At 38.6% G+C, this 57671-nt stretch carries 40 protein-coding genes (2 of these 40 running past the window's edge); 39 read left to right on the forward strand and 1 reads right to left on the reverse strand.

The window, feature by feature from the left end; translation table 11 throughout:
• The 34 genes from J2S11_RS03165 to J2S11_RS03330 form a co-directional block, all read left to right on the forward strand.
• On the forward strand, positions 1-14780 hold the 3' portion of the coding sequence (locus tag J2S11_RS03165) for a non-ribosomal peptide synthetase/type I polyketide synthase (protein ID WP_307390809.1). 1879 nt of this gene lie to the left of the window's left edge; 14780 of the gene's 16659 nt are visible here — the last part of the coding sequence; its start codon lies off the left edge, out of view; the stop codon is at positions 14778-14780.
• A 136-nt stretch (positions 14781-14916) separates the two neighbouring features.
• The gene (locus tag J2S11_RS03170) at positions 14917-19221 is read left to right on the forward strand and encodes a beta-ketoacyl synthase N-terminal-like domain-containing protein (RefSeq protein ID WP_307390812.1); all 4305 of its coding nucleotides are present in this window, start codon (positions 14917-14919) and stop codon (positions 19219-19221) included.
• A 16-nt stretch (positions 19222-19237) separates the two neighbouring features.
• Positions 19238-19492, forward strand: a complete 255-nt coding sequence (locus J2S11_RS03175) for an acyl carrier protein (protein ID WP_307390815.1) — start codon at positions 19238-19240, stop codon at positions 19490-19492.
• A 35-nt stretch (positions 19493-19527) separates the two neighbouring features.
• Entirely contained in the window at positions 19528-20676 is a 1149-nt protein-coding gene (locus J2S11_RS03180; RefSeq protein WP_307391089.1) for an acyl-CoA dehydrogenase family protein, read from the forward strand.
• On the forward strand, positions 20673-21626 hold the full coding sequence (locus tag J2S11_RS03185; RefSeq protein WP_307390818.1) for an ACP S-malonyltransferase: 954 nt from the start codon (positions 20673-20675) through the stop codon (positions 21624-21626). Before J2S11_RS03180 ends, J2S11_RS03185 begins: the two co-directional genes overlap by 4 nt.
• Positions 21627-21628: 2 nt before the next feature.
• Positions 21629-22966, forward strand: coding sequence for an aspartate aminotransferase family protein (locus J2S11_RS03190; RefSeq protein WP_307390819.1), 1338 nt, complete (start codon positions 21629-21631; stop codon positions 22964-22966).
• 67 nt (positions 22967-23033) lie between these two features.
• Positions 23034-23885: a 3-hydroxyacyl-CoA dehydrogenase family protein gene (locus J2S11_RS03195; protein WP_307390821.1), complete on the forward strand. Its 852-nt coding sequence runs from the start codon at positions 23034-23036 to the stop codon at positions 23883-23885.
• A gap of 18 nt (positions 23886-23903) precedes the next feature.
• Entirely contained in the window at positions 23904-24980 is a 1077-nt protein-coding gene (locus tag J2S11_RS03200; protein ID WP_307390824.1) for an HAD-IIIC family phosphatase, read from the forward strand.
• The gene (locus J2S11_RS03205) at positions 24964-25221 is read left to right on the forward strand and encodes an acyl carrier protein (RefSeq protein ID WP_307390825.1); all 258 of its coding nucleotides are present in this window, start codon (positions 24964-24966) and stop codon (positions 25219-25221) included. The genes J2S11_RS03200 and J2S11_RS03205 overlap by 17 nt, the downstream gene beginning before the upstream one ends.
• Before the next feature lie 9 nt (positions 25222-25230).
• On the forward strand, positions 25231-26103 hold the full coding sequence (locus tag J2S11_RS03210) for a hypothetical protein (RefSeq protein ID WP_307390828.1): 873 nt from the start codon (positions 25231-25233) through the stop codon (positions 26101-26103).
• 111 nt (positions 26104-26214) lie between these two features.
• Positions 26215-27597 carry an MFS transporter gene (locus tag J2S11_RS03215; RefSeq protein WP_307390830.1) on the forward strand — a complete coding sequence of 461 codons (1383 nt, stop codon included), beginning with the start codon at positions 26215-26217 and terminating at the stop codon, positions 27595-27597.
• A 177-nt stretch (positions 27598-27774) separates the two neighbouring features.
• Positions 27775-28527 carry a thioesterase II family protein gene (locus tag J2S11_RS03220; RefSeq protein ID WP_307390832.1) on the forward strand — a complete coding sequence of 251 codons (753 nt, stop codon included), beginning with the start codon at positions 27775-27777 and terminating at the stop codon, positions 28525-28527.
• 77 nt (positions 28528-28604) lie between these two features.
• Positions 28605-30944 (forward strand): ABC transporter permease, encoded by a 2340-nt coding sequence (locus J2S11_RS03225; RefSeq protein WP_307390835.1) that lies wholly within the window; start codon positions 28605-28607, stop codon positions 30942-30944.
• Between the two features lie 13 nt (positions 30945-30957).
• Entirely contained in the window at positions 30958-31725 is a 768-nt protein-coding gene (locus tag J2S11_RS03230) for an ABC transporter ATP-binding protein (RefSeq protein ID WP_307390838.1), read from the forward strand.
• Positions 31726-31872: 147 nt separating this feature from the next.
• Positions 31873-33381, forward strand: a complete 1509-nt coding sequence (locus J2S11_RS03235; RefSeq protein ID WP_307390841.1) for a serine hydrolase domain-containing protein — start codon at positions 31873-31875, stop codon at positions 33379-33381.
• Positions 33382-33671: 290 nt separating this feature from the next.
• Positions 33672-33902, forward strand: coding sequence for a hypothetical protein (locus J2S11_RS03240; RefSeq protein WP_307390844.1), 231 nt, complete (start codon positions 33672-33674; stop codon positions 33900-33902).
• 9 nt (positions 33903-33911) lie between these two features.
• Positions 33912-34133, forward strand: a complete 222-nt coding sequence (locus J2S11_RS03245) for a hypothetical protein (RefSeq protein ID WP_307390846.1) — start codon at positions 33912-33914, stop codon at positions 34131-34133.
• A gap of 76 nt (positions 34134-34209) precedes the next feature.
• Positions 34210-34479, forward strand: a complete 270-nt coding sequence (rpsO, locus tag J2S11_RS03250; protein ID WP_307390849.1) for a 30S ribosomal protein S15 — start codon at positions 34210-34212, stop codon at positions 34477-34479.
• 161 nt (positions 34480-34640) lie between these two features.
• On the forward strand, positions 34641-36752 hold the full coding sequence (gene pnp, locus J2S11_RS03255) for a polyribonucleotide nucleotidyltransferase (RefSeq protein ID WP_307390852.1): 2112 nt from the start codon (positions 34641-34643) through the stop codon (positions 36750-36752).
• A gap of 170 nt (positions 36753-36922) precedes the next feature.
• Complete coding sequence (locus tag J2S11_RS03260; protein ID WP_307390853.1) at positions 36923-37903, forward strand: polysaccharide deacetylase family protein; 981 nt, start codon at positions 36923-36925, stop codon at positions 37901-37903.
• Between the two features lie 103 nt (positions 37904-38006).
• Positions 38007-39266, forward strand: a complete 1260-nt coding sequence (locus tag J2S11_RS03265) for a M16 family metallopeptidase (RefSeq protein WP_307390855.1) — start codon at positions 38007-38009, stop codon at positions 39264-39266.
• 153 nt (positions 39267-39419) lie between these two features.
• On the forward strand, positions 39420-39680 hold the full coding sequence (locus J2S11_RS03270; RefSeq protein WP_307390858.1) for a YlmC/YmxH family sporulation protein: 261 nt from the start codon (positions 39420-39422) through the stop codon (positions 39678-39680).
• A gap of 109 nt (positions 39681-39789) precedes the next feature.
• A complete protein-coding gene (gene dpaA, locus J2S11_RS03275; RefSeq protein WP_307390861.1) occupies positions 39790-40683 on the forward strand; it encodes a dipicolinic acid synthetase subunit A in 894 nt (297 codons plus the stop codon).
• A gap of 1 nt (position 40684) precedes the next feature.
• On the forward strand, positions 40685-41284 hold the full coding sequence (locus J2S11_RS03280) for a dipicolinate synthase subunit B (protein WP_307390864.1): 600 nt from the start codon (positions 40685-40687) through the stop codon (positions 41282-41284).
• 51 nt (positions 41285-41335) lie between these two features.
• On the forward strand, positions 41336-42373 hold the full coding sequence (locus tag J2S11_RS03285) for an aspartate-semialdehyde dehydrogenase (RefSeq protein WP_307390867.1): 1038 nt from the start codon (positions 41336-41338) through the stop codon (positions 42371-42373).
• Between the two features lie 133 nt (positions 42374-42506).
• Positions 42507-43763: an aspartate kinase gene (gene dapG / locus J2S11_RS03290; protein ID WP_307390869.1), complete on the forward strand. Its 1257-nt coding sequence runs from the start codon at positions 42507-42509 to the stop codon at positions 43761-43763.
• Between the two features lie 70 nt (positions 43764-43833).
• Positions 43834-44700 carry a 4-hydroxy-tetrahydrodipicolinate synthase gene (dapA, locus tag J2S11_RS03295; protein WP_307390871.1) on the forward strand — a complete coding sequence of 289 codons (867 nt, stop codon included), beginning with the start codon at positions 43834-43836 and terminating at the stop codon, positions 44698-44700.
• Positions 44701-44987: 287 nt separating this feature from the next.
• The gene (locus tag J2S11_RS03300; RefSeq protein ID WP_307390874.1) at positions 44988-46655 is read left to right on the forward strand and encodes a ribonuclease J; all 1668 of its coding nucleotides are present in this window, start codon (positions 44988-44990) and stop codon (positions 46653-46655) included.
• A gap of 237 nt (positions 46656-46892) precedes the next feature.
• Positions 46893-47366: a hypothetical protein gene (locus tag J2S11_RS03305; RefSeq protein WP_307390878.1), complete on the forward strand. Its 474-nt coding sequence runs from the start codon at positions 46893-46895 to the stop codon at positions 47364-47366.
• Positions 47367-47421: 55 nt separating this feature from the next.
• Positions 47422-47694, forward strand: a complete 273-nt coding sequence (locus tag J2S11_RS03310; RefSeq protein ID WP_307390883.1) for a hypothetical protein — start codon at positions 47422-47424, stop codon at positions 47692-47694.
• 70 nt (positions 47695-47764) lie between these two features.
• Positions 47765-48715, forward strand: a complete 951-nt coding sequence (locus J2S11_RS03315; RefSeq protein ID WP_307390886.1) for an NHL repeat-containing protein — start codon at positions 47765-47767, stop codon at positions 48713-48715.
• Between the two features lie 6 nt (positions 48716-48721).
• Positions 48722-49855 carry an ABC transporter permease gene (locus J2S11_RS03320; RefSeq protein ID WP_307390889.1) on the forward strand — a complete coding sequence of 378 codons (1134 nt, stop codon included), beginning with the start codon at positions 48722-48724 and terminating at the stop codon, positions 49853-49855.
• Between the two features lie 4 nt (positions 49856-49859).
• Entirely contained in the window at positions 49860-51170 is a 1311-nt protein-coding gene (locus J2S11_RS03325) for an ABC transporter permease (protein ID WP_307390891.1), read from the forward strand.
• Positions 51171-51188: 18 nt separating this feature from the next.
• A complete protein-coding gene (locus tag J2S11_RS03330) occupies positions 51189-51857 on the forward strand; it encodes an ABC transporter ATP-binding protein (RefSeq protein WP_307390894.1) in 669 nt (222 codons plus the stop codon).
• Positions 51858-51955: 98 nt separating this feature from the next.
• On the opposite strand, the gene J2S11_RS03335 is transcribed toward J2S11_RS03330, so the two are convergent.
• A complete protein-coding gene (locus tag J2S11_RS03335) occupies positions 51956-52402 on the reverse strand; it encodes a GNAT family N-acetyltransferase (RefSeq protein ID WP_307390896.1) in 447 nt (148 codons plus the stop codon).
• A 731-nt stretch (positions 52403-53133) separates the two neighbouring features.
• Here J2S11_RS03335 and J2S11_RS03340 point away from each other — a divergent pair.
• The 5 genes from J2S11_RS03340 to J2S11_RS03360 all read left to right on the forward strand — a co-directional run.
• Complete coding sequence (locus tag J2S11_RS03340; RefSeq protein WP_307390898.1) at positions 53134-54174, forward strand: DUF2268 domain-containing putative Zn-dependent protease; 1041 nt, start codon at positions 53134-53136, stop codon at positions 54172-54174.
• Positions 54175-54211: 37 nt separating this feature from the next.
• Positions 54212-55252, forward strand: coding sequence for a DUF2268 domain-containing putative Zn-dependent protease (locus tag J2S11_RS03345; protein WP_307390900.1), 1041 nt, complete (start codon positions 54212-54214; stop codon positions 55250-55252).
• Between the two features lie 101 nt (positions 55253-55353).
• Entirely contained in the window at positions 55354-56115 is a 762-nt protein-coding gene (locus J2S11_RS03350) for a ClpP family protease (protein WP_307390903.1), read from the forward strand.
• Positions 56112-56342, forward strand: coding sequence for a YlzJ-like family protein (locus tag J2S11_RS03355; protein WP_307390906.1), 231 nt, complete (start codon positions 56112-56114; stop codon positions 56340-56342). The genes J2S11_RS03350 and J2S11_RS03355 overlap by 4 nt, the downstream gene beginning before the upstream one ends.
• Positions 56343-56892: 550 nt before the next feature.
• Positions 56893-57671, forward strand: the 5' portion of a protein-coding gene (locus J2S11_RS03360) for an FtsK/SpoIIIE family DNA translocase (protein ID WP_370875433.1). Its footprint extends 1669 nt past the window's final position; 779 of the gene's 2448 nt are visible here — the first part of the coding sequence; the start codon lies at positions 56893-56895; the stop codon falls past the right edge of the window.

A 57671-nucleotide genomic window follows, 5' to 3' on the forward strand; every position in this document is an offset into this window, starting at 1 on the left:
ATTTAGAGGGTCGTTTCCCGCTAGGTAAAGAAGATATTTTTCTATTGAAAACACCCTTCACCTTTGATGTATCTGCTACTGAGCTTTTTGGTTGGTTCGTCGGAGAGGGCTCACTTCTGATTTTAGAGCATGGTGAGGAGAAGAACCCACAATTCATCTTAGAAGAAATTAATACATACAACGTGACACATATCAACTTTGTTCCCACGATGTTTCGTCTTTTTCTAGAGCTATTTGAAGTGGAAGCAAACATCTCAAAAATGAGCTCTTTAAAGTGGGTCTTTTTGGGAGGAGAAGCTGTCACCCCAGATCTATTGCAAAAATTCAATGCCCTTCATACAGATATTCGTTTAGAGAATGTATATGGACCAACAGAAAGCACCATTTGGGTATCCCATTCTTCACTGAAAAATGATAGTGAAAACCAACAAAATATTTCCATCGGACAGCCCCTACATGGCATGCGTTGGTACGTAATAGGCAAGAATAAGGAACTACAGCCAATCGGGATTCCGGGTGAGCTTTGCTTAAGTGGCCCCGGTTTAGCAAGAGGATATTTAAATCAAGAGGAACTAACTAAAGAAAAGTTTATATCTAATCCTTTTTTTGATAAGGAATCAGACTCTGAGTACTACAGATTGATGTATCGTACTGGAGACCTTGCTCGTTGGACATCTAATGGAACGATTGAGTTTTTAGGACGAATTGACTTCCAAGTAAAGATACGCGGAGCTCGTCTTGAAATTGGAGAAATTGAAAGTGTACTTGCTGAGTATAGGGGTATTGTACAAGCTGTTGTGGTTGTGAAGGAGGGACAGGGTAGAGCGAAGGAATTATGTGCCTATTATTTAGCGGATGAAGAAATTGAGATAGCTAAGTTAAAGGAGCATGTATCACAGGTATTGCCAGCTTATATGATACCTTCATTTTTTGTACATAAGGAAGTATTTCCTCTTAACAGCAGTGACAAGGTTGATCGCAATGCACTTACGGCAGATACAGAGTATTTACAGACTGATTCTGCAAGCTATGTCGCCCCTCAAACAGAGCTAGAACATAACATTGTCAAAGTATGGGGAGAAGTTCTGGCTATATCAAAAATAGGAGTGGATGATCACTTCTTTGAAATCGGAGGGAACTCAGTAAATCTGATTCAAGTACATAACAGATTACGAAAGGCGTTGAAGCAGGACTTTTCCATTACTCTGCTTGTGCAATCTCCGACTGTACGTCAGCTTGCCGAGCATTTTTTTAGAGAAAAGGATAACACGATCTTGAATCGTGAGAGTCATTTTGAGCGAGACAAAAGAATAGTCAGGCAGGATATAGCTATAGTGGGACTAGCAATCAATGTTCCAGGTGCTCAGTCTACGAATGAGTTTTGGAATAACCTGAAGCTGGGGAAGGAGAGTATTCATTTTTATAGTGATGATGAATTAGCCCAGTTAGGTGTGGATCAGAATCTGCTGAAATCGCCTAACTATGTCAAAGCAAAAGGTAAAGTTGATGGTATAGAGTATTTTGATCCTCATTTTTTTGATTACACTCCAGGCGAGGTACACATGATGTCGCCTCAGTTGCGCCTTTTATATCAAGGTACATGGCAGGCACTTGAGGATGCAGGATATTATCCTAATTCTAAGACCAAAATTGGTTTATTTTTAGGAGGCTCGGACGATTTTGAATGGTATAGAAAGGTTCTTTTTAGTGAAGGGAATTTTAGTGATAAATATCAAGCATTTACGCTTAGCACGAATCACTTCCTAGCTACTAGAGTAGCCCATAAATTAGATATTAAAGGACCTGTATATTCAGCCCTTACCGGTTGTTCTACAACATTAGTGACTCCTCATCTAGCCACCCAGTCTTTAATTCTAGGTGAATGTGATCTAGCTGTTGCTGGTGGAATAACGGTAGAACTGCCTAATGAAGGAGGCTATTTCTACGAAGAAGGAATGATGTTTTCACCAGATGGACATTGTCGACCATTTGATGCGAACGCTAGAGGTACTGTTTTTTCGAATGGAATGGGACTAGTTGTCTTGAAGAGACTGGATGAAGCAATAGCTGATGGAGATCAGATATATGCGGTAATCAAAGGCTCTGCTATTAATAATGACGGCAAGCAAAAAGCTGGCTTTGTAGCTCCAAGTGTTGAGGGACAAGCGGAAGCTATTCATGAGGCTTACCGTGTAGCAGGAATCGACCCTGAAACGGTTAGCTATGTGGAAGCTCACGGAACAGGAACTTTAATTGGAGATCCGATAGAGGTTGAGTCTTTAACGAAGGCGTTTGGTTCAGATAAAAAGCAATTTTGTATGCTTGGTTCTGTAAAAGGAAATGTTGGTCATACGGACACGGCAGCGGGAGTGGTTGGTCTTGCTAAGGTTGCACTTAGCTTAAAAAATAAATATATTCCTGGAACGGTTAATTATAAGGAACAAAATCCTAAGATCAATTTTAAGAACACACCTTTTATGGTGCAGGAAAACGGGATGGAATGGGAAAAAGAAGGGGCTTTACGTGCAGGAATAAACTCTTTTGGAGTAGGGGGAACAAATGCGCATATGGTTTTAGAGGAGCCGCCAATGGAAAGTGGAAGTAGTCCTTCCGATAAACTAGTCATTCTACCTTTTTCAGCGAAAAGCCCAACAGCGTTAAAAGCAACATCTGTAAAGGTAGTCAACTATCTTTTGAAGGATCAGCAAACACATGTATCTGATGCTGCCTGGACATTACAGGTAGGAAGAAAGCCATTTTCCTATAGAAGGGCAATGGTTATTCAAGATGACTTTCGTAATGATCCAGAAAAAGCTTTAGAGCTGCTAAATGCCGCAACTGTCCATGAGATGATGTCAACAAATAAGAAGATTTATTTTATGTTTCCAGGACAAGGAAGTCAGTATCAGGGGATGGGCAGAGAGCTTTATTTCAATGCACATGATAGCGCAGTTTCAAGGTTATTTAAGAAGTATATAGATAGTGTGTACGACTTATTAAAAGCAGAGGAACGTAACCAATTCTTAGGCATTATCTATGGTGTGGAGAATCCACAGCAAATTAATCAGACGGAATTTAGTCAATTTGCTTTATTTGCGACAAGCTATGCCCTAGCCAAAACAATGCTTGAGATTGGTATTAAGCCTGCTGGAATGCTTGGACATAGCATTGGAGAGGTCGCGGCTGCTACTGTAGCTGGTGTATTTGAACTGAAGGATGCCGTAGAAATTGTAAGGCTTCGAGGACAAGTCATGCAGAAGCAAGAGCCTGGGGTTATGCTGGCTGTTATGACTTCTGCTAAGGAGGTTGAACAAGAACTTCCTTCCGATGTATGGCTGTCCTTAGAAAACACAAGTAGTAGCTGTGTCGTCGGTGGTAACGAACAAGCGATTAGTCAATTTGAAGCTAAGCTACAGAAGCTGGGTTGGAAATTTATACGCGTCAAGACTTCGCATGCTTTCCATACTCCAATGATGGAAAAAGCAGCACAGGAGTTCAAAGATAAGCTACGCACATATAAAATGAACGAACCCCAAATTCCTATTCTTTCGAATGCTACAGGAAAGTGGGTCCAAGAGAAAGAAATGACTAAGCCTGAATACTGGTCACAGCATATTTTACAGACCGTAAAATTTGCCGATAATTTATCAGTAATCCTGAGCAATAATCAGGACTTATTTATAGAGGTAGGTGCAGGTCGAACATTAAGTACGTTTGCTAGACAGCATGATGCTAAAGCGTCACGTCATCATTTTGTTCACCTTATTCGCCATCCGCAAGAAGTGGCTAGTGATGTGGAGTTTCTAAACGAAAAGGTGGCTGAGTTGTGGTCTGTAGGTGTAGATATTGCTTGGGATGTGTTAAAGGGTGAAAAGAAGCGTAAGCGGATATCTTTGCCCACATATGAATTTGATAAAATGTTCTTCCCTGTAGACGTGGGGTATCAAAACCAGCTTGTTGCTCAAAAAGAGGTAGCTGTGAGCTCGCTAGAAGCAATAGAGTACCGTGCCCCTCTATCCATACAAGTAGCAGGAGATGAGGAAGGATTCAAAACTAAGCTTGAAGGTGCAATAATTGAAGCATATAAAGCTCTATTTGGCTTTGAAACAGTCACTGTAGATCAGGACTTCTTTGCATTAGGCGGGGATTCATTAAAAGCGGTAAGCCTTTCCTCCACTCTCAAAAATGTAGTGGGAACAAAAGTTGATATTACAGATTTATTTAAATATCCGACACCAAGTGCATTGGCAGCATTTTTAAGTGAAAGTTCAATTGGGAATGTGCTGGAAGCTGAGCGCGATGAGGAAAAGAGAGGGTCCAAGGGTATCAAGCCAGCGGAAGAGAGAGAGTATTATCCTCTGTCTGCTGCTCAAAAACGTATGTATGCCCTGTATTTATTAGATAGAAACAATTTAGCCTATAATCTTCCTTCAGCAACAATTATCCATGGACAGCTGGACAGAGTGAAAATTGAACATACATTTGAAAAGCTTATTCAACGTCATGAGGGACTTAGGACATCCTTTGGAATTAAAGAAAATGAGCCTGCACAATTCATTCATTCCACAACAAATGTTCCTATCCGATACACTGAGAATAAAGTAAGTCATTCTAAGGAGCTAAATCAGATTATTAATGATTTTGTCAAGCCGTTCGATCTTGAAAAAGCACCGTTATTCAGAATCGAGATGGTTCAGCTTGAATCAGAAAAAAAACTGTTACTTTTAGATTTCCATCATATTATTGCTGATGGTTCTTCGGTGGAAATCATTACCCGTGACTTTAATCAGCTGTATTCTGGCGATATAAGACCTCTTAACCTGCAGTATAAGGACTTTGCTGTTTGGCAAAATGAGCGATTAAGCTCAGATGGAATGAGCAGGCAAAGAGACTTCTGGCTTCAGCAGCTTGAGGGGGAACTCCCTGCCCTTGAGCTACCGACTGATTATGCTCGCCCGCCGGTGAAGGATTTTAAAGGGGCAAGAGCTTACTTTGACTTAGATCAAACTTTAACCAGTGAGCTACAGCACTTAGCTCAGGCTTCGGGAACTACACTGTATATGCTCCTCTTAAGTGCGTGGTATGTCCTTTTAGCTAGGTATGCTTCGCAGGAAGATATCGTCGTTGGAACACCAGTAGCAGGCAGAACTCAGGAGGAAATAGAAGATACCGTTGGTATGTTTGTAAACATGCTAGCTATGAGAAATTTCCCTCAGCCTGATAAAAGCTTCCATGATTTCTTAAACGAAGTAAAAGAAAATACACTTCGTGCGTTTGATCATCAGGATTATCAGTTTGATGAACTGGTAGAGCAGTTGGATTTAAAAAGAGAGCTAAATCGTAATGCCCTATTTGATGTGTGCTTTGATTTTCAAAACATGGAATTTCATGATCTCGAGCTAGAAGATATTCGGTTTACTCCTTACAAAATCCAGACTCAAACAGCAGCCTATGACCTGATTTTAACGTGCCAAGAAAATAAAAAAGATCAACAAATAGAAGGTTTCCTTGAATACTCAACCGGTTTGTTTAAGCAAGAAACAGTAGAGCGAATGGTCGAGCATTTCCGAATGGTCCTGTGGGGAATAACGGTTGATAATCACATGCTGCTAGGAGATCTTAATGTAATAACCCCTTGGGAAAAGGATCTGATTAATAAAGAGTTAAATCAAACTTCATTATCATTTAACGATACTCTTCTCATTCAAGATTTGTTTGAGCAAAATGTAGCGAAGCACCCAGATAAAACAGCATTAATTGTTGCAAGTGGAAAGGCATTAACATATGAGGAACTGAACATAAAAGCTAACGAGATAGCATGGGAATTAATCCATGTTGGTATGGAGAAAGAAGCTGTTGTAGGAGTGATGTGTCGGAGGGATGAATATTTGTTCATCTCCTTGCTCGGTGTACTGAAAGCTGGATTAGCGTATGTTCCGATTGATCCAACTCTTCCTAAAGAACGAATAGCCTACATGCTTTCAGAATGTAATGTGAGTACGTTGATCTGTCATCAAGAAGATTCAAAGAACGTTGAGTTCAGTGGTCATATCATCAACTATAACCTATTAAATAGAATCACGGGGAACAGGCTGACTGAAAATCCACCTAATCATAATTCCACGAACAGTTTAGCGTGTGTGATCTTTACTTCAGGATCAACTGGTAAGCCTAAGGGCGTTATGATTGAGCAACGTTCGCTTGTCAATTTCATTCACGATATTGAGAACAGAGGGATTTTTACCGAGGACTCTGATAGAGTTCTCTGTGTAACTACGCTGTCATTTGATATTTTTGCTTTTGAATCCATTGTTCCTATGTGTACTGGCCATTCTGTTTATTTGGCTAACGAAGAGGAGCAGCTTGACCCAGCTCTTGTTACACAAAAGATTACAGAGCATAAGCTAACTCACATATTAAGTACGGTATCACGAATTAAGGTTTTTGTTGAAAATCCGGAATTTGATAAGGCTTTAAAGCAGCTAAAATGTGTTTTAAGTGGTGGAGAAAATTACCCTCTCCAATTACTAAAGGATATCCAAAGTAAATCACAGGCTAAAGTTTATAACATGTATGGACCTACAGAAACAACGGTTTGGTCAACAACAAAGGATTTAACCGACTCCGATAAGATTAATATTGGTCGTCCTATTGCCAATACTGAAGCCTATATTATCAATACTGCTGGAAAGTTGCAGCCAATTGGTGTATATGGGGAGCTATGTCTTGCTGGGCTTGGGTTAGCCCGAGCTTACTTAAACAACTCACATGAAACCATGCAAAAATTTGTCCAATTGTCTGCTATACCTGATAAGGTTCTATACAGAACTGGTGACAGAGCTCGAATCCTTGATAGCGGAGAAATTGAGCTAGTAGGCCGTCTGGATTCACAGGTTAAAATTCGTGGTTATAGAATCGAACTAAATGAAATTGAACAGCTAGCTCTAAAGCATGAGCATATAAGGCAGGCTGTGGTAAAAACATATGATGTTCCTCAGCGGGATAAGCAGCTAGTTTTATTTTATAGCCTTAAGAGAGTTGGGTTAGAGAAAGATAACGATCCGTGGTTAAAAGATTGGCTTAAACAAACGTTACCTCATTACATGGTTCCATCTCATTTTATTCAGCTAGATGAGCTACCTGTTCTTCCTAATGGAAAAATCAATAAACAGGCTCTGAGTCTTCCTCAAGAAATGCGAAGTGTAGATAAGATGGAGATTATCCCACCATCATCAAAGCTGGAGAAAGCTATCTTAGCGATTTGGAAAGAGGTTTTGAATACTGAATCAATCAGTGTACGGGACAACTTCTTTGATGTCGGAGGTCATTCTCTAGGGCTTATTCACGTTAATAACAAGGTCAACGAGCTATTAGGACAATCTATTCCTTTGATGCAGTTCTTTGAACACCCAACGATCGAGTCCTTGGTTAAGAGCCTAGCTCTTTCCAAGACTAAGATCGATGAGCACTTGTTTAGGGTGGATGGTCCTCCTAATAGGCTAGCTTTAGATGACATTGCTGTGATTGGGATGTCCTGTCATTTTCCGGGAGCCAATGATATCAATTCATTCTGGGATAACATCCTATCTGGAGAGGAATCTATTACAACGTTTAGTGAGGAGGAATTGTTACAAAGCGGCATTGATAGAGAAGCCTTGGATCATCCTAACTATGTGAAGGCAAAAGGCTTTCTTGAAGGAATTGAATATTTTGATGCTGATTTCTTCGATTACCCTAGTCAAGAGTCTAATATGATGGATCCACAGATTCGCATTATGCATCAGTGTGTCTGGGAGGTTCTAGAGAACGCTGGATATGATTCATCGGCATATGCTGGGAGAATTGGTTTATTTGCCGGAAGTGGCTCCAATATCCCGTGGATGACGAAATTTTTAGGGAAACAGAAGGACTTACTACAGGCATTTGAAGCAATGACATTAAATGAGAAGGATTTTCTGACAACAAGAATTTCCTACAAGTTAAATTTAAAGGGGCCAAGCTTTAATGTACAAACAGCTTGCTCAACCTCATTAGTTGCTATACATCAAGCGATACAGTCTCTAATTTCAGGAGAAGCTGATATGGCTATTGCTGGCGGAGTGTCTATTTCTTACCCACGCAAAGAAGGGTATTTGTGGCATGAAGGTATGATTTTTTCTAAGGATGGTCATTGTAAGCCTTTTGCCGAGGACTCATCAGGAACGATCTCAGGAAATGGCTGTGGGTTAGTTTTATTAAAGCCTCTAGCTGCTGCTGAGCGTGATGGGGATCATATTTATGGTGTGATTAAAGGCTCCGCTATTAACAATGACGGGATCGATAAAATTGGTTATACTGCCCCAAGCATAGCAGGACAAGCTGATGTCATAGAAGCAGCCTTAAACAAGGCTGGGTTATCTGCAGAAGACATTTGCTACCTTGAGGCCCATGGAACAGGGACTAAGTTGGGAGATCCAATTGAAATTGAAGCACTGAAACAGGCGTGGAAAACGGATAAAAAAGGCTACTGTGCACTGGGGTCGGTAAAGGCTAATATAGGTCATCTAGATGCTGCAGCGGGTGTTGCTGGTTTTATTAAAACGATCTTAGCCCTATATCATCGGACAATTCCAGGTCAGATCAACTTTCAAAAGCCTAATCCTAGGATCGATTTTGACAACAGTCCTTTCTACATTAATACGAGGCCTGTAAATCTAACACATAGTTCGGAGGTGCTGCGAGCTGGTATTAGTTCCTTTGGAATAGGTGGAACGAACGTACATGTGATCGTCGAACAGCCTCCAGCAATGAAAGCTAAGAGGTATAGGGAGGAAGAACATATCAAAGAGCCACAAGTACTTCTTTTTTCCGCTAGAAGTGAATCTGCGCTAGAACAGACTAGTGAAAAATTACTTAGCTATTTGAAAGCTAAGCCGAGCTTAAACCTAGCTGATGTTGCCTGGACGCTTCAAATGGGAAGAAAATCGTTTGAGTACAGGAAAGCCCTTGTGGTCAAAGGCAAATTAAGTGGATTGAGTAATCAAATCGTTCAGGACTTTATCCAAATTTCTGAGAAAAAAGTGTCCGACATTAGGAAGAGAATCGTTTTCATGTTTCCGGGTGAAGAGTATTTTTCTCTAGACATGGGTCGTCAGCTTTACTTATCTGCAGACAGAAGTTCCTTGGCTGGGATTTATAGGGATTGCATGAACCATGCTCTCTCATTTATGCAGCAGAATGAGCGCGAGAATGTAATGAAAACAATTAGAGACAAACACTCTGATCTCCATTCTGATACAAAGACTAGCCAACTAACACAATTGGTTACAGGATATGCGCTTGCTCAAACTCTTATTGAGCTAGGTGTTCACGCAGATGGTGTAATGGGGCAAAACATTGGTTTGATAACTGCTTTAGCAGTAGCAGGAAGTTTAGATATGAGGGAGGCTGTAGCTTTAATAAGGAGGAGTGGGATAGAAGATTATCAAGATCATCTTGCTAGAGTTCAATTGAGAATTCCAAAGACTCCATTACTATTAGCAACAGCTGGGGGTATTGGAAAAAAGGATCAACAGGCTCAAAGGAATGTGTCTGAAAGGTTGGCACCAAATTCAATTCTTTCTTTGGACGAGGTTCTAGAGAGTCCTTCATTCTTCATAGAAGTTGGAAGTGGAGGATGGCAATTCAGCTTTATTAATCAGCATATTAAGGCTGAGCTTGACGCTGAAAGACATGGATATGTTCATCTATTAAGTGATCAGCAGATTGAAGATTATGAGATCATGTATTTTCTGCAAGTAATGGGGCAGCTTTGGAGTGAAGGAGTGAGTGTTCAATGGGATAGGTTGCATCAAAATAAGGACAGAAAACGTCTTCCATTACCAAGCTATGTGTTTGATAAAACCTATCATGAACACGATATAAACCTCACTTCGATAATAGACCAAGAATACACGTCTAAGACTAGAGAACAGACGTTAGTGATTAGAGAGGATAATAATGAAGTTCCGAGAGAGGATATCACTACGAGACTGTCTAGTATTTGGGAGGAAATACTGGGTCATGCTGAAATTGCGGCCGAGGATGATTTCTTTACTTTAGGTGGTCATTCCTTAAAAGCAGTTACATTGGCTTCTGAGCTGCAAAAGGAGTTTTCTGTGGACATGCCCCTGAGCGAAATATTTAATCATTCTGTTTTTAATCAGATGGAAAATTGGTTGATCAGCAGAGAAGTGAAACATGAATTTCAACAGATTCAGCCTGTGGTGAAACAAAGCTATTATAAGGTGTCTTCTGCTCAAAAGCGTATGTTTGCTGTAAACGAATTGATAGAGGGAGCAGTTCCGTATAATCTTGCTTCTATTTATATTGTGGAAGGAGCTTTTGATATAGCTAGATTCAGTAATGTTATAGCTGAGCTGGTGCATAGGCATGCAGCTTTTAGAACGAGATTTAGCATGGTAGACGGAGAAGTCGTGCAGATCATTGAGGATGAGGTTGATTCAGTTGTCCAAGATGGTCGTACAACAGAGGCAAGGATAGAGGATGAAATTAAAGAATTCATTCGTCCTTTTGAGTTGACGAAGGCTCCTTTACTAAGGGTTAAGGTTCTGCAGGTTACTGAGATGAAGCACTTACTAATGATCGATATGCATCATATTATTTCAGACCAAAGCTCTATAGCTATCCTACTTCAAGAAATTAAAGCTTTATATGCAGGGAACAGGCTTGATCCATTAAAGATACAGTATACGGATTTTGCAGCTTGGCAGAATGAACTCTTGAAAAGTAAAGCTATTGAGAAGCAATTCGACTATTGGAAGCAGGAGCTATCTGGAGAATTCCCAAAGCTTAATCTGTTAACTGATCATAGTAGACCTCTTATCCAATCCTTTAAAGGGGATCATGTAAGCTTTGAGTTTGGTCAAGCCCTAAGCTTACAGGTAGATGAAATATCTAAATCCCTAAAATTGACCCCTTATATGGTTCTTCTTGCAACATTGAATGTAGTGCTGTGGAAATACTCAGGACAGCAGGATTTAATTGTGGGGACAGGGATTGCAGGAAGGCGTCATCCGGATGTAGATGCTGTGGTTGGAATGTTTGTAAACACACTGGCTATTAGAACGCAAATTAATGAGTCAGCATCAGTAGAAGAGTTTCTAATGTATCTAAAAGATAAACTGGCTAATGTCTATGAAAATCAAGACTGCCAGTATGAACAGTTAATTGAAGAGCTTGGTATTGAGAAGGAGTTAGGAAGAAATCCTCTTTTTGATATTATGTTTAATTACATTACTATGGGGACAGAAGAGCTTAGCTTAGAGGGTATTACATTCAAGCCATTAGAGTTTACAGAGCTTGAAACAAAATTTGATATCACCTTGACAATTCAGCAAAAGGGGAACGGTTACTTTGCTGATATAGAATATAGTACAGCTCTATTTAAAAGAGAAACGATTCAAGCCTTTGGTGAAAAGCTACTATGGGTTGCATCACAGATTACAGATAACTATAAGCAAACATTATCGGAAATCTCCATAGTTACTGCAGAGGAGCGCAATTGGCTTTCTAAGTTAAATCAAACGACAACAGATTATCCGAGAGATAAGACGATTGTTCAGCTTTTTGAGGAAAAAGTAGAGTCTCACGGAGAGTATACAGCTATCATCTGGGGACAGGATCATATTAGCTATGCTGAGTTAAATAGCCGAGCTAATAGAGTGGCTGATCTACTAAATAGAAAGTTTGTGAATCCAAAAGATAGGATTGCTCTTATGTTTGATCGGGGACCATTACAGGTCATTAGTATTTTAGGCATTCTGAAGGCAGGCTGTGTTTATGTGCCAATTGATCCTGATTATCCTGAGCAACGCATTCAATTTATCTTAGAAAATAGTAGTGCAACCTTATTATTAACGGATTCAGGCTATGAAGCAAAGCTAGAGCAAGGTACTCCATATCTTTTATTAGACAGCGAGCTGGAGCAAGGAGAAGAAGCTAAAATCTCATTCGGTGAGACCCAAGCAGAGTCTTCTGCAGATGATCTTGCGTATATCATCTATACGTCGGGATCAACAGGTGAACCTAAAGGAACATTAATCAGTAATCGAAATGTTACACGGGTTGTAAAAAATACGAATTATATTGACATTACGCCAAAAGATAGACTTTTACAATTCTCAAATTATGCATTTGACGGCTCAGTGTTTGATATCTTTGGTGCATTGCTTAATGGTGCTGCTTTAGTGATGATCTCTAAGGAAGAACTGTTAGAAATAAGTGAACTGACTAACATCATCAAGAAACAAGAAATAACGGTATTTTTTATCACAACGGCTATGTTTAATATGGTTGTGGATTGGGATGTGAGCTGCTTGCAGCACACAAGGAAAATTTTGTTTGGGGGAGAGGCTGCTTCTATACCACATGTAAAGAAAGCATTTGCCTATCTTGGTCCTGATCGCTTAATTAATGTTTATGGTCCAACAGAAACGACTGTTTTTGCAACCTATTATCCGATAAATGAAGCTCCAGAAGATGCTTCATACTTGCCGATCGGATTTCCTATTGCAAATACAACAGCGTACATTCTTGATGGACATGGGCATCCCGTTCCTCCAAATGTTCCGGGAGAGCTTTATATTGGTGGAGATGGTGTTAGTGAGGGGTATGTAAACAAAGCTGAGCTTACTAAGCAAAAATTTATTCAGAATCCATTTGATCCTTCAGAAAGAGTTTATTGTACAGGGGACATAGTTTGGCGTCTACCAACAGGAGAAATTGGTTTTATTGGCAGAAGGGATTTTCAAGTCAAAATCAGAGGCTTTAGAGTAGAACTGGGTGAAATTGAGAAGCAGTTTAAATCTATTGAGGGAGTAAAGGACGTCATTGTCGTGCCTCAAAAGGATAAGCAGGGTAATATGTATCTGGCTGCGTACTATTCTACAACTATGCAATCAAATGGATTGGTAAATCAGATGAAGCCGGAGCAAATTGGAGAGGCTTTAAGTGATAAGCTGCCAAATTATATGATTCCTGCAAAAATGATGAGAATGGATAATCTTCCTTTAAACTCTAACGGTAAGATTGATCGTAAACACTTACCTGATCTTAATGATAACGCTGAGGCAGTAGCGCCCACTTTATCTCATAATGAGGCAGAACAGGTTGTTCTACAAAAAATGCGCGAGGTACTTGATAACGAAAGTTTCGGGATGGCAGATCACTTCTTTAGGTATGGCGGACATTCTATTAGAGCCATAGCTCTAGTTCAGTCATTATCAAAGCTAGGAGTTAACCTTAAGGTGAACGAGATTTTCCAATACCCTACAGCAGAAGAGATTGCTAAACTCCCTAAGGTACGAGAGTTCTTTAATAAGAGCGAGAAGAATGGATGGAGTATGGCGGATTCAGAGCCAATTAATATAAACTCAATTCATTTAAATGAGCAACAAATGAATAGCCTAGCAGAGCATGTATATCATGGGAATTCCTTCATTTCTAAGACAATGATATACGCTGATAAGGTCGGAGTTTTTCCTTTCTCCCCAGTTCAGAAAGCTCACACTTTGCAAGGGTCACATATAAGTGGCTTCACCACAGAGCTTGAAGGGCCGCTAAATGAGCAGATGATTAAAAGAATACTGATGAACATTGTTCAAAAAAACCAACTGCTTCATTGTGTGGCTCAAATGGAAGGTGAGCCAGTTTGGCAGGAATGTGATGTATCTGGAGTGTCTGCATTAATTGAAAAAAATATTCCCTATATCGACCTGAGGGAATACACAGAGCAAACACAGCTCGGCTTGTTAGACAAACTTTTTATGAGTATTCTAGCCACACCTTACGAGTTTGGAGGATTGCCTTGGCGAATAACATGCTTACGGATGAATCAAGAGCTCCACCTACTTATTTGGGGCTTTGATCATATGGCATTTGATGGGATGAGTGGAGAGGTTTTGCGTCATCAGATTGAAAAAGAAGCTCAACTGTTCCTTATGCCTGACAGTGCTCTCAAGTCTGCTCCCGCTAAAGTCGTGGAGGAGTCTCCGCAAAATTATCAGGACTATGTTACTTTGCTTACTCAAGGACCGAGTAACATGACAGAAGAAGAAATAATTGAACAATTCACGTTAATTAAGTGGAGTGAAAGTAATTCAATTTTCATGGATAGGCTTAGAAGGCTAAGCGATGGTGGTCAAAAAGTAATAGATATTCGTCTACCTTTGCATGACTCAGAGAAAGTGGATCCTTGGATGAAAGCCTTTGAATTTACAATAGAGCTTTTTCATCAATATACCAAGCTGAATGACATTCCGATAGCGATTGTAGATTACGGCAGAAGCTACAATAACACGGATTTTTATAACAGTGTTGGAGAGTTTCTTGATATCATCCCTTTTGTAGCTGAGGTAACTGATTCAAAATCACATATTGTGGAGTCCTTAAAAGAATGTCGACAACAGTCCATTAATTTTCTTTCTTTGTTATATGAGCCAAGCTTGTCCAAGAAATATGCTAATGTCGTCGATTTATTAGCTCCAGCCTATAAAAATAAAGAGAAGGATCTAATCTTATTTAACTTCCAAGGTTATGTTGAGCAATCAGATAAAATGGCATTTAGGTTACCAGCAGAGCAATCCCTTGAGAATAGTTTGGCTCAGGTTCTCGTTACTGTGGATGTAGATGTTGAGTATATAAATATAAAGGTTGAGAGCTTAATGGGATTCGATCAAACATCCATTCGAACGATTATCCCAGCCCAAGAAAAAGTAGAGAAGGTTGGCACCCATGAGTAGCTAGTAGATTTATAGTATAGATGTTCACGATGCTTAAAAGTAAGTCTTTATCCATCCTGACTGACATTCAGTAAAAAATAGGATTTAAACAGTTAGGGTGGATATGTTTAGCCATTAAGAGAGAAGGAGGGAGAGCATGACAGTATCAGTGAAAGCCATTCAACACGGCCGACCGATTACCCTACCAAACGAGTACAGCTCTTTAGCTGAAATGATCATGTATATAGCTGAAAAACACCCTCATAAAGGAATGACATACATTGATGGCTCCGGTAATGAATCGTTTGAATCCTATCCTGAGTTGGTTGAAGAAGCAAGAAAATATCTGAAAGAGCTTAATCAATTAGGAGTGAATGCTGGAGACATAGCCATTCTAATTATTGATCAACCAAAGGAGTTTTATCGCGCTTTCTGGGCCTGTATTTTAGGAGGAATCATTGCCGCCCCTATCAGTCAGCCCACCTCATGGGAGGTGAATTCCCCTGGTCTACTTAAATTCACAAAGGTGTGGGAGCTGCTGGAGCAGCCTGTCATTATCATTGAAGAACAATTTCGTGATCGCTATAAGCAACTACAGGGAGATGCTCTATTTCGAGAGTTAAATTTTATTTCCACAGAAGATTTAAAGCAGGAAGAGATGGCAGATATTTATTTCACAAAACCAGATGACCTTGTCTTTTTGCAGTTTTCGTCTGGTAGTACTGGTATTCCGAAGGGTGTAAAGCTGACCAATAAAAACATTATTCTTAATAATCTTTCTTGTGCTATAGGTATGGAAATAAAGGAAGAGGATTATGCGTTTACTTGGTTACCCCACACTCATGATATGGGACTATTTGGTCAGCATTTAAGCCCTATTATAATGGGGAGTAGTATCGTTGTATTTTCTCCATATACTTTTGTCAGGTCTCCGTACTTATTCCTAAAAAAGATTTCAGAATATAGAGGAACCTGGTTTTGTTCAACAAACTTTGGCTATGATTGGATGGTTCGAAAGGTACCCGATGATAAATTATCTACCTTAGATTTATCCTCTTTAAGGTTTACTTTAAATGGGGCAGAGCCTATCTCTATCCATGTTCTACAAAGCTTTGTCGAGAAGTTTTCTAAGTGTGGATACAAGAAGACGATGATGCTTCCAGCGTACGGGATGGCAGAAGCAACGGTTGGTGTAGCCCTTCCTAAGATCGGGAGCCTACCACGGGTTGAACACATCAGTCATTCAAAACTAGTGAATGAAAGAGTGGCTGTCTCAATTGGAAAAGAGGAGCAAGCGGACATTATTGAATATGCACATGAAGGGTATGCGATGAGCGGCGTCAGTATACGAATTGCTGATGATCAAGGGAACACTCTGGACGAACAGATGATTGGTGAAATTCAAATTCAGGGTCCTTCTGTAACTACAGGTTATTATAATCGTGATGAACTTAATGAAGATTTGTTCATTGATGGATGGCTTCGCACTGGAGATTTAGGTTTTATGGTAGATGGTTCGTTGGTCGTTAGCGGAAGAATTAAGGATGTTATTTTTATTCGAGGACAGAACTATTTTGCCCATGATTTGGAGGAAGTCCTTTATAACGAGGACTCTCTGCAAAGAGGGAATCTAGCGATTGCAGGTCTTTTTAACAGTAAGACACAGCAGGAGGAAATCCTAGTTTTTCTTAAACATAAGGGAGATCTCTCGAAGCTATACCCTTTAAGAAAAATGATTATCGACAAACTTCAGGAGAGCCTTGGAATACAAATCACCCATGTTATACCTATCCGAATGATTCCTAAAACAACGAGTGGTAAGCTTCAGAGATTTCTATTACGAAGTCACTATGAAAATGGTGAATATGATAGCTTGCTAGATGAGATAAACAAAGGTCTGGAGGAAAATAAAAAAGAGGTACTGACTACTCAGCACTCCAAGAATGATTTAGAATCATTTTTACTTCAAAGCTGGTCAGAGCTACTAGATAGACCTTTAGAAAGTATTTCTATAGACGATGAATTCCTTGCTCTAGGTGGTAACTCCATAAAAGCGTATCAGCTCTTAGATAGAATAGATCACTATTTAGATAGGGAAGTTGGGACTGAGGCTTTGGTTTTATGTAAGTCTATTAGACAATTTACGGCCTATCTAGATGCGTTACCTGAGACTAGAGTAGCTTCAAAAGCAGCAACAAATAGAACTGCAAGTACAACAATAAATACAACAATAAATACAACTACAAAAACAGCCTCTGGAACGAAGCAGCTGGCAAAGGATATGAATGCAGTCGCGATTACAGGTCTTTCCGTTAGATTGCCACAAGCGAAAAATAAGCAAGAGTTTTGGGAGAACCTCTGCTCAAAAAGGGATAGTATTTCAAAAATAAGTACCAAAAGAAAACAGCTGGCTGGGAAAAATGATTGGGATGAATGGATCGGAGAGCTTGAGGATGTTGATCAATTTGATAATGATTTTTTTGATATCCCAATGGATGAAGCGGTATTTATGGATCCACAGCAGCGTCTTGTGCTGGAGATATCCTATGAGGCCTTAGAGGAAGCGGGGATGATACCAGGGCTAGAGGAAAAACGCAATATTGGAGTGTATGGTGGTATTAGCTCTAATACATACTATCAGCTGCTTTTAGAACGCCTAAAGAATGGTGATATAAATGACGTCCATCAACGTGCCATGGTTGGTAATATGCACAATATCATTTGTGCCCAAGTTTCTCATTTTTATAATTTCACAGGCCCGTCTTTAGCTATTGATACAGCTTGCTCATCCTATCTAGTTGCGTTACATCATGCGGTAAAGGCGATTAGACAAGGAGGTGTGGAGGGAGCTATTGTTGTCGGTACAAATATTATGGCTACACCTACTGTGCATGCTCTCTCACGTAGATCAGGAATCGTTTCTTCTACCAGACGTACAAAGGTGTTTGATGAAGACGCTGATGGGTCGGTACTTGGTGAAGGAATTATAGTAGCGTATTTGGAGCCCCTTCACAAAGCAGTGCAAGAAAAGAAAAATATACTTGGTATCGTTCGTGGTACTGCTGTTAATAACGATGGATATTCATTGGGAATAATGGCTCCCAATCCGAAGGGGCAGCTCCAGGTACTGTCAGATGCTTATTCCGATGCTGGCTTTTCTCCAGATGAAATAAGCTATATTGAAGCTCACGGATCTGGAACAGCAATTGGAGATCCAATTGAGGTTAACGCTTTATCCAAGATTTTCTCAGAGTCAGCTAAGGCTAATAAACAGAGTATTGGAATTGGTTCTGTTAAAACAAATATTGGACATTTATTACCAGCGGCTGGAGGAGCAAGCCTAGCTAAGGTGCTACTCTGCTTTAAGAATAAACGACTCGTACCAAGTCTGCATGCAGAAAAAATTAATCCTGCCCTAGAGCTTGAGAAGACACCGTTCTATATTGTTCAAGATGTTAAAAACTGGTCTGTAGATAAGGAAAACACTAGGAAAGCAGGAATCAGTTCATTTGGCTTAGGCGGAACAAATGTCCATGTAGTTTTGGAAGAATGGAAGGAGGAAGAACAGTGGGAGCAGGTTGATCACACTATTTCTCCAGATGGGCACCTGTTAACTCTATCAGCAAAGTCAGCAAAAGCTTTGGATAGATTGATTCAACAGACCGAAGAGATGATTATGGGTCTTTCAGCAACGGATATTCATCATTTGTGCTTTACCCGAAACCGTTATAGAAATCATATGGGATACCGGGCAGCATGTATCATTTCCAAAAATGAACATGGCTTAACAGTCAAGCCATTTAAAAAAGGTCAATTTTTAAAGAATCGGAAGGCCAAAATTAGCTTGATTATTGGTGACGTAAAAGGATATTTAAGGGAAAGTGAAGATATTCATTTAAGAGAAACAAGAACTGTCCTCAATCCCTTTTTTCAGCAGATGGTTGACATAGCTAATGAGCAGCAAATTAGTAAATCTAGTGCCTTTTCTATGAATCATCTCTACTATTTCTCTTATTGGTACTCAGTATTAAAAACCCTTAAGCAATATGAAAATAATAGGTTTGAGATTAAGGGAGTACAAACCGGGTGCATCCTTTCTGATTTACTTAACGGATCCATAGACGAAAGAGAGGCACTGAAGCTTTATTTTGGAGATATAGATGAGATGGAAAAAGAGAGCAAGCTTGGAGATGACATAGATTCGAATAAGGCAGATATAGTCATTTATTTGTTTAGTCAGTCTAATTCAATTCTAAATGACGAAGAGCTTCAAGGAAAAAAGATTATAAGACCAGAGCTAGACGATAACCTGCCATTTGGTCTTAAATTACTTTCCATCATGAGCGAGTTATATGTGGCTGGAGCTGATTTTGACTGGAGCATGTTGTATCCGGATGGCTCAGGAAAGCTCATAGAACTACCGGGGTATCCGTTTGATCAAAAATCGTATTGGATGATTTAGAAGGGAGAGGTGAATCATGAGTAAGGAAGAAATCATGGAGTACATTAAAGTGGAGATCGGTGCCATTCTTGATCAAAGTCCAGATGAGATTGATGAGGATATCAATTTTTTGAAAATAGGGATTTCATCTGTACAGGCTTTAAAAATCATGAATAGAATCAGACGCAAGCTTGAAGTTGAGATTAGTCCAGTTGCTATGTTTGAGTACAAAACGATCGATGAGTTTTCCGGCTATTTAAGCGAGAGCTTAAATGAAAAAGAGGTGATTTAATGGGAGGTGCGGAGCAAGAAGGCATTCTGTTAGAGATGGGAAACGCGGGGCAAGAAGCTATCATAGCCGAAGCTGAAGAGTTTGTAAAAACGGAAATACGTCCCTATGTGAATGAGTTTGAAGAGAATAAAGGAATTCCCTTAGACTTGATTAATAAAATGGCTGAAAAGGGATACTTGGCCGCTTCATTTCCTGAAGAGTATGGGGGTCTTGACCTAGACCCTATCTACTATGGGCAATTTACTGAAGTGTTTGGAAAGGCATGTGTGGCTACAAGGAGCCTTTTAACTGTTCATACTTCTTTAGTTGGGGAAACGCTACTTCGCTTTGGAACAATTGAGCAAAAAGAAAAATGGCTTCCACAACTAGCCTCTGGTCAACAGATCGCTGCATTTGCCCTTTCAGAGCCTGACATAGGCTCTGACGCTAAGAATGTACAAACAAGTTGGTATGAAGAGGATGATTGTTATGTGTTAAACGGCACTAAGAAATGGATCACCTTTGGTCATATAGCCAGTATGTTCATTATCGTAGCTATAAACAATGGAAAAAGCACGGCGTTCCTGGTAGAAAGATCGTCACCTGGAATTGAAACGTATCCTATAGAAGGCTTAATGGCTGGACAGGCTACCTATCTTGCGGAAATTCAATTAAATCATGTTAAAGTGCCAAAGGAAAACGTTCTTGGTAAGCTCAATTTTGGCTTTGAATATGTGGTAGCTACTGCTCTCGATCAGGGGAGATATAGCATTGCCTGGGCTGGTCTCGCTATTGCACAGGAAGCTTTGGAGGCAATGGTCTCTTACTCGCATAAGCGTACTCAGTTTAATCAGAAATTAAGGAATTTTCAGCTTATAAGAGGAATGATAGGTGATGCAGTGACAAAGATTCATGCTGCTAGAGCTTTGTGTTTAAAAGCAGGAAAACTACGGAAAGAAAAGCATCCTGACGCCACCATGGAAACAACGATAGCAAAGTACTTTACATCTAAAGTAGCAGTAGAGGTCGCCAATGATGCATTACAAGTGCATGGAGGCAATGGATTCACTAAGGACTACCCAGTGGAAAGACTGTACAGAGAAGCCAAGGTATTAGAAATCATCGAGGGTTCCTCCCAAATGCAGCAGGAAATAATTTCGCATTATGGTTTGCGGAACTATTATAAGCGAGGGAAGCGATCATGAAGTTGGCGCTAGCTTTTCCAGGACAAGGTAGTCAGTATATTGGAATGTGCAATAAGCTAATGATGGATTTTTCTGTGGTGAATCAGGTATTTGAGGAAGCTAATCAAGCTCTTGATTCAGATCTACGTTCATTAATAAAGAATGGCAAGCTAGAGGAGCTAACACTTTCTGAGCATGCTCAGCCAGCTGTAGTAACGGCAAGCTACGCTTTATACCGTGTTTTTGAAGAACAAACAGGTCTAACTCCATTTTGTGCTGTTGGACATAGCTTGGGAGAGATTTCTGCTTTGATAGCGGCTGGAGCCATGTCCTTTTCTGACGGTGTTCGGTTTGCTCGTAAGAGAGGAGAAATTATGCATCGCGCCATGCAAGAGAAAAAAGGAAGGGCAGGTATCGTTGTGGATTTAGAGGAGGCCGCTTTAATGAGTATGATTAACACTATTTGCTTGGATGATTATGTAGCGATCACTGGCTATAACTCTCCTAATCAATTTATCGTGGCAGGTCATCAGACAGCTCTTCAGCGCTTAGACAAGGAGGTAGCTACGGAGGGAGGCGAACTTATCCCATTTAGGATGATGCCGATGAAGGCGGATGCCCCGTACCATAGTCAATTAATGACTTATTTACAGCCTGATATTAAGCAGACCTTGCAAAAGATAGATTTTAACCATACAAAATTTGACGTCTGGTCTACTGTTACCGGAAGGATTATTGAGCCTACAGATCATATAGCGGATATTTTAGGAGACCAATTAGTTCAGCCTGTGTACTGGAATCAGGCTCTCAGCAAAATTAATGCTCAAGAGGTGGAGCTTATTATTGATATGGGTCCACAGCAAATTACGAGAAATCTTGTCCGGGAAAACAAGACATTACCTACCTGTTTAGCTTTTGATGATGAAGGAGATAGAGAACTCATTTTTGACCATATCGGGAAGGGGGCATGAACATGTTATCTCAAGAACGGTTAAGCAAAATGAAGGAGTATAACCAAAGAGTGAAGGAGCTCTTACCTGGTGGAGTCCATTATAATTTTCATCTTCCTTGGGAGGAAACACCTCTTCATTTTGTAAAAGCGAAGGATAGTAGAGTATGGGATATGGATGGTAATGAATACTTAGATTTGTATGCTAGATTTGGCGCGTTAATCATTGGTCATGGCCATGAGGAATACAATGAAAGCTTAAAAGAAACGATTGATCGAGTGCTTTCAGTCAGCCATTGTGACATGGATGCTGAAGCGCTGGAATTAATCGCTAAATACATTCCTTCAGCAGAAATGATCCGCTATGGGCTTTCGGGAACTGAAATTGTTCAAAATGCTATTCGTTTAGCAAGAGCATACACAGGTAAAAATCGTTTTGTGCGCTTTGACGGTCATTATCATGGCAATGCTGACAACATCATGGGTGGTAGAGCAGATAATTATAATGAGCCGATTCCAGCTGATTATTTTGGAGATTTAAAAGGTACTGCTGGGAGAGCCACCGACTCTCTTGAAAGCCAATCCTATTTATTGCCTTGGAATAATGCCGAGCTGTTGGAAGAGCTTTTTAGAAAAAAGGCAGATGAGATTGCGGCAGTAATTACTGAGCCTGTTTGTGTGAATGGTGGTGGTGTTATGCCGGCTCCTGGTTATTTAAAAAGGGTGAGGGAGCTATGTGATCAATACAATGTTGTCCTCATTTTTGATGAAATTATAACAGGCTTTCGTATGGGAATGGGTGGTGCTCAAGAAGCGTTTGGAGTTGTTCCAGATCTTACTACACTTGGCAAAGCAATTTCTGGTGGTGGAGTACCTGTATCAGCTATGGTAGGGAAAAAAGAGATCATGCAGCTCTTAGAGGTCAAAAAAGTAATCCATGCAGGAACATTTAACGGTTATCCTTTGGGGACAGCAGCTGTCAAAACCACTCTAGAAATACTAAGCAGGAATCATGGAGTAGCTCTAACTAAGATGAATGAAAACATCACGACGATACATAACATCATGATGGAGGAGGCAAAAAAAGTTGCTTTACCTTTAGTCATTCAGGGGCCACCAGCCTGTGCTTCCTATCATTGCTGCCACGACGTGTTGAAAAACACAGATGAATATACCTTTGAAATTATGTCTTTAGATATTATCCTGCACAATAATTTGGCTAGAAACGGAATCCTAGTTTCTACCATCTCTAGACTATATCCCAATATCTCATTAAGTCTAGTAGATATAGATTGGTTTAGAGGAAGAGTAGGACAGGCAATGCTAGACACCAAGGTGGTTTATGACGAGATCACAAGCTGAGTCCATTTATTTTTCTCCTATTATGTGCAACGTGTAAAAAAGAAAAAACAGATTGGAGTTATGAAACGTGCAAAACAAAACAGTCGCTATTATTGGCGCTGGGGTGATGGGCTGTGCAACAGCGCTGGATGTAGCAAGAAACGGTTATCGAGTAATCATCAAGGACATCTCTGAATTAGTGATAGAGAAGGCCCAAAAAAGGATGAGGCAGGAATACCGCTCAGCGTGCATGATGAGAAAGGATTATGCAGAAATATCCTTCGACTCAATTTTAGACCGTATATCTTTTCAGCTTGACTATTCAGATATAGAACAAGTCGATATTGTCATTGAAAATATAAGTGAGGATGTGGAGCTTAAGATTAATGAATATGAGAGGTTAAAGGAAGTTTGTAGAGAGGATGCTCTATTTGCCTTAAATACCAGCTGCATCTCCATTACAAAACTAGCATCCTACTTGTCAGAACCTCAGAATGTGATAGGAATCCATCTCATGAATCCTGTCCCGCTAAAGGAAATGGTAGAGGTGGTCAGGGGACATCATACATCTAAGCAAACAGAAGCTAGCATTGTTGAGTTTCTAGAATCATTAGGGAAAAAACCAATTGTCATTGATGATCTTCCAGGTTTTGTTTCTAATCGACTTTCTCACCTTTTTATGAATGAAGCTGCTTTTATTGTTCAGGACGGAATTGCTACAGCGGAGCAGGTGGATCAAATCATAAAAAAGGGGTTTAATCACAAAATGGGTCCCTTAGAAACGGCGGATTTAATAGGGTTGGACACAGTCGTACACTCCTTAGAGGTTCTCTATACCAGTTATCAGGACCCGAAATTCCGATGCTCCCCTCTTTTACGAAAAATGGTGGACGCCGGTCACTGGGGCAGAAAAAGTGGCAAGGGATTTTATGATTACTAAACAAGGGAGGGTCTAGTTGTGGAACAAAAAGAGATCAAATGCATTGTGTGGGATCTAGATCATACGATTTGGGATGGGATACTGGCAGAGGCTGATGATGTCCAAGTAAAGCCCGGTATTTTTGAGATTATAAAAACATTGGACGAAAGAGGGATACTCCACTCTATTGCCAGTAAAAATGATCATGATATGGCAATGGCAAAGCTTCAGGAATTTGGATTAGAGCAATATTTTTTATATCCAGAAATCCACTGGAACGCAAAGTCCTTCTCTATCGATCAAATTCAGAGGAATATAAATATTGGTATGGATTCAATCCTATTTATTGATGATCAGGAGTTTGAATTAGAGGAAGTGAAAAATGAACATCCAGAGGTAAACTGCCTGAATTCAAAGGATTATTTAAATCTTTTAGATGAACCTCGATTAAATCCAAGATTTATAACGATTGATTCAGCTAGAAGAAGGAAAATGTATCAGGATGACTATAAAAGAAAGGAGGCAGAAAAGGATTATCAAGGACCTTCAGAAGAGTTTCTAGCTTCATTGAACATGAAATTCACCATATCTACCGCCCAGGAGGAGGATCTGAAGAGAGCCGAGGAGCTAACGATCCGAACGAACCAGTTGAATGCTACTGGAAGGTCTTTTAGCTACGAGGAGCTTGATTATATTAGACAGTCTGATGAGTATAAGCTACTTGTTTGCGAGCTAGAAGATAGGTATGGAAGCTATGGGAAAATTGGCTTGGCTTTACTTCATTTAAAGGAAGGGGAATGGCTGTTAGAAATGCTCCTCATGTCCTGCCGGGTTGTATCAAGAGGAGTAGGGACTGTGCTACTCAGCTATATCTTGAACGAGGCAAAGAATAATGGAAAAGCTTTGCTGGCCAATTTTAAGGATACAGGTCGTAATCGGATGATGTTTGTTAGCTTTCGCTTCTCAGGATTTAAGGAAAAGCACTCTGATGAAGAGGGGAACTATGTGCTAGAACATGATTTGCAAAGTATTCAGGAAATCCCAGAGTATATTGAACTCTATGATCAAACAAAATCTTTCATGAATAGGGGTGAGATGAGTGAACTATCGCAATGATCTAAGGGCGTTTATTCAAAATAACTTAACGATTTCAGAGGATGACGTGTCATTCTCTGATGAAGATAATTATTTTGAACTAGGGTTTGTTAATTCATTATTTGCTATGAAACTAGTAAACTTTGTTGAAGATCAATTCGGTATTGAAATTGAAAATGATGAGCTTGATATTAGTAACTTTAGCAGCATAAATAATCTATCAAAGTTAATTGAAAAAAAATTAAAAAAATCGAGTGTGTAGGAGGATATTATGAATAATAGCAATAAATACTTATATTTATACTTATCGATTACGTTTGGAGTGACGTGGGGAATCGGAATTCTATTCCTGTTTTTTGAAGACATTCTCATTCCCATGGTTGGTGAGCTAACTCTTACACATCCTATTGCCATCCTTGCCTTATATTCTCCTACAGTTGCGGGTTTAATTACTTATTACAAGTTTGGAGGCTTCAAGGCTATAAAGGGTTTACTAGGTAAAGTCATTCCTAGGAAAAAAGATTTGTTCTGGTTTCCAACCTTATTCGTGGTCGTAGCTCTATTATGGGTAACTATTCGATCTATATCACCACTATTTGGTATGGAGGTTAGGGAGGTTACCTATAGTCTTCCTGAAATGATAGGAACTGCTTTATGGCTCTTTGTTGAAGAAACAGGACTTATTGGTGGGCTATTTGGTTGGATTGGTTTTCTGTTGCCATTTTTCCAGGCGAAGTTCAGAAACAATATCATTAGTGGTATTTTAACAGGTTTACTCTTTGGTCTATGGGTACTACCTGGCTACCTTATTTCTTCCTTTGACCTTGATCAATCCTATCTGCTATATGTTGTTTTATTAATGGTCTTTATTTCATTTATGAGTTATATCTTTAACGCAACCAATGGGAATCTACTTATCTACACGTTCACGTTTTGGCTAGTGGCTTCAGGTAGCCATATCCAGCTTTATTTCTTTAATCAGCCTGTGCAGCTTATGCAAATCTCCTTTTTTGCTGTATGTTGGCTTGTTACTCATTTTCTATTTAAGAAGATTACTATTGATCAGACACTTAAGGTCTTTCCCGACTTTATTCAAAGTAAGAAGACAAAACAGAAGGCTACTCCAGTAACGACAGAAGTTTGATGGGAATGGTAGTTGGTAGTTAGTAGGTGTAAATAGAATAAAAGATTAGAGGACAGAGTTCATGTTTAGAGAGTAGGCTTGAAAAAATAAAAATATTAAGGACAGATAGCTATGACTAATTCAGAAAAAACAAAGTTGGAACATAGCCAGCGAAATCAATACTCAAACTTTCTCATTATATGGATAGGTGAACTCGTATCTACCATTGGTACCGGGTTGACCGGCTTTGCCTTAGGAATCTATGCTTTTAATCTAACAGGACAAGCTACTAGTGCAACAATGGTCGTCTTGCTTACATTCCTGCCAGCATTTCTCCTGCGCCCCTTTGGGGGCGTGCTGGCAGATCGAATTGATCGACGCCTTTTAATGATTGTAGGGAATCTAGGCTATGCTCTAGGAATAGGTCTAGTGTTTTTTGTGCTGACCACAAGGCCAGGTGAGCTATGGATGATTTATCCTGGCATAGCTATTAGCTCTGTGTTTTTTGCTGTTCTTAGTCCAGCCTATAAGGCGACGGTAACAGACCTTGTCCCACAGGAGCTGTACGGGAAAGCAAGTGGCTTAGTTCAGCTTTCTGGATCTGCTCAATTTTTATTAGCGCCTCTAATTGCGGGGGTTCTGATGTCTATTGTTGATATTAGCTATATCATTATGTTAGATATTATAACGTCTATCTTGTCAGCCGTTGCCATTCTTTTTGTTAGACGTACGGTGAAGCATAAGATCACCAGCAAAGAAAAAACAGAGGCCCATTTTTTAAGAGAAATGAGAGAGGGATTTAAAGCAGTTGTGATTAATCGTGGAATTGTCATCTTGATTACTGTCACCTCACTCATCCTATTCTATATAGGGCTTCTGCAGGCACTCTTTACCCCTATGGGGTTATCTTTTACTGATCCGCGTACTCTAGGTACGGCTCAGTCCGTCTGTGCTATTGGTATGCTTATTAGTAGTGTGATTATAGGGATGTTTTGGTCAAAGCGGAAACACGCACTAGTTCTTTCTGTAGCCCTTGCTCTAATGGGTATATTCTACTCCTTTATTGGAGTCGTTGAGAATATCTGGGCAATCATTATACCTGGATTCCTATTCTTTTTTACTGTCCCCTTTGTTAATAGTAGCATTGAGGTGCTCATTAGACAGAATGTGAGTAATGAAAAACAAGGGAGAGTATGGTCCTTAATATCTGTTATTACAAATGTAGGAGCTATGATCGCCTATGCTACTGCAGGCTTTTTGGCAGACAGAGTTTTTAATCCTCTACTTATGCCTGATGGTGCTTTAGCGTCTAGCTTTGGACAGATTTTTGGGGTCGGCCCAGGTCGTGGTATTGCTTTTATCTTTTTTATCTCTGGCCTCATTGTTGTCTTGCTCTCCGTTGTCATTTATCGCTCTAGATCAATTAGCGAGCTGGATAATCACATCGAATCTGTAGTAGATGAAGGATCTGGAGCTATAGGAGAAGCAGTTAGTGAAAATAAGATCCATTCATAATTTTAAGTTAGTTCATCATATATAAAAAAGGGCGTGCTTTTAAACATACAAGGTTCTAGAATGCTTTTGATGACAAAATTAATAATCGTGGAGGAATTTTACAAGATATAAAGAAATTATTTAGTTAAGTTTGCTTATGCCAATTTTCAATCTTAAAAATAGGGGAAGGAGCTTTTTATGAAGAAAAAATTCTTTCACCAATTAAAAGAGGGACAAGGTAAGCATCAGCTTATCTGCTTTCCTTATCTAGGAGGATACGCAAATTCCTTCTATGAACTTGCTCAGTCACTAGATGATGATATTGAGGTTTGGGCTGTCAATCCCCCTGGACATGGAGCCTGTACAATGAAGCCTCTAGAGAGCATAGAAAGCATGGTAGATGTCTATGCCGAAGAATTAAGAAATGTATTGAAGCCACATGCAATATTTTTTGGTCATAGTATGGGAGGGATTATTGCTTTCTTTTTAGCTCAGCGAATATTGAAGTCTCAGGATTATGAAGGCGATATTGATGCTTTAATCCTTTCCGCTTGTAATCCACCTTGTGATTTTAGAACAAAAAATTATTCTCAGTTATCCGACGAAAATCTTATTGACCACTTGATTTCCTATGATGGATTATCGGAGGAGTTGATCAATGAAAAAAGCTTGTTATCCTATTTTCTTCCTATTTTCCGAGCTGACTTTAAAGTACTAGAGTCATCAGCTTTCCATGAATATACTCAACTAGATCTGCCTGTTCATTATTTGTGGGGAGAGCAAGACAAAATTGTGCCGATTGAAGGGACCACTCAATGGTCTAAATATTTTAAAAGGGACATTGTATTACGGCCAATAGCTAATGCTTCCCATATGTTCATACAGCATCAAATGAAGGATGTTGTTGATCAACTTGAGGAGATTATGAATATGAACTTACTGCGTTTATAATTTTTCGAAGAATGAGAATGATGCAAGGATTGTAAAAGTCTACGTTTGGATATTAAGGGAGGAGCAGAGAGAATAACATGCTATTCAAAATGCTAAAAAAGGACTTTCTGAAGAAAAAAATCATAACGGTATCTCTCTTTGTTTTTATTACGTTATCTGCGTTACTTGTGGCTAGTGGATCAAATATGATTCTAGAGCTATTCCATTCTATGAATTCTTTATTCGAGAGATCTAGTGCCCCTCATTTTGTTCAGATGCATGCGGGTGAGGTGGATCAGGGAGAAATAGAGGATTTTTCCTCAAGGAACAGTCTTGTACAGGATAAACAAATTGCTGAAATGCTTAATATTGATGGAAGTAGCATCACGCTAGGGAACAGTTCTACACCAGAGCAGCTCAGTGTCATGGATCATTACTTTGTAAAGCAAAACGAATCATTTGATTTTTTGCTGAACCTTGAAAGTGAAGTAATAAACGTTTCAATGGGAGAAATTGCCGTTCCTATTTACTTTATGCAACAGGGGGATATGGCAATAGGGGACAAGGTTACTATCGCTGGACCAGAGCATGATCTGGAATTCAGAGTTGTTGAGTTTGTTCGAGATGTACAGATGAACCCATCTATTATTCATTCAAAGCGCTTTGTCGTGCATGAGGCTGATTTTAATCAATTAAAGAATAGTCTCGGAGAGCTTGAGTATTTAATTGAATTCCAGCTGACAGATGAAAGTAAAATAAGTGAATTCAGACAAGCATATCAATCAGCTAACCTACCTAATAGAGGACCAGATATAGATCTGAATTTGTTTATGACATTAAATGCTTTAACTGATGGGATCGTTGCTGTTGTCATTATATTAGTGAGCTTACTGCTCATCGTCATTGCTTTATTGTGTATTAGGTTTACCATTTTAGCTGCAGTTGAAGAGGATCTTAGAGAAATTGGAGTTATGAAAGCAATAGGCATTAAACAGAAGGATATAAAAAGATTATATCTATTTAAATATATTTTTTTAGGGGCACTAGGCTCGCTCTTAGGTTACATAGTATCTTTATTTATTAATCATCTTTTTACAGGAAATATCATGCTTTATCTAGGTACGGCACCAAAGAGCTTGTTGCAATACATGATACCGCTTCTTTCAGTAGGCTTAATTTTCCTGATTGTCGTGTTGTTCTGTTTGTTTGTTCTGAGGGCTTTTAACAAGATATCGGCAGTAGAGGCCTTGCGCTCTGGAAGTATGGGCGGAAACCAAAAGGCAAGTAGGTTTCTCTCGTTATACAAAAGTAAACTTTCGAATCTTCAGTTATTTCTTGGTTTAAAGGATGTTATGGGGCGATTTAGAATGTATGCCTTACTATTTTTCGTCTTCTTTATTTGCTCCTTTATTATCATTGTTCCTGTTCATTTCCTGAATACGATTCAATCCCCTAGTTTTATTACGTACATGGGCATTGAAAAGAGTGATATTAGGATCGATTTACAGCAATCAGAATCCATCACAGAGGATTTTAATGATATGCTCGGGTATATTCAAAATGATCAAGATGTTGAACGGTTCTCACCATTAGTAACGAGTCAGTTTAAATTTATTAATGATGAAGGGCTGGCGGAAAACCTTACAGTTGAAACGGGTGACTATTCAATCTTCCCATTAGAATATTTAGAGGGTTCAGCTCCAAGGCAGGAAAATGAAATAGCTCTTTCTTACCTGAATGGTGATGAAATGGGAAAAGAAGTAGGTGATCCTATTTATCTTGTTTACGATGGAGAAGAAAGAGAAATGGTTGTAAGCGGTATTTATCAGGATGTAACCAATGGGGGACGAACAGCAAAAGCCTTACTTCCTTTTAATGAGGATGCTGTCCTATGGTATGAAGTGAGCCTAGACTTAAAGTCTGTGGATACGATTAATGATAAGATGCTGGAATACTCTGAGGCTTTTTATCCAGCAAGAGTAACTGATATAGAGGGATATCTTTCTAACACATTAGGAAATACAATTGAACAGCTAAGATTAGTAACGATACTAGCGATCATTATTGCTATAAGCGTTACAGTATTAATCACGTCCTTATTTTTAAAGATGTTAGTGGCAAAAGACTATTCAAAGATTGTCATTATGAAAAGTCTTGGCTTTTCTTCCAAGGATGTCCGTACTCAGTATGTCATACGTGCTCTTCTGGTGCTCGTGCTTGGAATCGTTTGTGGTACGATTTTCTCAAATACAATTGGACAGGTTTTAATTAGTGCTGTCATGTCTTTTGTGGGAGCAGCCAATATTTCGTTTGTTATCAATCCATTACAAGCGTATATTTTATGTCCCCTTCTACTGATCTTGACCGTTACCATTACAACTTTACTTAGTGTCGTATCCGTTAATAAATCAAGCATAGCTGAGATGAATGCTGGATAAGGAGAGGAATAGCATGGGAGTCATATTAGAATCGAAAGAGTTGAGTAAGGTCTATTCTGTAGACAAGGAAAATAAGCAGGATATCCTTAAAAATGTAAATTTACAAATAAATAAAGGAGAGTTTGTCTCAGTTATGGGACCTTCAGGTTCGGGGAAATCTACTCTTCTTTATAATATAAGTGGAATGGATAGATTGACTTCAGGCAGTGTACAGTTCAATGGTCAAGAAATTTCCACCTTCTCTGAGCAGGAGCTGTCTACCTTACGCTTAAATAAAATGGGTTTTATTTTTCAACAGATTCATTTGCTTAAGAATCTTAATATTTTTGATAACATCGTTTTATCTGCCTACTTAGCTAAAAAAGATAGCCGTAAATCTATTAATAAGCGCGCAACTGAGCTAATGAAGAGGACGAACATTTCGAGCTTAGCAGATCATGATGTTACTCAGGCATCAGGAGGCCAGCTACAAAGAGTGGCTATTTGTCGAGCATTAATTAATCAACCAGATATTGTGTTTGGTGATGAACCTACTGGGGCATTGAACTCTAAATCTGCAGATGAGGTCATGGAGATTCTTGCGGATATTAATCAGACTGGTACGACCATAATGCTAGTCACCCATGATGTTAAAGTGGCTGCTAAAACAGAACGTATTCTTTACATGCTAGACGGAAATATTGTAGGTGAATACCAGCTTGGTAAATATAGAAAAGAAAAAAATGATAGCCGAGCTAGAGAAGAGGAAGTTTCACGATGGTTAATGAAGCTTGGATTTTAGAAGGAACTTTGTTTAATTTTAAGCGTCTATATAGAACATCAGATCATTATATTTAGGATAGAATAATTCAGGGATAGAAGTAAATGAATTACTATAGAACAAATTAGAAATGGGTAACTAAAAATATAGGCAGCAGGTGAAGAGCAGATGAAAAGTCAAATGCAACATCTACTGAAGCAAACAGCTTCGAAGGCATTACTAGTTGGGGTCACAGTAGGGATAGTTATATTAGGGTCAGGAGGAAATTCTCAAGGGGAAGCTACTTCTGTCCCCTTTTCCTTACAAGAACAGGGAAAAAACCAACCTCAGCAAGTAAAAGCCTGGCAATCGTCACAATCGGATATTCAAGAACAAAATCAAACGATGATTTTTGTTAATAACCAAAGAATGTCTGGTCAAACAAATCCATTTATCGCTCAAGGGGTTACCTATGTGCCGTTACGTGATTTTGTTATCAATACAGGTGCTAGCCTGAGTTGGAATGGAAAAAGTGGAGAAGTCATCATTCAGTACGGACCAAATAAGATGGTTCATGAAGTAGGATCTGATGTATGGCATACAAATGGGGATCGTTCTTTGATGACTAGTCCTTCTAGAGTCATTCAAGGGGTTACATTTCTTCCTTTTAGAGATCTATCAAACGCATTTGAAGCAAGCTTTAGCTTATGGAAAACATCAGACGGAACATTAATTAGTATGCAGACGCCAGACCAAGATAAATACGCTGTAGAAGACACTGTAGCTAAAATTGATGCGTATCTGAAAAACGAAAGCTATGTAGGAAATGTTTTGATTGCTAAGCAGGGAGAGATTTTACTGGAGGACGGGTATGGTCCAGCAGGTAAAGGTCAATTGAATCAACCTGAAAGAAAGAGCAGAATTGCATCTATTAGTAAGCAATTTACTGCGGCAGCGATTTTGAAGCTAGCAGAGAAAGACAAGCTGGCGCTTTCGGATACGCTTAATAAGTTCATTCCTGAGTTTCCACGGGGTACAGAGATAACGCTTGATATGCTACTCTCTCATACAGCTGGATTGCCTGCTGATATTCCGCGTGTGCAAGGGGCAACTGTAGAGGAAACGGTAGCGTCTATAAAAAATATGAAGCTTGGTTTTGACCCTGGAACTGCTTATCGATATAGTAATCCTGGATATGTTTTATTAGCCCATATTATAGAAAAAGCCTCAGGCATGAGCTATGAGAGCTTTTTAAGTGAAAGCTTTTTTAAACCATTAGGCATGACCTCTACAGGTGAAGCTACTCCAGATTCAGATACGATTCAAGGCCATCTTTTAGATCAAGGGAAGCTAAATGTCGCAGGCTACTATATTTCCCAATCAGGTACAGGCAGCCTGTATTCTACTGTTTATGATTTGCTCAAATGGGAGCAGGCTTTATACACCGAAGAGATTCTTTCACAAGCTTCTATTGAAAAGATGTATGTCCCGAGTCCTTATAAAAATTACGGCTATGGATGGGAGATAGAAGAAAGAAAGGGCTCAAGAATTGTATCGACAACAGGTGGTGGAAGAGGATACACCACAAAGCTGATTCGGGATTTAGATAATGAGCTAGTGATCATCTTACTTAGTAATCAAGGTCAATTGGATATAAATAAATTCAGTTCAACTATTCTAAATATGTTTGATGAATAAAGAACAAGAGCATGCTTATCTTTAAGGATAGAGCATGCTCTTGTTTTGATAAGTGGCAAATCTAAAAAGACGATCCGTTTTTTAATTTATAAGACAAACCTAATTATTAACAGTGAGAGGTTATGGGGAATCTAAAGTTCCATGGTAATATAGGATGATCTCCTATGATGAACAATGCATCTTCATCATTAGGGGTTCTTTTAGCTTTATCATTGGAGCGTCATAAGTTCTTACGGAGTCACATACAATCTCCATAACGAATCCTTCAGACAAGAATAGGGGGTTGTAAGGTGGACAGAAATGTAAAAGTGATGTTTGATCGGCAGCTTTATGTATTTTGTCAAGAAGCTGCTCAAATATGTCATAGTAAGGAATTTAAACAGCTACACAAAGAGATGGCAAAGCTTTATCGTAAAAAAGGTGTAAATAACTTTAAGGTTATTGCCTTTCATGACTCTTTATATAGTATCTATATGGAACAGCATGATGGAGAGCTTTCTTCACAAATGCGTTCGTTATAGATAAGTATGATGAATGTGATCATTACGTCCCATGCTAAGAAAAGATTAACACAGCCACGGCAACAAGGAATTCAGCTAAAAGAAATTTTTCATGTCGCAGAAAAGATTCCAGGGTCTATCCCAATCGCCACTAGATTCCGTGGATTTATCTCGACAAACGGAAAAATTTATGATATTGTAGCTAAGGACATCCCAAGTGGACGTCTTATCATTACCGTTATTGGTAAATGATAACCTTTAGCATGGCTTATCGACTCACCGACGAATAGCTGGGCTTTAGGGGATTATGTAAAAGGAGGTGAATAGGATGGCACTAACACAAGAGCGTAAAAATGAACTGATTAGTGAATATAAGGTTCATGATACAGACACAGGATCACCAGAGGTACAAATTGCTATCCTTACGGAGAAGATTAATTACCTTAATGATCACTTGCGTGAACACAAGAAGGATCACCACTCTCGTCGTGGATTGATGAAAATGGTTGGTCAACGTCGTAACTTGTTAACTTATCTTCGTAACAATGATATTCAACGTTACCGTAACTTAATTAACAAGCTAGGATTACGTAGATAGTACAGTGAAAGCGGGGAATTTTTTCCCGCTTTTTCTACATTTTAATGTCCATTTTCCTTAATGAAAAGCTTCTTTTATTTTTACATAATTAAGGGCATAATGGAAGGAAAGATATTTTAATCAAAATGAAGAGATATATCGAGAGGAGGATAAAACACATCATGGAACAGGAAGTACATGTATTTAAGAGTGAAATTGCTGGTCGTCCTTTTTCTATTGAAACAGGAAAGCTAGCCAAGCAAGCAAACGGTGCTGTTATGGTACGTTATGGTGACACAGCTGTGTTATCTACAGTAACCGCTTCAAAAGAGCCCAAGGATTTAGACTTCTTTCCTTTAACTGTGAATTATGAGGAAAGACTTTATGCTGTCGGTAAAATTCCTGGTGGCTTTATTAAACGTGAAGGTCGTCCTAGTGAAAAAGCGATTCTTGCTAGTCGATTAATCGATAGACCGATTAGACCGTTATTTGCAGATGGCTTTCGTAATGAGGTCCATGTCGTTAGTACGGTGATGTCAGTAGATCAGAATTGCTCACCGGAAATTGCTGCAATGATAGGTTCTTCTATCGCTTTGATGATTTCGGACATTCCTTTTAATGGACCAATTGCAGGAGTGAACGTTGGGCGAGTGGATGGTCAGCTAGTGATTAATCCTACCGTTGAACAGGCAGAGAAAAGTGATATTCAACTGACTGTAGCTGGAACAAAGCATGGTATTAATATGGTTGAAGCAGGTGCTGATGAAGTTCCAGAGGAAGTGATGCTAGAAGCAATTCTTTTTGGACATGAGGAAATCAAACGCATTATTGCTTTCCAAGAAGAGATTGTGCAACAGACAGGGAAGGACAAGCTTGAGATCCAGCTTTATGAAATAGATGCAGAGGTTTATTCAGTCATTACGGAATATGCCAAAGCAGATATGGTTCAAGCGATTCAAATTGAAGAAAAGCATGCCCGTCAGGATGCGATTGATGCTGTTAAGGAACGTACCCTAGAGCAATTTGCTGAGCAGTTTGAAGACAAGCAAAAGAATGTTAAAGAAGTTTTAGACAAGATTGTGAAGGATGAGGTTCGTCGTTTAATTACGCAGGACAAGATTCGTCCAGATGGCAGAAAAATAAATGAAATTAGACCGATTGCTTCTGAAGTAGGCTTATTACCTAGAACTCATGGATCAGGCTTGTTTACTCGTGGTCAAACACAAGCTTTAAGTGTGTGTACCTTAGGAGCTTTGGGTGATGTACAGATATTAGACGGATTAGGTGTTGAAGAGTCAAAACGCTTTATGCATCATTACAATTTTCCTCCATACAGTGTTGGGGATGCAAGAGCACCTAGACCACCTGGACGTCGAGAAATTGGACATGGTGCTTTAGGGGAAAGAGCTCTAGAGAAAGTGATTCCGAGTGAAGAGGAGTTTCCATATACGATTCGCCTTGTATCTGAGGTTCTAGAGTCTAACGGTTCATCCTCTCAAGCCAGTATTTGTGCAAGTATCCTAGCGATGATGGACGCAGGTGTCCCAATTAAGGCACCAGTTGCAGGAATTGCCATGGGTCTTGTCCAGGAAGGTACCGATGTAACGATCCTTTCAGACATTCAAGGAATGGAAGACCATCTTGGTGACATGGACTTTAAGGTTGCTGGAACGGAAAAAGGCGTAACAGCTCTGCAAATGGATATCAAAATTGATCAGCTAACGAAAGAAATTTTGGTACAAGCCTTAGAGCAAGCGAAGGAAGGTCGCATGCATATTTTAAATAAAATGCTTGAAGCGATTCAGCAGCCTCGTGAGGAGCTTTCGCCGTTTGCGCCAAAAATTAAAACGATTCGAATTAACCCTGATAAGATCCGTGAGGTTATTGGACCAAGTGGTAAGGTCATCAATAAGATCATTGAGGAAACAGGTGTTAAGATTGATATCGAGCAGGATGGAAGAGTGTACATTGGCTCTCAAGATGTAGCGATGATTGAAAAGGCTCAGAAGCTCATTGAGGATATTGTCCGTGAGGTTGTCGTAGGAGAGACTTATCTCGGTACAGTCAAGCGTGTAGAGAAATTCGGAGCATTTATTGAAATTTTTGCAGGTAAAGAAGGATTGTGTCATATTTCTCAGCTAGCTGAAGAGCGTGTGGAAAAGGTTGAGAATGTTGTTTCCGTTGGTGATAGTATCATGGTTAAGGTGACTGAGGTTGACAATCAGGGACGCGTTAACTTGTCTCGCAAAGCGGTTTTAAAGGATCAAAAGGCCGCAGCTAATACGAAATCTTAGGAAAAAGCTATTTCTTTAATAGCTTTTTTTTATTTTTCTTTGAAATTATCCTCTAGTTCATAAACCCATAAACCAATCAATTTTTTGTTTCTAGGAATGAAACATCTCCTCCTACATACATATGAAATAAGAATGGCTGTCCCTATGGACGAGCAAGGAGGAGGATTGGGTTGAAAACACATGGATTTAAGCTAGCTTTACTAGGCTGTGGAATACTCAGTTTTGTGGCACTTTTAATATTGGTCAATCGTACCCCCATTGATTCTTATGTGAACACTATAAAAATGATGAATGTCCCTATCATACAAGCAGATGATGACATATACCGTCAAATTGAGGATCTTGCGGAGCAAATTAATCAAGCACCAGTTAATGCTAAACTAGATCGAGTGTGGAAGGCAATTCCTAGTTATAACGGGGTACAGGTGAATATTGAAAAATCCTATCAGATAGCTACCCAGCTAGGGAAGGTGCAGCTAGATACACTAATGTATGACGAAATTGAAGCTGAAATTTCTTTAGAGGAAATAGAGCCTGCTCCTATTTATAGAGGAAATCCAAAAAAGCCTATGATCTCTCTAATGGTCAATGTAGCCTGGGGAACGGAGTATGTACATAAAATGCTTGATATTTTTGACCAATATCAAATTAAAGTTACATTTTTTCTAGATGGAAAATGGCTTACAGAAAATAAAAATGTGGCGGAACTTATGCTTGAGCGGGGACATGAGTTAGGAAACCATGCGTACTCTCATCCTGATTTAAAGAAAGTGAGTGCTGAAAGAATCAAAGAAGAGCTATTAAAAACAAACAAGCTTATTGAGGAGCTTGGTGTAAAGAGTTATTTATTTGCGCCTCCGTCTGGATCCTTTGATAATAGAGCTGTTAAAATTGCCGATCAATATAAGATGAAAACGATATTATGGACTTTGGATACAGTGGATTGGAGGAAACCCTCACCTGAAACGATCATCCAGAGAATCGTTCCGAAGCTCGAGAATGGCTCCCTGATCCTTATGCACCCAACGGAGCCAACAGTTGAGGCACTCCCTACCATCATCGAAGGAGCGATGAACAAGGAATTGATGCTTGGAACTGTCTCAGAGCTCATCAGCCCTGAACGAAGTCTATCTCTGATTCACTTGAAATAGTCACCTTATTCTCAAGGGATAATTCTTGAGAAGGGAACTGAACTCTGTTATAGTTGAACTTGTTATTTCAGAGATCATTAGGAAGTGGGAAGGAGAAACAAGATTGATTAAAACACATACCTTTTCCAATGGATTAAGGCTTGTCATGGAAAAAATCCCATCTGTGCGTTCAGTCTCCTTAGGGATATGGATTGGCACAGGTTCAAGATATGAGATAGAAAAGAATAATGGGATCTCACATTTTATTGAACACATGCTTTTCAAAGGGACTTCTAGTCGAACAGCTCGAGAAATTGCTGAGGAGTTTGATAGTATAGGGGGGCACTTAAACGCCTTTACTTCTAAGGAGTACACCTGCTACTACGCTAAGGTTCTAGATCAGCATTTACCAAAAGCCATTGACGTTTTAGCCGATATGTTTTTCAACTCTACCTTTGATGAAGGAGAGCTGGAAAAAGAAAAAAATGTAGTTCTGGAAGAATTGAAGATGTATGAGGATACGCCTGACGATGTGGTTCACGATTTGATTGCTAAAGCAACATATTATGATCATTCTTTAGGTTATACGATACTTGGTCAAGAAGATGTGATAAATTCTTTAAGGCCTGATGACTTACGTCAGTATATGAACAAGCACTACACTCCGCACAACACAGTCATCGCAGTTGCTGGACACTTTGAGGAGCAGGAGCTTGTTGAAAGAATAGAATCTTATTTTAGTGATTTTAATGCTCAAGAAGAATCAAATACTACTGGATTGCCTGAAGTTACTCACCATCATTTATTTAGAAAAAAGGATACAGAGCAAGCTCATTTTTGCTTAGGCTTTAAAGGTGTTGCCATCGGTGAACAAGATATCTATCCATTGATTCTTCTAAATAATATACTTGGCGGCAGTATGAGCTCAAGATTGTTTCAAGAAATAAGAGAGGAACGCGGTTTAGCCTATTCTATCTTTTCTTACCATTCCTCTTTTAAGGATACGGGATCAGTTCACTTATACTCAGGCACTGCTCCACAACAATTAGAGGAAGTATATAATGTAAGTGTAGATATTCTGCATTCTTTAGCAACAAAGGGAATTACAGAAAAGGAGCTGCATAATGGCAAGGAGCAGCTGAAGGGAAATCTTATGCTTAGCCTTGAAAGCACAAATAGTCGAATGTCTAGGATCGGAAAAAATGAATTGATGCTTAGAAAACACTACTCCTTAGATGAGATCATTGCTAAAGTTGAGGCTTTAAGCAAGGAAAGAGTAGACCTACTAGCTGAACGAATTTTTAGGCAGAAGCATAGCTTTGCTTTAATTAGTCCTTTAGAGCAAATCCCATCCGTTATTCAAATAAATCGCTTAGTGAAATAAAGCTGTTATTAGAAATAATATGACTATAAAATAATACGTTCAAAGTAATAAGACCTTGAGATTTATTGTTGAAATCTAAAGGTCTTATTTAAATTCTTTAAGAATACATCAATAGTAAGGGTTGTATTAGCTAAGAGAGCAGGAGGTCAGCCAATGAGGTTAAGCGAATTGAGTGGAAAAGAGCTTATCGATTTAAACAATGGAGAACGATTAGGTTTAGTAGGTCAGGCAGACTTGACTATTCATGAGCATACAGGAAGTATCGAGTCTATGATTTTGCCTTCTAGCTCTTTCTTGAGTATAGGTAAAAAGAGAGAAGAAATTGTCATCCCCTGGAGAGCTATCCGGAAAGTTGGACCAGAAATGATTATCATTGAATTACGAGAACAAAGCAAGGTAAGAGATTCATATTAACATGCACTTAATCTAATGAGGGCACATACGATGAAGGTAGATGGTTTACAGCTTTATCCAGAGCTTAGTGAACGTTTTAGTGTAAGAAAGAAAGGAGCGAACTGGGTCTATGCTTACAGGCACTCATGTCGCCTTCATCGGTGGAGATGCAAGACAAATTGAAGTCATAAAAAAATGTAGTGAGCTTGACGCAACGATTTCTCTCATAGGGTTTAGTCAGCTACAAAGCGAGTTTCCAGGAGCAAAAAAAGAAAGCTTAACACTTGAAGTCTTTAAAGATATAGATGCTTTAATTCTTCCAATTGTAGGGACAAATGAGGAGGGAGAAGTAGAGAGCATTTTTTCTGATCAACCGATTAAAATCAAGGAAGAACATATTCGAGCTTTACCTCAAAAATGTGTTGTTTATACGGGAATAGCGAAGCCATATTTAACCAACCTAACGGAGCAAAATGACATTACTCTCGTGCAGCTACTTGACCGTGATGACGTAGCCATTTACAACTCAATTCCAACGGTTGAGGGGGCTATTATGATGGCTATCCAACATACAAATATCACTCTGCATCACTCCAATGCTATCGTTTTGGGCTTAGGAAGAGTAGGAATGTCTCTTGCCAGAACACTACATGTATTAGGTGCGCGTGTTAAGGTAGGTGCAAGAAATCCTGCAGATTTAGCTAGGATTTATGAGATGGGTTTAACACCTTTTCATATGAACGAGCTTAAGGAGCAGGTAGGAGATTGTGATTATTTATTTAATACTGTTCCACATTTGCTAGTGACCTCTCAAGTGATTGCGAGCATGCCAGGACATATATTTATCTTAGACTTAGCATCGAAGCCTGGTGGAGTAGATTTTCGATTTGCTGAACGCAGAGGAATTAAAGCGATGCTAGTGCCCAGTATTCCAGGTATTGTTGCTCCAAAAACAGCAGGAATGATTTTGGCGAACGTTGTCACTCAATTGATTTTGGAACAAAAACAAACCAGGGGGGCCTAACATGAAGCTTGAAAATAAAACAATTGGCTTTGGTCTGACAGGATCACATTGTACATTTGCTGAAGTGATGCCTGAAATGAAGAAGCTGAAGGAAGCAGGGGCTAGGGTAATTCCAATCGTTACTCATACCCTGCTCACTATGGATACAAAGTTCGGGAATGCAGATGATTGGGTAAGGCAAATTAAAGAGATTACCGGAGAAGAAATTATTGATTCGATCGTAAAAGCAGAGCCGATCGGTCCAAGCAAACAGCTTGATGTAATGGTTATTGCTCCGTTAACAGGGAATTCCACCTCAAAGCTAGCCAACGCCTTAACGGATAGCCCTGTTTTAATGGCCACCAAAGCTACTTTAAGAAACTTAAGTCCAGTTGTTCTAGCTATTTCAACGAATGATGGCTTGGGTCTTAATGCTTCAAATGTGGCGAAGCTAATGTCTACAAAAAATATATATTTTGTTCCTTTCGGTCAGGATGCTCCAGATAAAAAGCCAAATTCCCTTGTGGCACGCATGGAATTGATTCAAGCAACATGTGAAGCAGCGTTAGATGGAAAGCAGCTCCAACCCATGATAGTAGAAAAATATAAATATATGCAGTAGAATAAAAGGATGATGCTTGATTTAGATAAGCTAGGGGAAGGAGAACAATCGATGGCCATAAAACAATTCCATTTTGCCGTTGTAGGAGCCACTGGAGCTGTAGGACAGCAAATTATAAATACATTAGAGAAAAGAGCTTTACCAATTAAGAAACTAACCTTATTATCATCTGCTCGTTCTGCGGGCAGTTCGATTTTATTTAAGGGTGAGTCTATCACTGTACAGGAGGCTACACCAGAAGCGTTTGAGGGAGTAGATATTGCTCTATTCAGTGCGGGAGGGAGTGTCAGTAAAAAGCTCGCTCCTGAAGCTGTAAAACGAGGAGCCCTGGTTATTGATAATACAAGTGCATATCGTATGGATCCTGACGTTCCTTTAGTTGTACCTGAGGTTAATAAAGAGGATATCTTTTTAAATAAAGGAATTATTGCAAATCCAAACTGTTCGACGATACAAATGGTTGTTGCCCTGCAGCCGTTGAGAGAAAAGTACGGGTTAAAACGCATCATTGTTTCAACATATCAGTCTGTTTCTGGTTCTGGGCAGTCTGCTATTACTGAGTTAAAGCGCCAATCCCAAGCTGTACTAAATGAAGAGGATGTAAATCCAGATATTTTACCTGTAGGCTCACTTCCTAAAAAACATCAAATCGCTTTTAATGCCATTCCGCAAATCGACGTGTTTCAAGAGAATGGTTTTACGTTTGAGGAAATGAAAATGATAAATGAGACGAAAAAAATTATGCACGATGATACACTACAGGTTTCTGCTACCTGTGTTCGTATTCCAGTTGTTACAGGGCACTCAGAATCCGTATTTGTTGAGCTAGAGAATGAGCCAGATGTGGCAGAAGTAAGGGAGTTATTAAGTCAATCTTCTGGAATTATTGTAGAAGATGATCCTGCCGATCAGCTTTACCCGTTAGCGACAAGAGCTGAGGGAGAGCTTGAAGTATTTGTAGGAAGGATTAGGAAAGATTTAGATGTCCCTAATAGCCTGCATATGTGGGTTGTTTCAGACAACCTGCTTAAAGGAGCAGCGTGGAATAGCGTTCAGATCGCAGAAGCGTACATTGAAGGAAAAAGTTAAAACTTCTATTAAGAAGCCTTTTCAAACATAAAATAGACTTCAGGAGTGGAGAAGGTATAAAGACGGAGAGCTTTTTCAAAAATGGTTCGAAGTAGTAAGTGGTTTGAATAATCATAAACAAAGAGGGAATAGAATGAAAATCATCGTACAGAAATTTGGTGGGACTTCTCTGCAGGATCCCGAGGTACGGCAGCATGCTGTAGAGCATATAAAAAAAGCTAGAGCTAAAGGCTATCAGGTTGTTGTTGTTGTTTCAGCGATGGGACGCAAGGGATCTCCTTATGCAACTGAAACACTGATGCAGCTTGTCAGTGAAGAAGGAAAAGTAGGCTCCCAGAAGGAGTATGATCTATTGCTAGCCTGCGGTGAAATGATTTCTAGCATTGTGATGGCAAGTAAGCTTAATGCCCAAAGCATCCCAGCTGTCTCCTTTACAGGGAGAGATGCCGGGATTTTAACGAACAATGATTTTGGTAATGCTCAAATTCTATCCATTCAGCCACAGGCCATTCTTGAGCAGCTTTCGCAGGATAAAGTTGTTGTTGTATGCGGATTTCAAGGAGCAACAGAAAGCGGTGAAATTACAACACTTGGTCGAGGGGCTAGTGATACGTCTGCAACGGCATTGGGAGCAGCGTTAAAAGCTGAAGTTGTGGATATCTTTACAGATGTGGAGGGGATTATGACCGCCGACCCTCGCATTGTACAGGATGCTTCAAGGTTAAAACTTATTACGTATAATGAAATATGTAACCTGGCCTACCAAGGAGCTAAGGTCATTCACCCTAGGGCTGTAGAAATTGCCATGCAGCATCAGGTTCCTATAAGAGTTCGTTCAACTCTCTCTGATGATGAAGGGACGTTAGTTACATCGCTCAGACAGATTAAACATCTTGAAGGAAGAATGAATGATCAATTAATTACGGGCATAGCTCAGGTCTCAAATGTTTCTCAAATTAAGGTTTATGCCAAAGATAGCGACTTTGATTTGCAGCTAAAGGTCTTTAAAAGTATGGCAGAAAATAGGATCAGTGTAGACTTTATCAATGTAAACCCTTCAGGAGTGGTTTATACTGTTTTCGAGCATGTTACGGATAAAGCAATTGCAATCCTTAATGAGCTAGGCTATGAGCCTATTGTTGAAAGACATTGTGCGAAAGTATCTACAGTTGGTGCAGGGATGGCTGGAGTGCCAGGAGTTATGGCCCAAATTGTTGAGGCGTTAACAACAGAGGATGTTCAAATTCTACAATCTGCTGATTCACATACAACCATATGGGTTCTTGTGAAAGAAGAAGATATGGTTCGTGCTGTTCAAGCTTTACATCAAAAATTTGAGCTGCATAAGGCGAGTGAGCCATTACCTAACTACTATTCGGCCTCTCAATGAAAGGCTTATTAAATATGAATGGATAATGAAATTGTTCTACAATGAAGTGATGGAGAAAGGTGATAGATTGATGAGTGATTTTGGACGTATTATTACAGCAATGGTTACTGCATTTGATGCAAATGAAAACCTGGATTTGTCAAAGCAGACAAAGCTTATTGAATACCTATTTCAGAACGAAACGGATTCTATTATTGTAAATGGGACAACAGGTGAGTCTCCAACGCTAAGTAAAGAGGAGAAGATCATGCTTTTTGAGCATGCTGTTGAACATACCAAGGGAAAAGGGAAAGTCATTGCGGGTACAGGCACCAACAATACGAAAGAGTCGATTGAACTTACAAAAAAGGCAGAAGAAATTGGAGTAGACGGAATTCTTCTGGTCAACCCTTACTACAATAGACCTAATCAGGAAGGGCTTTTTCAGCACTTCAAAACGATAGCAGAAAGCACTAGTTTACCTGTTATGCTATATAATATCCCAGGACGCTCGGCTGTTAATATGACACCAGAAACGGTTTTACGATTAGCTGAAACCCCAAATATTACTATGGTCAAGGAATCTAGCGGAGATCTAGGTCAGGCTGTTGAGATTTTAAAGCATGCCCCTGATAATTTTCTGCTCTATACAGGTAATGATGATTTAACTTTACCTACTTTGTCTGTAGGAGGGTATGGTGTTGTCAGTGTTACCTCGCATGTCAAGGGGAATGAAATGCAGGAAATGATTCAATCCTATTTAGCGGGCGATATCAAAAAAGCGGCTAAACTAAATCAGGACTTATATGATATTTTTAACGTGTTGTTTTCTTCCCCATCACCTGGCCCAGTGAAAAGAGTATTGAATCACTTGGGTGTAGAAGTAGGCTCTACCAGACTACCTATCGCTTCTTTATCTGCTGAGGAAGAGAAGTATATTTTAGGATTTTTTAACTAAGGATGCTTGAACAGGTTTTGATTCTGATTTAAATAAAATAGATTAAAAGTCCTCACTTCTTATTTAGCTAATCGCTGAGTAAGGAGTGTTTTTTTAGGGGAAAATAAAAGGATAATATGCTTGTACCATAGGGCGGCTAGAACGGCTCAAGGGTGAGCATAAATGGATTAAAAAAATATTTACTCTTGAAAACTTGTGTTTGGAGATTTCAATCATGTATACTATAAACAAGTGATTTGTGCGGTTTTTAAGTGTAACTACAACTGAATATAGGAGGAAGTATTCAATTGTCGAAACTGAACAATCAAAAATTATCAATCTTTTCCTTGGGCGGCGTTGGTGAGATTGGTAAAAACATGTACGTGCTGGAGTTTGGTCATGATATTATTGTGATTGATGCGGGACTCAAATTTCCTGAGGAGGATATGCTTGGAATTGATATTGTTATTCCTGATATCACCTACTTAGATGAAAATAAGGATCGAGTTCGGGGAATTATCATCACTCATGGTCATGAGGATCACATTGGTGGTCTACCATACGTCATGAAACATATTCAAGCTCCTATCTACGCTACAAAGCTGACGATGGGTCTCATCGAACATAAATTAAAGGAAGTCAACCTTTTACACCATACAAAGCGTCATATTATCCATTCTGGTAGTGAACTGAAGCTAGGAAAATTTAATGTTTCCTTCTTTAGGGTAAATCACAGTATTCCTGACTGTGTCGGAGTTTGTGTTGATACACCTGAAGGAATAGTTGTACACACGGGGGATTTTAAATTTGACTATACTCCAGTAAATGGAGAAATAGCTGATTTAGCGAAAATGGCTAGCATTGGAGAACGTGGTGTAGTTGCTTTATTATCTGACAGTACGAATTCGGAAAGACCAGGTTATACTAGGTCTGAGAAGGAAGTAGGACGTGCTATAGCGGAGCAATTTTACAAGGCTGAAGGGCGTATCATTGTGGCCACATTCGCTTCCAATATCCATCGTATCCAAAATGTGTTTGATGCTGCATTAGAGCATGGACGCAAGGTTGCTATTATTGGGCGAAGTATGGCTAATGTTGTGCAAACAGCCATTGATTTAAACTATCTAGTTGCTCATGAAGGACTTATTGTTTCCCCTGAACAGATTAATCAATTACCTGCTGAAGAAATTGTAATTTTATCAACAGGTAGCCAAGGGGAGCCAATGAGTGCATTAACTAGAATGGCACGCTCCACACATCGTCAGCTTGATATTATACCTGGAGATACGGTGATATTTGCCGCCACACCAATTCCCGGGAATGAAAAGCTTGTCTCTAGAACGATTGACCAGCTCTTTAAATTAGGAGCAACAGTTATTTATGGTCAAGAGGGTGTCCACGTTTCCGGACATGGGAGCCAAGAAGAGTTAAAGCTAATGTTAAATCTTATGAAGCCTAAATTCTTTATTCCAATCCATGGTGAGTACAGAATGCTTAGACAGCACGGTAAGCTAGCTGAAGAAACTGGAGTTGATTCACAAAACATCTTTTTAATTGAAAATGGAGATGTGGTTGAATTCCAGCATGGCGAAGCGCGTCTAGGAGCAAAGCTACCGGCTGGTAATGTACTTATAGATGGCTTAGGAGTAGGGGATGTTGGGAACATTGTATTACGGGACCGCAAATTACTATCCCAAGATGGAATATTAATCGTTGTAGTTACACTTAGTAAGAAAAATGGAACCATCGTTTCAGGACCAGATATTATCTCTAGAGGATTTGTCTATGTTCGTGAATCTGAGGAATTAATGGACGATTCGGTACAGCTTGTTAGTCAAACCTTGCAGCGTTGTATGAGTGATAATCAAATTGAATGGTCTATGCTAAAAACAAGTATTAGAGACTCTTTGAGTCGTTTCTTATATGATCAAACAAGAAGAAGACCGATGATTTTGCCGATTATTATGGAGGCTTAACTATACTTCTTATAAAATTTCTAATTAAAACTACACCTCAATTTTTAACGAGGTGTAGTTTTTTGTGTAATTATGCCGTCCGCCATTGCAATTATAATTTTTATATATTATTAATATTAATAATATTTTAACATTATATTGACATTATAAGGGTTATATTGTAATATTATCTCGTTAATTCCAATAACGTGTTTTTATATTAATTAAAATATACAATAAGTATTGAAGGAGATGTGAATGAACAAAAGAATATTCTACTTAGTTCCTCTTGTAGTTTTAGTGTTGTTGATCGGGTTTAATTTTCTGAAAATTAAGGAATATAAACTGGAATATAATAAAGAATTCCCTTCTGATGTTGAAATATATCATTTTGAGCGGAAAACAGAAGTTCCAATTACATATCTTTTTGAGAATCAAACTTTATTGTTCTACTTAAAACAGTCATGTAATGTTTGTATAGAAAATCTTGACACTTTCTCATCATTTGTTCGTCAAAATAATGACCTAAACATAATTTTACTGTGGGAGGATGATATCCCAATTGAAGAACTGAGTAGAGCAAGTATTGAAATGGAAATGAATTATCAAGTTAAAGGCAGGATTAGACTTTCAAAAATTACACCACTTTTTGTACTAATAGATTCTGAAAATAAAGTGGACTTTATTTCTAATGATATTAAACAAATGGAAGCAAGATTAATAATCAAGTAGTTCCTATACTGCATTACTGCATTTCCATAATTAATCTAAAAGGATGTGTTATTGAATGAAATTAGCAAAAAAAGTATCTATTCTTGCATTTGTATTTACATGTTTAATGATTTCTAGTGTTGTTGCAAGTAGTGTATACGCATCATGTACTTCATGGGAAACTCAGGCAACAGGACCGGTTTGGTGTGATACGAGTGACGGATGTGGATTTTTGTGGCTACAAGATACTGCAAAGGTAGATGCATATCAAGTAAGGATATGTAGTTCTGGAGACGGTTATTTTGTAATTGAAGAGAGATACGTGACATTAAGGGAAGGTTGTTGTTAAAAAATCTAACCCAATGTTATAGGTAAAAGTAATTGCAGTATAGGACTTTAAATAGAAAGGTTGTCAAAAAATGAAAAAAATTGCATGTGCACTATGTTTTTTTCTGGCTTTAATCCTTGTGGGCTGTTCTCAAAATACGAATCATGAAGTGAATATAAATAGAATATTTGCTGAAGAGTATAGCATAGAGGAACTCGAATTAGAAGTTGAATTAAAGGAACCAAGAGGTTTGACAATGATTGGTGATGATCTAATTATTGTTGATTCAGGAAATAATCGACTGCTTAGAATCAATAAATCCGGAAAGTTAGTGCAAACCATAGGCGAAACAGGACATGGGAATGGAGAATTTTTAAATCCAGTAGCGGTGGCAGTTGATGAGCAGTTTATCTATGTTGCAGATTCTGGTAACTCTAGAGTACAAAAGCTCACTATGGATGGTTCATTTATAGAGGATTGGAAAATAGAAGGTCTTCAAAATTTCACTATAACAAATAGAATGCTGGATATTGAAGTCGATGCAAATCAAAACATTTATCTCTCCGTGCTTTCTTTAAATAATAAGCTAAGTAAAGTTCATATCTTAAATTCAGGAGGAAAAGTATCAACAATAGGAAAAGATTCAATAGGATATCTTGGAATTGAAAATAATCAGCTGTTTTTTGTATCAATCTTAGAGAGAATAGATAGAGATACGTTAGAAGGTAGAAATAATCAAGTATTTGAAATTATTGACGGAAAAATGGTCAACAAAAAATCACTACCTACTTCTTACTCTCCCGCTGATTTGACATTTTATAATGAACAGATGTATATGTTTAGTAGAGGGTATCAGGCTATTGATCGATTTAACCTTGATGGTGATTATATAGATTCAATATGGAGACGTGAAATTACAGATGGAAACGCAGATACAAATTTTTCAGCAGGCATGTATGGGATGCACGCGGATGAAAAAGGAGATATTTACATGAGCAATTATTTAGAAAATAAAATCTATAAATTTAGTAATAAGGAATAATTAAATATGTTTGTCCGTTTCTTATACTTGTTTATGACTGGCTTTCAGCAAACTCTAAGAAACAAGACCATTAGTATGATTCTCATTCTTTCATTTTCATTAGGGCTATTTTTCTCAGCTTTTTTACTAGGTATTGGTTTACAGTTGCTTGAGGATACCAAGAGTAGAGAGGTTTTAGATCTTGATCAAACTGTACGTATGAGTCCAGTCAGTTTTGAAGGTCGATCTATACCTATTCTTTACTCGGATGTGGAAAAAATTGTTCAACAACACTCTAATGTAGAAAGAATACATTTAGTGGAACATAAATTGAATCAGACTGTATTAATAAATGAAAACCTAGTTCTTGGACTTTCATTAGCCTATGTTGATTCAGGTTTCGATCAGTTATTTAAAGATTTCATAGTTAGTGGGGTGATGCTTTCAAATAAATCTAACGAAACAGCTGAATGCGTAGTTGGTCAACATATCTCTGGAGAAGTAAACTTAATTGAAGATCCGGTAGGTAAAAGAATAAACATAAACGGCAATGAGTGTGAAGTAGTAGGAGTGGCAAATCACCCTCAGTATAACAAGAGTATTTTTCTTCCTATAAATTTGTTAAGTGATGAAGATGTTGAGAAGCCCATGTATTATGTCATATTCTCGAGCCTTGACAGCATACTTGAATCAGAATTCAGATCAAATATTCTGAAGCAATTTGGAGAGTATGAGATAGATTATGAAAGAAGTGTTCAAGAACAAGTAATTTCTAAAAGTCGGAATGTATATATTGTAATCTTTGGGATATCAACAATTGTACTTGCTTTCGCATTATTAAATATAATTAATATTGTTTATTTCCGAACGATTCAACTTCAAAAACGCTGGGCTATTGCTTTAGCACTAGGAGCTCGTAAATCTGATTTATATTTGTATAAAATATCTGAGATGTTGGCTTATACAGTATGTGCTTCTTTAATTGTATTTCTAGCTTTGGAAATCATTGAAAGTGTAGTGCCCCCTAGCTTTCCATTCAGGTCAGGATTATCAATCTTATTCATACTACTTGGATTTTCAATAATTATTTCGGCAGTATCTAGCTTACTTATGCTAAGGAAAATAATGAATAAGCCCGTCAGGGAAATTCTGAAAGGTTAGATAGATGAGTGAATACGGAATATATAAGACAATTCGATATTTGCGTCGTAATATAAGAACTTACACAGGCGTTATATTACAAATTTGTTTAGGAATGCTTACTCTGCACTTATTTTTCAATGTTAGTCTATCTTTAGAGAATGAATATAATCAAATGCTAGATGAAGGGAGAGATAAGGAGTTTCAAATTTCTTTTAAGGAAAGAAATCATGAATTCGATATACAGAGTTTTAATTACCTCGACTGGGCTCAAGAAGAAGCCATTCCTTTTGAGCATGGAGTAAGTCTAATGCCTTTTACAAGCGAAGATTATAATATTTTAAAAAATCGACATGGTACAGAAGTTGAGATCGTATATTTTGTTCGTAGAAGTATCAATTATGTAGACACTGAAAATGGTTTGACCACTTTTTATGTGTTCCATGTAACACCTGACTTTTATAACGAATTTCAGAGGATTGATGCTCAAAAAGATCATGATCGGAGAGCATACATTGGTGAAAATTTCTACTCATTTCTAAAAGAGATGAACAAAACGAATACAATTAATCCTAACGAGCTTGTATTTAGTTTTTCTAATGATTTTCCAGATCAAATAGTAAACTGGGAGAGTAGCGTTCGTGAGATTGAGGTAGTAGAGAATCTAAATGAATATGATCTCACTAAATTAACACTTGGAATAGAAATGAATAATGATTTAAACCAATCTGATATTGCGATAGTGCCATTAGATGATTACATACCTTTTTATCACCCTAAGGATATTATCCAATCATTTTTATTTATCCGATTCAATCAAGTAATGGATGCTAATACAGTGTTTTCGGATATATTTAACTACTTGTACAAGACCCATGGTTCAGAGTTTATTTACAGCGTAGATAATGTGTTTGAGCAATATGTAAATAGAACTGAAACTCTTAGACAGAATACACGTGTAGCATCGTGGGTCGCACTAATCACTCTTGCTATAGTTGCAATTGGTTTAATGGGGCTAATGTTATTAGCTTTTGAGAAGAGACGAAAAGAAAAAGCTATTAATATGTTGTTGGGAGCATCAAAAGGAACCGTACTTAAAGAAATGCTGTTTGAGAGTGTTTGTATTACAATGACAAGTGGAATATTGGGGGTTTTATGTAGCTGGACTCTATTGACTTTTAATGTAATTCAGTTAGAAGGATTAGAGATTGATAGTCATGTACTAGTCACAATATTTACAATTGGTCTTGCTGCATTCATCGGTGTAATTACTACTATACCTAGTATTCTTCAACTAAAAGAATTATCTCCTCTAAATACACTTAGAAAACAATAAAATGGGGAATGAATCTAAATGATTAGTCTAAAAAACATAAAGAAAAAATATCGCGGACAAGGTGTTGAAACGTTAGCATTAGATGGTGTTAATTTAGATATAGAGAAATCTGAATTCCTCTGTATTCGGGGACGTTCTGGTTGCGGCAAAACAACTTTACTCAATATTCTAGGTTGCATGGATCAATTTGATTCTGGAGAATACATATTTGAAGGTGTTGACGTGACCAGTATGAAGGCAAGGGAAGTAGCAAATTTTCGTAATACAAGATTAGGATTTGTATTTCAGTCCTTTCACCTTATTGATGATTTAAAGGCTTGGGAAAATGTAGAAGTTCCTTTGGGCTATGCTGGTGTAAGAGCAAGTGATAGAAAAAGAAAAGCTTTAGACCTATTAGATATGGTAGGACTTTCGAACAGAATACATCATTATCCTAGTCAATTATCTGGGGGTCAGCAGCAAAGGGTTGCAATAGCAAGAGCCTTAGCCAATGCCCCTTCACTGATTCTAGCTGACGAACCTACGGGAAATTTAGACAGCACTAATGGAAAAGAGATTATGGAATTACTTACACTCCTTAATCAAAACGGTACGACAATCGTTATGGTGACACATGATCAAGTAGTTGCAGATTTCGCAAAGAGGAGTATTGAATTAGAAGATGGAAAAGTGATTTTTGATCAATGAAAATATATGCAAACAAAAAATGTTACAAGAATTAACTGAGCCTAGATACAAAATCAAGACACTCTTAACAATAATCTTATTAAGAGTGTCTTGATTTTTTAAAGCTTAAGTACACCTACAGTTTCTCCAAAGAGAATCTCACCAGTAGGAACAAATCCGCATTTTAAGTAAAATTTTTCTGGTCCATCCTCTCCAGGAACCCATAAAACAGTAATGCGTTCAGCTCCTCTTGAGCGTGCTTCATCAGCAAGTGCCTGTACAGCGAACTTTCCTACACCTCGTCCCTGATCCTCTCCAGATACGTTTAGTCTCCAGATCCCAGCCCTAAAAGCTTCAATTTCATTCTCAGGATCAAAGTTGCCCATAATAAATCCGACAACTTGATCTTGGTCAAGGATCACTCGTGGCCATGCTGTTGGAGTTACATAGGCTTGTGCTATCGAGTGTACAACTGGTGCAACGTATTTCTCTTGTCCAGGCTTTAGGGATAGGGAAACAGCTGCTTGAAGATTATCAGCGTTCAATTCTTCCAATTTAAGAGACATTTTTTATGCTCCTCTCATCATGATTATGTTTTGTCTTGTCCCACTCATTTGTGACACCCTCTCCGTCTTCTATTTATTATCTACTTGTCTTTTAAGAGTGTCCACTTTTTTTTCAATCATATTCTCGCTCTAAGATGCTATAAAGACTCAATGTAAACATTTTTATTTATACGGACTCGGAATTCGCTCATGCTCAATCCTGCTTGCTCAAAGAATGAGGATCTTTGTCGGTACGAATGCTCCTCTAATACGCTGACTAGAAAGAAATGACGGCGTTTCCCGGCAGTATAGCCCTACTTAATATCAAAATGCCAAATCTAATTAGATCCAGTCTCACTTTTTGAATTTATGGGGTATGCAATATAGTTTTGCGATTTAAATAAAATAATAGAATCAATAAAATATATTGATTAATTAGAATTATTTTAGTAAATTAACATTGTAAATAGAGGGAAGTGTACTTAAAATTGAAGTTTTATAAGGTATATGGAATTTGAGGTAAGTACTCTTAAGAAAAAAAGTAAAGGAGATGTCATTTGGACTTAGATTAATGAAAATGATATTAGGATGCAGCTCTGTCCATTTGGCAAATGTACTCGGAAGATAAGAGAAAAAGCAGATAAACAAGCGAATAATTAGACTTTTAGCTTTATTCTATTTATATGGTAGGCAAAATAATAATTTGCTTCGTATCTTTCTCAACGTTTTTGAGTATTGAGGAGGCATAAGAAATGTTAAACTCAAAGAGTAAAGTAATGATAGTTATTTTTTCGTGTCTACTTTTAATGCTCACCGGGTGCATAAAAGAACTCCCTCAACCAGAAAATTCCTCTCCAGAATTACATAATGATACCTTTTCAAACAAGCTTTCCACAGAATCTGTAGAAATTAATCCTGTGGCTTTTTCACACCACGAGCAAGAATTTGAAATTATCCCTTTCTATAAAGAAATCTTAGAGTATGTGGAACAAGCAAGAAAAGATAGGGCTGAAAATATGGAACTGTTGTATTTTGACTATGTATTAGAGCCTTTCCGTAGGAGTGCATGGGGTGATACATCTAGTCTGACGGTTAACTACTATCAAGTTACCTCTACAAAAATGCTGGATAAACTTGAAGAATATACATACTTACTATTAAAGGACCAAGAAAATATAAATGATTCGATTAAAGAGGCATTAATAAAATCAGCAGACGTGCTTCCAGCCAAGGAAAAGAAAAAAATTTATCTATTTCCCTTTCATCCTGATTATGATTATGTAAGTGAATTAATGAAGGGGATAGAAGGATATGCATATGATGAAGAGGTTATTATCCTCTCAATCGATCCGTATCATTACACAAATAATGTATTGAGAGGCTTCGTGGCTAGTAATTATTATAATGCTGTTTATTCAGAATTAACTTATAGGAAATCTCCTACGTTGTTGGATTCAGTAGTCATGTCAGGAAAGTCCCATGCTTTTGCTACTATTATTTTTCCAGATATTAATATTCCTTTGGTTGAACCATTATCAAAGAATGAGGAGACATTAGTTTGGAGCACTATGGCTGACCTCCTATCCAGACAGAAATCTACGGCGGATCTATATTTTAACTTCGCAAATGGAGATCAAAGTGTAGGAATCCCTTATTGGTCAAACCATAGAATTGGCTATCAGATTATGCAAGACTTCCTCAAATATAATCCTGATGTACCTGTTGAAGAATGGATCACAATGGATTCGTCTGATATTTTGGAAAAAAGTAGATTTAATGAGCGATTTGAATAGAAGTATTATGTATCATTATTAGATTGGGGGTGATTTCATGCTGAGATTGATTCAACAGTGCTTTCTTATAATATGTATAGGCCTGGTTATTGGTTGTTCAAGCACTACGGATCAAAAAGAAAATGAAAGCTTACTGCCTGAGCAAACAAGTATTGAGATTGGGGTCACAGAGGAAGGTAACATTGGTTATAGGAGTGAAGAGAGTGGAGCTGAACCCTATTCGTTCGTCCATAATGACCAAGAGTTTCATATTATTCCTATGTACGATCAGTTTTTAGAGTACATCACTCATGCAAGAGAAGATGAAGGGAATATAAATAGAGATCGCCTTTATAGAGAGACTGTCTTAAAACCTTTCCGTTTAAGTGCGTGGGGTAGCGAAAACCGTATTGTTGAAGGTGACCAAATTGCGTTTAAACGAAGCAACAACCTGGAGGAGCTAGAAAAATTCATTCATTTATTATATGAAAATCATGAACAATACATTGAAATCATTATGGAGTCGTTAATGGCCTCTTCGGATATTCTTCCAGGTCCTGAGACAAGAATTTTTTTAGTGCCTTATAATCCTGATGAATATCGGGCGGAACATGGTGTACGAGGATATGCTTATAAAGATGGTGTGATAGTCATTATAATTGAACCTAAGTCATCTGTGGAGTACATTTTACCCTATGTCGTTGCGCATGAATATCATCATGTTATCCTCAGAGAAGACTACAGGTTAAATAGAAGGGCTTATGATTTATTAGAAGATGTAGTAACAGAGGGGAAAGCGGATACATTCGCAAAAATGATTTATCCCGATGTTGATCCACCTTGGATAGAAACCTTAGCTGAAGAAGAGCGTGTTTGGAGTATGATGAAAAGGGTCATGGAGCCAGATTCTATATTGTCTATAGATTTCTCTGTAGGAGATAGTACAAGGAGGGTACCCGTTTGGTCAAATTATAGAATAGGTTATCAGATTATGCAGGATTTCATCAAACACAATCCAGAAATTACTGTACAGGAATGGACTACGATGTGGGGAACAGAAATTTTGGAGAAGAGTAGGTTTGAAGATAGATTTAAATGATATGCAACCATTTTCATACGTCCTCCTTGTATGCTTTTAGCAAAGTAACGAATACTAAGCAAAATCAAGTATTCTTGCCCCATACAAGGAGGATATTTTCTATGTCTAAATTTGAACAACCAAATACAGAGCAACCCGATCCCACGAAAGATCCTAATACTCCCTCTCCTTCCGAAGCTCCACAAACAGGAGGGAAAGGTGGCATTGTTGAAAAAATCCAGCAGCTTGGAACAACAAATGTGCCTGCTGTGGAAAGCTCGATCTTCTGCCTAACTATTATCGGGCAAATAGAGGGGCATTTGCAGCTGCCCCCTCAAAATAAGACAACGAAATATGAACATATCATCCCCCAGCTTGTTGGAGCTGAACAAAACCCTAAAATAGAAGGAGTATTGATGATACTTAATACGGTAGGGGGAGATGTAGAGGCTGGTTTAGCGATTGCGGAGATGGTCGCTAGTTTATCAAAGCCATGTGTAGCGTTAGTGTTAGGAGGCGGACATAGCATAGGTGTTCCGATCGCCGTATCAGCGGACTATAGCTATATTGCCGAGTCAGCAACCATGACGATTCATCCAGTAAGATTAACTGGTTTAGTGATTGGTGTTCCGCAGACTTTTGAATACCTAGATAAGATGCAAGATCGTGTTGTGCAATTCGTAACGAGGCATTCAACCATTAAAGAGGAAATGTTCAAAGAGCTTATGTTCAAAACCGGAGAGCTCACTAGAGATATTGGAACTAACGTATTAGGAGCGGATGCTGTGAAATACGGATTAATTAATGAAGTTGGTGGACTTGGTCAAGCGATGAAGAAACTAAACGAGCTTATATCCTTGAAAAAGGAGGAGGTTACCCATTGATTATTTATACTTCAGTTCCTCTAGAGTGGGTTTTCGCTGGATATGATTCGTTTCAGCCTGAGCATGAGGAAATTGTACATGAAGGGGTACAAATGGTTGTCGAGCCCTGCGGAGCTTATCAGGCAAAAATTGTACGTTTACTGAGCCCTAATCCACAGGATTATTTAAATGCTTCATTAAGCCCCGGCTCCATCATATATTTTCGAAGCGATACGAATGTAGAATAATGTAGGATTAATTGGATGAATTAGTATAACCGATTTACTGCTTCAGTTGAACGTGAACTGGACTAGTTCCTCTTACCATATTATGCTATACTTATGAGTAAAATAGCATGAGTAGGTCTGTCTCTGAAGTGTCAAATGCCTGAACTAACAGATGTAAGCTCTAACGGACATTTTTGCACCTTAGCTGAGTTTTTCTGGGTTCTACAAATTCTAACGGTCATAATTGCACCTTATACGGATATTTGCAGGAAGATAGTAAGTAGATTTCATTGTAAGGGTCTCAAATGTCCGTTAGAAATCGAATCAGACAAAAATCCCTCTCTAAGGGTCTTAAATGTCCGTTAGAGATTTCAAGCAGGTAGGAAGCTGTCCCTAAGTGGTTGATTACTTTTGGGACAGTACCATTTTACATTGAATTTTAAAAGCTAATTAGAATCTTAAAAACATACATATTAGAGGGATAGAATCATTTAGCTTAATCAATGACCTAGTGTAATCTTATTAATAAATTTTATATGATCAAATGGCAGTTCATAGAGAGTGGTGGGCAATTTTGACTAGAACAAAAAAGAAGCAAAGACAACGCCAGAAAGTAAAGAAAACCTTAACCTTTGAGTTATATGGTCTTATTCTCCTGGCTTTTTCAATTTTAGCGCTCGTCCAGCCTGGAGCGGTTGGTCAAGCTTTGCGTGGAGTGTTTCGATTTTTTGCAGGATCATGGGATTTTCTGATTCCTCTTGCTATGGTTGTTTTGTCCGTATATGTGATGTGGAAAAGAGGTTGGCCAACAGAATGGAACTTCAGATGGACTGGGATTGCGATGCTGTGCTTAAGTATTTTAGTCTTAAGCCACTTGAGCCTTTTTCGGGGTTTAACAGCTGATGGTTTATTTGAAGATCAATCTGTGTTGTCTGCCACTTGGGAATTGTATAAGCAGGATGTGAATGCGGAGCTTCCTGAAACTCATCTCGGTGGAGGGATGATCGGTGCCTTACTTTTTTCTATGCTTCACTTTGCTGTTGGTAATATAGGAACGATAGTTGTTGTTGTTTTTGTTATTTTAATTAGCTTGATGTTGCTGACGGGTATTTCCTATATTGATATTTTTTCAGCGATTAATAAAAGTATGAAGAAAACCATACATTGGTTTAAAGAGAGAAGAAAAGCCTATAAAGAACAAATGGCTTTAGCTGAAAAAGAAAGAAAAGATCAAGAAGCTCAGCAAACCGAGGTGCATGTTGAAGATTATGAAACAGAGGGGCCTTCGTCTGAATCAGCTACAAGTCAGCCCGCCAAAGTAGTGAAAGGGGATCAGGGTGTACGAACCGT

The organism is Bacillus horti (genome assembly GCF_030813115.1).
In the GTDB taxonomy this organism is placed as follows: Bacteria; Bacillota; Bacilli; order Caldalkalibacillales; family JCM-10596; genus Bacillus_CH; species Bacillus_CH horti.

What these genes read in the sequence shown, in the direction of transcription:
- J2S11_RS03170 (WP_307390812.1), top strand. Translation starts at nt 14,917, where the DNA reads ATGACAGTATCAGTGAAAGCCATTCAACACGGCCGACCGATTACCCTA.
- J2S11_RS03175 (WP_307390815.1), top strand. Translation starts at nt 19,238, where the DNA reads ATGAGTAAGGAAGAAATCATGGAGTACATTAAAGTGGAGATCGGTGCC.
- J2S11_RS03180 (WP_307391089.1), top strand. Translation starts at nt 19,528, where the DNA reads ATGGGAAACGCGGGGCAAGAAGCTATCATAGCCGAAGCTGAAGAGTTT.
- J2S11_RS03185 (WP_307390818.1), top strand. Translation starts at nt 20,673, where the DNA reads ATGAAGTTGGCGCTAGCTTTTCCAGGACAAGGTAGTCAGTATATTGGA.
- J2S11_RS03190 (WP_307390819.1), top strand. Translation starts at nt 21,629, where the DNA reads ATGTTATCTCAAGAACGGTTAAGCAAAATGAAGGAGTATAACCAAAGA.
- J2S11_RS03210 (WP_307390828.1), top strand. Translation starts at nt 25,231, where the DNA reads ATGAATAATAGCAATAAATACTTATATTTATACTTATCGATTACGTTT.
- J2S11_RS03215 (WP_307390830.1), top strand. Translation starts at nt 26,215, where the DNA reads ATGACTAATTCAGAAAAAACAAAGTTGGAACATAGCCAGCGAAATCAA.
- J2S11_RS03220 (WP_307390832.1), top strand. Translation starts at nt 27,775, where the DNA reads ATGAAGAAAAAATTCTTTCACCAATTAAAAGAGGGACAAGGTAAGCAT.
- J2S11_RS03225 (WP_307390835.1), top strand. Translation starts at nt 28,605, where the DNA reads ATGCTATTCAAAATGCTAAAAAAGGACTTTCTGAAGAAAAAAATCATA.
- J2S11_RS03230 (WP_307390838.1), top strand. Translation starts at nt 30,958, where the DNA reads ATGGGAGTCATATTAGAATCGAAAGAGTTGAGTAAGGTCTATTCTGTA.
- J2S11_RS03235 (WP_307390841.1), top strand. Translation starts at nt 31,873, where the DNA reads ATGAAAAGTCAAATGCAACATCTACTGAAGCAAACAGCTTCGAAGGCA.
- J2S11_RS03245 (WP_307390846.1), top strand. Translation starts at nt 33,912, where the DNA reads ATGAATGTGATCATTACGTCCCATGCTAAGAAAAGATTAACACAGCCA.
- rpsO (WP_307390849.1), top strand. Translation starts at nt 34,210, where the DNA reads ATGGCACTAACACAAGAGCGTAAAAATGAACTGATTAGTGAATATAAG.
- pnp (WP_307390852.1), top strand. Translation starts at nt 34,641, where the DNA reads ATGGAACAGGAAGTACATGTATTTAAGAGTGAAATTGCTGGTCGTCCT.
- J2S11_RS03270 (WP_307390858.1), top strand. Translation starts at nt 39,420, where the DNA reads ATGAGGTTAAGCGAATTGAGTGGAAAAGAGCTTATCGATTTAAACAAT.
- dpaA (WP_307390861.1), top strand. Translation starts at nt 39,790, where the DNA reads ATGCTTACAGGCACTCATGTCGCCTTCATCGGTGGAGATGCAAGACAA.
- J2S11_RS03280 (WP_307390864.1), top strand. Translation starts at nt 40,685, where the DNA reads ATGAAGCTTGAAAATAAAACAATTGGCTTTGGTCTGACAGGATCACAT.
- J2S11_RS03285 (WP_307390867.1), top strand. Translation starts at nt 41,336, where the DNA reads ATGGCCATAAAACAATTCCATTTTGCCGTTGTAGGAGCCACTGGAGCT.
- dapG (WP_307390869.1), top strand. Translation starts at nt 42,507, where the DNA reads ATGAAAATCATCGTACAGAAATTTGGTGGGACTTCTCTGCAGGATCCC.
- dapA (WP_307390871.1), top strand. Translation starts at nt 43,834, where the DNA reads ATGAGTGATTTTGGACGTATTATTACAGCAATGGTTACTGCATTTGAT.
- J2S11_RS03305 (WP_307390878.1), top strand. Translation starts at nt 46,893, where the DNA reads ATGAACAAAAGAATATTCTACTTAGTTCCTCTTGTAGTTTTAGTGTTG.
- J2S11_RS03310 (WP_307390883.1), top strand. Translation starts at nt 47,422, where the DNA reads ATGAAATTAGCAAAAAAAGTATCTATTCTTGCATTTGTATTTACATGT.
- J2S11_RS03315 (WP_307390886.1), top strand. Translation starts at nt 47,765, where the DNA reads ATGAAAAAAATTGCATGTGCACTATGTTTTTTTCTGGCTTTAATCCTT.
- J2S11_RS03320 (WP_307390889.1), top strand. Translation starts at nt 48,722, where the DNA reads ATGTTTGTCCGTTTCTTATACTTGTTTATGACTGGCTTTCAGCAAACT.
- J2S11_RS03325 (WP_307390891.1), top strand. Translation starts at nt 49,860, where the DNA reads ATGAGTGAATACGGAATATATAAGACAATTCGATATTTGCGTCGTAAT.
- J2S11_RS03330 (WP_307390894.1), top strand. Translation starts at nt 51,189, where the DNA reads ATGATTAGTCTAAAAAACATAAAGAAAAAATATCGCGGACAAGGTGTT.
- J2S11_RS03335 (WP_307390896.1), bottom strand. Translation starts at nt 52,402, where the DNA reads ATGTCTCTTAAATTGGAAGAATTGAACGCTGATAATCTTCAAGCAGCT.
- J2S11_RS03340 (WP_307390898.1), top strand. Translation starts at nt 53,134, where the DNA reads ATGTTAAACTCAAAGAGTAAAGTAATGATAGTTATTTTTTCGTGTCTA.
- J2S11_RS03345 (WP_307390900.1), top strand. Translation starts at nt 54,212, where the DNA reads ATGCTGAGATTGATTCAACAGTGCTTTCTTATAATATGTATAGGCCTG.
- J2S11_RS03350 (WP_307390903.1), top strand. Translation starts at nt 55,354, where the DNA reads ATGTCTAAATTTGAACAACCAAATACAGAGCAACCCGATCCCACGAAA.